The following is a 55,394-nucleotide window of genomic DNA, read 5'->3' on the forward strand; positions in this document are numbered from 1 at the left end:
TCAAAGTTCTCGACCCTCACCCTGTCCCTCTCCCGAATGGGAGAGGGGACCCGCGCCCCGGTTTCTTGCGTCGCGGCTCCTGTAGAAGAGACACGACCATGCGCCTGCTCCGCCTCTGGCCCGATGAATCGCATTTCGACTTCATGCGATTCCGGCGCTTCACCTTCCCGCTCTCGGCGGTGCTGTCGCTCGCCACGGTGGCGCTGTTCCTGACGATCGGCCTGAATTTCGGCATCGACTTCAAGGGCGGGACCCTGGTCGAGCTGCAGGCGAAGTCCGGCACCGCGGATGTCGCGGCGATCCGCCATACGGCGGCGGGCTTCGGCTTCGGCGAGCCGGAGGTGCAGGAACTCGGCAACCAGGGCACCGTTCTAGTCCGCCTGCCGCTCCAGCCCGGCGAGCAGGGCCAGACCGCGGTGATGAACAAGGCCCACGCCGCCTTCGACACGGATTATGACTTCCGCCGCACCGAGACCGTGGGGCCCCGCGTCTCCGGTGAGCTGGTCCAGTCCGGCACGCTTGGCGTCGTGCTCTCGGTTGTGGCGGTGCTGCTCTACCTCTGGTTCCGGTTCGAGCGGGAGCTGGCGCTGGGCGCCATCGTGGGCACGCTCCACGACATCGTGCTGACCGTCGGCGTGTTCATCATCACGCGGATCGAGTTCAACATGACCTCGATCGCGGCGATCCTCACCATCGTCGGCTACTCGCTGAACGAGACCGTGGTGGTGTTCGACCGGACCCGCGAGCTGATGCGCCGGTACAAGACCATTCCGACCGTCGACCTGCTCAACCTGTCGATCAACTCGACCATGTCGCGCACGGTCATGACCTCGATTTCGTCCGCCCTGTCGCTGCTGGCGCTGGTCCTGTTCGGCGGCGAGGCGATCAAGGGCTTCGCCACCGTGATGCTCTGCGGCGTCCTGATCTGCACCTACTCGGCGATCTTCATCTCGACTCCCGTGTTGATCTATTTGGGTCTGATGCTCTCCGGCGCCCGTGCGGCCTCGGAGCGCTCCGGCGTCCCGCAACCGGCGGAGTAGTCGTTTTTCCGAGATGGCCGATCAGCCGAATCCAAAGTCCTTTGAATCCGGCTTCGTGCCGGGGCGCCACATCATCGATACCTACGGCAATGGCGGTTTCCGCTTCGCCGGGATGTCGCATCGCGGCTCGATCCTGATGCTGCCCTCGGGTGTCCGCGCCTGGGAGGTGACGGAACCTCGGGCGATCGACCGGACGGCGCTCCGCCCGGTCCAGGCCGAGGCCGCGGGAATCGAGCTGTTGCTGGTGGGCACCGGCCTCGACATCGCGGCGATCGACCCGGCCTTGCGCGGCTGGCTGAAGGATTTCGGCGTCGGGCTCGACGTGATGCAGACCGGCGCGGCGGCCCGCACCTACAACATCCTGGTGGCCGAGAACCGCAAGGTCGCCGCCGCCCTGATCGCGGTGGCCTGATGCCAGACGTCGAGGGCAAGTCGGCCGAGACCGGGCTCGCCTTCGCCCAGTCCCACTGCGAGGACCTGGTGCGGGCCGGCGATCCGGACCGCTACTACGCGGCCCTGTTCGCCCCGCCCGCCGCCCGCCCGCATCTTTTCGCGCTCTACGCCTTCTCGTTGACCATCGCGCGGGTGCGCGAGGCCGTCTCGGCCCCGATGGCCGGGGAGATCCGCCTGCAATGGTGGCGCGATGCCTTGCAGGGCGAGGCGCGGGGCGATGTCCGCGCCAACCCGGTTGCGGCCGCCCTGGAGGAGGCGATCCGGGTGAACCGCCTCAGTCGCCAGCCCTTCGTCGACCTGATCGATGCCCGCGTCTTCGACCTCTACGAGGATCCGATGCCCCGGGTGAACGATCTGGAGGGCTATTGCGGCGAGACCGCCTCGGCGCTGTTCCGGCTGGCGAGCCTCGTGATCGGCAACGGCACGGAGCCGGGCGGCGCCGGGGCGGCGGGGCACGCTGGCGTTGCCTACGGCATCACTGGTCTGCTGCGCGCCCTGCCCTGGCACGCCCGTTCGGGCCAGGTCTACCTGCCGGCCGACATCCTCGGTCGCTACGGCGTCACCCGCGAGGATATCGTCACGGGCCGCGGCGGGCCGGGCCTGCTTCGCGCCTGCGCCGATCTGCGCGACCTCGCCCGGCAGCACCTGAAGGCCTTCGAGGCGGCACGCCCGACCATCGCACCCTCGGCCGGCGCCGCCTTCCTGCCGGTCGCCCTGGTGGAGCCCTACCTCGCCGCCATGGAGCGGGGGAGCTACGACTCGCTCAACACGCTTGTCGAGATGCCGCGCTGGCGCCGCCTGTGGCGCCTGTGGCGGGCGGCGCGGCGGGTGGGGTGAGCGACTCCGTCCCGTCTTTGCGAGCGCAGCGAAGCAATCCAGACAGCGCGCCCTCCCCGTGATGTCGCGCATCCCCGGGTCGCTTCGCTGCGCTCGCGATGACGGTGCTGGCGATCGGTCAAGCCCGTTGGCTTGAGCACGGCTTGCTGTCAGAGAACCCGCGCCAGCCCCGGTACCAGCGCCGCGAGACGCACAGGCGCGTCCGGCTCCGCTTCGGCCTCCGGTGACGCCAGCACGGCGGCCCGGCAGAGCCCGTCACCGCTGAGGCCCGTCACCAGTCGCCCGCTGGGTTCGAGCGCGGCGCGCCAGTGCGGCGGGATCGCCTCCACGCTACCGTGGACGAGGATCCGGTCGAAGCCGCCATCCGGCAGCTCGGGTGCCAACCCGTCCGCCCGGACGACATGCGCCTCCGGCAGCGCGGCGAGCCGCCGCGTCGCCTCGACGGCGAGCGTGACCGAGCGCTCCAGGCTCAACACCGCGCTCGCCCCAAGCCGGGCGAGCAGCGCCGTGACGTAGCCCGAGCCGGTGCCGATCTCCAGGACGCGCTGGCCCGGCTCGACGCGCAGCAGCGCCAGCATCACCGCCACCGTGGACGGCGCCGTCATGGAGGCGCCGCAGGGCAGCGGCAGGGCGATGTCGCACCGGGCGTGCTCCCGGTACTGCGGCGGCGCGAAGGCCTCCCGCGGCACCTGCTCCATCGCCCGGAGCACCGCGGTGTCCCGCAGGCCCCGGCCCCGGAGCGCCATCACGAAGGCCGCGTTCCCGGCCGCCGCCTCCAGGCTGCCCAGATCGATCGACGTCCGTTCGATCACTCGGCAAACGCCTGCGCGAAACGCGTCAGGGTCGGTTCGTCGGTGAGATCGAGGCGGAGCGGCGTCACCGAAATCCGCTTCTCGGCGATGGCCTTGAGGTCCGAGCCGTGGCCCGGCTCGAACCGGGCCTTGGCGAAGGCCAGCCAGAAATACGGGTTGCCGCGCCCGTCGACCCGCGCGTCGATCGACAGCAGCGCCTGATTGCGGAAGCCCTGCGCCGCCACCGCGATGCCCTGAACGTCGGCCGGCTCGCAATCGGGGAAATTCACGTTGATCAGGATGCCGGGCTCGATGCCCGTGTCCAGGATCTTTTGGATCACCTTCGGCCCGTGCGTCCGCGCGCAATCCCACTTGAGGGCGCCGCGCCCGCCCGCACCGTAGGCCTGGCTCAACGCGATGGAGCGGATGCCCAGGATCGTCCCCTCCATGGCGGCCGCGATCGTGCCGGAATAGGTCACGTCCTCGGCGACGTTCTGGCCGCGGTTGACCCCCGACAGGATGAGATCCGGCCCGTGATCGCCCAGGATGTGGCGCACGCCCAGGATCACGCAGTCGGACGGCGTGCCCTTCACGGCGAAGCGCTGCTCCGAGACCTGCCGCAGCCGCAGCGGATCGTTCAGCGAGAGCGAGTGCGATACGCCCGATTGATCGCTCTCCGGCGCCACCACCCAGACGTCGTCCGACAGGGCCCGGGCGATTTCTTCCAGGGTTGCGAGGCCCGGCGCGTGGATGCCGTCGTCGTTGGTGACCAGGATGCGCATCAGCGGGTGCCCTCGATCCGGTTGAGCCCGCCCATGTAGGGGTGGAGCACCGACGGGACCGTGATGCTCCCATCCGGGTTCTGATAATTTTCCATCACGGCGATGAGCGCGCGGCCGACCGCCACGCCCGAGCCGTTGAGGGTGTGGACATAGGCCGGCTTGCCGTCCTTGCCCCGGTAGCGGGCGTTCATCCGCCGCGCCTGGAAGTCGCCGCAGACCGAGCACGAGGAAATCTCGCGGTGGGTGCGCTGCCCCGGCACCCAGACCTCGATGTCGTAGGTTTTCTGGGAGGCGAAGCCCATGTCGCCGGTGCACAGGGTCATCACCCGGTAGGGCAGATCCAGCTTCTTCAGGACGGCTTCCGCGCAGGTGAGCATCCGCTCGTGCTCGTTCGCGGATTCTTCGGGCGTCGTGATCGAGACCAGCTCGACCTTGTTGAATTGGTGCTGGCGCAGCATGCCGCGGGTGTCCCGCCCCGCCGCCCCGGCCTCGGCCCGGAAGCACGGGGTGAGCGCGGTGAAGCGCAGGGGAAGTTCCTCCTCGCGGAGGATCGATTCGCGGACGAGGTTGGTCAGCGGCACCTCGGCGGTGGGGACGAGCCAGAAATGCTCGTCGCTGACTGGCGCCGACTCCGCTCCCGCTTGCCCCTGCAGCGCCTTGACGTAGTCCAGCCCTTTGAAGACCGAGAACTGGTCGTCCTCGAACTTCGGCAGCTGCGCCGTGCCGAACATGGCGGCGTCACGCACCAGAACCGGCGGCGCCACCTCCAGATACCCGTGCTCCTGCGTGTGCAGGTCGACCATGAATTGCCCGAGCGCCCGCTCCAGCCGGGCGAGCTGGCCCTTGAGCACCACGAAGCGCGATCCGGACAGCTTGGCCGCCGCCTCGAAATCCATCAGGCTGGTGGCCTCACCGAGTTCGAAATGCTCCTTGCCCTCGGTCAGCCGCTCGCGGGTCGAGGCGTGGCTGCGATAGACGACGTTGCCGTGCTCGTCCGCGCCCTCCGGCACGTCGGCTTTCGGCCGGTTCGGGATCGCGGCGAGCCGGTCGGACAAAGCCTTGTCGGCCGCGTCCTGCGCGGCCTTCAGCTCCGGCTCGGCCGCCTTCAGCGCAGCGACCTCCGCCATCAGGGCGGCGGCGCGGTCCTCGTCCTTGGCCTTCTTGGCGCCGCCGATCTCCTTGGCGAGCGCGTTGCGCCGCTCCTGATTGGCCTGCGCGGCCGAGACCGACGATTTCCGCGCCTCGTCCAGGGCGATCAACTCGGCCGAGAGCGGCGCGAGGCCCCGGCGTTGGAGATCGCGGTCGAAGGCGTCCGGGTTCTCCCGGATGGCGCGGATGTCGTGCATCGAGTCGGCTCGGGTCTTTCGCGCGGCGTCGGCGCGCGGGCTCCGCTTTGCCGCATCGCGTCCGGTGGGACAAGCGCGCGCCGGTCAGTCCTTCGGCGGCGCGAGCTTGAGCTGGTCGATCGCCCAGAGCCACGTCCTGTCCGCCTGCTCCCGGGCGACCTCCACCGAGAAGGCGCCCTTGGGCAGCCGGGCGAAGGTCATGGCGAGCGACCCATTGCGCAGGGGTGGCAGGGTCTCAGGCGCCGGGAAGTCGGATTTGCGCGCCAGCAGGTCGGTGTAGAAGCTGCGGATCTCGGTATGGCCGGTGGCCACCACGCGGCCGGCCGCCAGAATGGCATCCGGCTCGTATAGGGCGACGAGGCCTTCGACGTCGCCCGCATTGGCGCGCTGATTGAACAGGGTGGCGAGCGCTTCGGGGGTGCGGGCGGGCTCACGGGTTTCCGGCATGGCGTCTCCTCGTCCGGTTCGCGCGACCGGTTCGCCTTCAGGAATGCCCCGGGCGGCGGATCTTTCCGCGGGTGGGCTCATTTCAGGCGGGTTCCGTCCCCATCCGTCACCGAGACGGAGACCGGGATCCCGGCCTTCACACTCTCCGAGACGGTGCAGAACCGCTCGAACTGCTCCAGCACCCGGTCGATCCGCGGCATCTCGGCGGCGGCCGCGCCCAGGCCGATCCGCACGTCGATCCCGGTGATGCGCAGGCGCCCCTCGGCGTTGCGCTCCACCCGGCATTGCGCCTCGGCGCCGACGCCCCGCGCGTCCTGCCGGAACTTTCCGAGGGCGAAGACCAGGCTGGCGCAGAGGCAGTTCGCGACGCCCGAGATCAGGATCTGCTCGGGGAACGGCCCCGTTCCGCCACCGATTGGGGGCGCCTCGTCGGTGACGAGTTCCGGCAGCGCGGCGCCGAAATCGACGGTGAAGACGTAATCCGCAACCTGGGTGATCCGGATCGTCGGTCCCGCGTCCATTTCTGCTCCCCGGCGGCGCGTCTCGCCCCCTGCGGGATGCAACGCCCGATCTGCGCGCCTGTTCGGTGGGTTGCGCCATGCATCCGCAACCGGGTGCTTTCCCGCGACGATCCCCGTAGAACCGGCCCCTCACAGCCGCGAACCCGAACCCCCCGAGCCGATGACGAGCGCCCCGACCCTCGACGCCCTGATGCCCCTCCTGGAGCGCATCGCCACCGCGCTGGAGCGCGCCGCGCCCCCGGCCCCGCCGGCCTTCGATCCGAACGCCGCCGACGCCTTCCTGTGGGGCCCCGAGCGCCGGCTCACCCCGGTGCCCGAGGTGGCCCGCGTGGAGATGAGGCTGCTCACCGGGATCGACCGGGCCCGCGACACCCTGGTGGAGAACACCGAGCGCTTCGCCCGCGGACTGCCGGCCAACAACGCCCTGCTGTGGGGCGCCCGTGGCATGGGCAAGTCGTCCCTCGTCAAGGCGGCCCACGCGGAGATCAACGCCCGCCGGCCCGCCGGATCGCTGCCGATGAAGCTCGTGGAGATCCACCGCGAGGACATCGAGGCCCTGCCCGACCTGATGGCCCTGCTGCGGCCGGATCCGCACCGCTGGCTCGTCTACTGTGACGACCTCTCGTTCGACGCCGACGACACCTCCTACAAGTCGCTCAAGACCGCCCTCGACGGTGGCATCGAGGGGCGGCCCGGGAACGTCCTGTTCTACGCGACCTCCAACCGCCGCCATCTCCTCGCCCGCGACATGATGGAGAACGAGCGCTCGACCGCGATCAACCCCGGCGAGGCGGTCGAGGAGAAGGTCTCGCTCTCGGACCGGTTCGGCCTGTGGCTCGGCTTCCACAAGTGCAGCCAGGACGAGTATCTGGCGATGATCCGCGCCTATACGGAGCGTTACGGCCTCGACGTGCCGCCCGAGACGCTGCGGGCCGAAGCCCTCGAATGGGCCACCACCCGCGGCTCCCGCTCGGGCCGCACCGCGTTCCAGTTCATCCAGGATCTGGCGGGGCGGCTCGGCAAGACGCTGGATTGATCGTCAATCCGATAGGGCCGACAGCCAGATCGTCCCTTGTCGCCCGATGACCGGGGCGGCAGCCCAAGGATGGCTGTCAGCGACGTTGCTCGCGCGCCCGCAGCCTGCCGGGTTTGTCGCCCGGGGCCGTGGCGTCGCGCAGGCCGTTCCGCCCCGCATCGCCGCCGCGATCCCGGCCCCCCGCGGCCCGGGGACGCTTGATCGATGACGGCCCGGGCGAATGGTGGAACCGAGGGCGCACTCAACCGGCGGCAGCTGTTGTCGGCGCGACCGGATGGACGCCGAGACCGACCCGGCGGCCGGCCCAGCGCCGCCAAATCCGGCTATCCGCCGGCGCGCAATTCTTCCGCCACCGCCTGAAGCATGTCCGCCATGTAGTCGAGCATGGGCTCCGTGAGGCCGGGCCAGACCCCGATCCAGAAGCTATCACGCATGATCTTGTCGGTATTCAGTAATTCACCGTGGGTACGGTAGGTCACGTCCCGGAAGGCGGGCTGCCGTGTGAGGTTTCCTGCGAACAGCAAACGAGTCCCGACACGCCTCTGCTCCAGGCGCGCAACGAGCGCGTTCCGATCGACGCCGGCCCCCTCCCGCACCGTGAGGAGATAGCCGAACCAGCTCGGCTCGGAACCGGGGGTCGCTTTAGGCAAATGAAAGATCTGGTCGAGCGCCCGTTCTCTCAGGCGTCGTTCGAGACCGGCGAAATTTTCCCGCCGCCGGGCCACGAAGTGGTCGAGCTTGGTCAGCTGGCTAACACCCAGAGCCGCCTGCATATCGCTGACCTTCAAATTGTAGCCGATATGCGAATACGTATATTTGTGATCATAGCCGCGCGGCAGTTCGCCGAGGGTCCAGCCGAAGCGGTTGCCGCAGGTGTTGTCGGTTCCCGGCTTGCAATAACAATCCCGGCCCCAGTCCCGGAACGACTCCGCGATCTTGGCGAGCGATCCGCGCTCCATCAGGACAGCCCCGCCCTCGCCGGTGGTGATGTGGTGGGCCGGGTAGAAGCTCAGGGTCGCGATCTCGCCGAAGGTGCCGACGCCCTGCCCTCCGATGCGGGCACCGAACGCGTCGCAGCAATCCTCGACCAGCCAGAGACCGTGCCGGCGGCAGATCTCGGCGACCCGAACCACATCGAACGGGTTGCCGAGCGAGTGCGCGATCATGACGGCGCGGGTCTTGGGTGTCACCGCCGCTTCCAGCAGGTCGACGTTGACGTTGTGCGTCTCGACATCGACATCGACGAAGACGGGTATGCAGCCGTGCTGGACGATCGGCGCGACCGTGGTGGGGAAACCCGCCGCGACGGTGATCACCTCGTCCCCGGGCCGAAGACGGCGATCGCCGTGCTTCGGCGAGGTCAGCGCCGCGAAGGCCAGGAGATTCGCGGCCGAGCCCGAGACCGTCAGCCGGGCATGGCGCCGGCCGAAAACGGCCGCGAGCTCCCGCTCGAACCGGTCGGCGTAGCGACCGGCCGTCAGCCACATGTCGAGGGACGCGTCGATCAGATGGGCGCAATCCTCGGCGTCCATCACCTTCCCGGAGGGTGGGATGTAGGTTTCACCGGGCACGAAAGCCGGCGTCCCGCGGGCCTCGAAATGCGTCCGCGCGAGGCTCAGGATTTCGGCGCGCAGGGTGTCGGTCATGGGGGTAAAACGCTCTCGTCCGGTCGCTGGTATCCAGCGCTTCCCTGCTGGATCGGCGGAGGGCCACATGTTCGCAATCGAGGAAGGCGATCGGTCTGCCGTGCGCGGTCATCGGCCGCCGACCCTCGCGGGCGATGCCGATATCGTTCAGAAGGGGGTTTCGAAGTCGTCGAGGCGCGGGTGGGTGCGGTCCCGCTGCGACAGGATCGGGTCCGCGATCTGCCAGTCGAACCCGAAGCTGTCATAGGCGATACCCGCATCGGCCTCGGGGGCGTGAACCGACGTTACGAGGTAGAGCAGCGTCGCCTCGTCGGAGCGTACGGCAAATCCGTGGGCGCAACCCTCCGGGATGTAGACCCCCGTCGGCGTGCCGCCGTCAAGTTCGAAGGCGACCGCACGCTTGTAGCTGGGCGAGTCCCGGCGCAGATCGAGGACGACGTCGGTCACGGTGCCGGTCAGGCACCAGACAAGCTTGGCGTGCTGGTGCGGCGGCATCTGGAAATGCATGCCGCGGATGACGTCCCGCCTCGATGTTGAACTGTAGATCTCCGAAAAATCGGTTCGCAGCCCCGACCCGGTCAGGCTCGGCGCATGCATCAACTTGTGAAAGCTGCCGCGCGGATCCTGGCCGCCCGGCGCACGGAGGGAGAAAACCCCTGGCATATCGCTCGGCTGGCTATCGAACATCAGGGTGTCTCGATGAGTTCGCTCAAGCCGCGATCCAGGCTCACGCCAGCGGACCAGCCGGGCAGAAGCGGCCCCTCCCAGGGGCGCATCACTTCCCGCGCCCGGTAAGGCCGCGCCCCCCAGAGTACCGGCACTGGACGCGCGCCGAGACGCTCGATCCGTGTCACCAGCTCGCGCAGCGTCAGGGTCTCGGGTCCGCGCAGGGCAAAAGACGCGTGCGTCCCGGCAGGGGCACCGCGCAGCCTGTCCAGCGCGACCCGCACGCCGGACAGGACGTCGTCGACATGCAACAGGTTGATCCGCTGCTCACCCGGGGAAAGCGCGAGTTGCCGCCCTTCCGTCCGGGCTTGAAGCAGGGCCGATATGAGCTTTCCGCGGCGATCCTCCGGCCCATAGGTATCCGGAAGCTTCAGCGTCAGGATCGAGACGCCTTCGGCTTCGGCATAATAGGCGGCGATGTCTTCGAAAGCCTGCTTGGTCGCGGCGTAAAGCGTCGCCGGCTTGTAGTCGTCGCTCTCGAAATGTTGCCAGATCGTCCCGAAATTCACGAGGGCCCTGACACCGCACCGCGCCATCGCGTCCAGAAGCTGCGTGCCGAATAACAGGTTGCTTTCGATCAGGGGGGCGACGTGTTCCGGTCCGTGTACGCCGACAAAGTGAGTCGCGGCATGGATCACGGCGTCGGGAGCGAAAGCCCGCACCAGCCCATGGAGATCGCTGGTCGAGCCGTCGTGGCGCAGGATCGTCGCGCGCGGATCGAGACAATCGGCCGACGACCCCGCCCGTAGCAGGGCTCCGACAGAGAAGCCCGCATCCGCGAACCCACGCGCCAGGCGACCGCCGACGAAGCCGGTCGCGCCGGTGATGAGCAGGCGTCCGGACGACCGGGATAAGTCTACCACGTCTTCCACGGCGCGCGTCCCGACGCCCAGAGCGCCTCGAGATTCATCTTGTCTCGCAGGGTGTCCATCGCCTGCCAGAAGCCGTCATGAACGAAGGCCTGCAATTCACCGGCCTGCGCCAAGCTTTCGAGGGGTTCGCGCTCCCAGATTGTCTCGTCGCCCGCGATCGTGTCGATGACCGACGGCGCGAGCAGGAAGAAGCCTCCGTTGATCCACCCGCCTTCGTTGTCGGGCTTCTCCTCGAAGGCGGTGACCTGAGTGCCGTCGAGGGACAGGTAGCCGAAGCGCTTATCCGGTCTCACGGCCGTCACCGTCGCGCGCTTGCCGTGGGCGCGGTGGAAGTCGATTTGCGCGGTGAAATCGATGTCGCTGACGCCGTCCCCATAGGTGAACGCGAAGAACTCCTCATCCTCGAGGTGGTGGCGAATGCGCTTCAGGCGACCGCCGGTCATGCTGTGCTCGCCCGTATCCACCAGCGTGACCGTCCAGGGCTCGGCCGTCTTGCGGTGGATCTCCATGCGGTTCTCGGCGATCTTCAGCGTGACATCGCTCATGTGCAGGAAGTAGTTCGAAAAATACTCCTTGATGACGTAACCCTTGTACCCGAGGCAGATCACGAAATCATTGATGCCGTGCCGGCTGTAGCCCTTCATGATGTGCCACAGCATCGGGCGGCCACCGATCTCGACCATCGGCTTCGGCCGCGTGGCGGTCTCCTCGGACAGGCGCGTGCCCAGGCCGCCGGCGAGAATGACGGCCTTCATAGGCCGCTCCTGGGAGATTCGAGCCCGGGCCGGATCGTGCGCTGACGGGAAGTCATGCTAGAGCCTCGTCGTTGCGTGCATGGCTGTCAGTCCCGGCGAGGCGACGGTAGTCGGCGATCTGTGCCTCCACGAGCGCCCGCGCAGAGGCCGGGCGCTCGTGATAGCCGCGATACCAATCCATCGTCAGGCGCACCGTGTCCGCCAAGCTCAGCAGGGGCCGCCAGCCCAAGCCGGCCTCCGCCTTGGCCGCATCCAGCTTGAGGATGCCGGCCTCGCTCAGAGGCGACGCCTCGACGCGGACCGCGATCGGGTCTCCGCCCCAGCGCGCGAGGGCCTGGTCGATCAGCTGCCGCACCGGAATCTCGTTGGCCCGGGCCGGCCCGAAATTCCAGGCACCGACGGCCGCATCGTCGGCGGCGAGGAGGCGTTCCCCGAGCAGAAGGTAGCCGTGCAGGAGTTCGAGCACATGCTGCCAAGGCCTGACCGCTGCCGGGTGGCGCAACACGAGCGGTGAACGGGCCTGGATCGCGCGGACCAGATCGGGGACGATGCGATCGTCGGACCAGTCACCACCACCGATCACGTTGCCGCCGCGCGCCGTCGCGAGGCGCAGGTGCGATCCTTCGACCAGGGCCTGCCGATAGCTGCCGGCGATGATCTCGGCCGCTGCCTTGCTCGCGCTGTAGGGATCCTTGCCGCCCAGCGGATCCGTCTCACGATAGCCCCAGACCCACTCGCGATTCTCGTAGCACTTGTCCGAGGTGACGCAGACAACCGCCACCACCGAGGTGGCTTTGCGGGCCGCCTCGAGCACATGGGCGGTGCCCATGACGTTGATCGCGAAGGTTTCGAGGGGGGCGGCGTAGGACTGCCGAACGAGGGCCTGGGCAGCGAGGTGAAAGATGATCTGTGGTTGGAACGCCTCGATTGCGGTCGACACAGCCTCGGCCTCACGGATATCGGCGACGCGCGATTGAATTCGCTCGGCCAGCCCGAGATCACGGAACAGGTTTGGTCTGTCATCCGGCGGCGCCAGAGCCAGCCCCATGACGTCCGCGCCTTGGTCGAGCAGCCAAGCGACGAGCCACGCTCCCTTGAATCCCGTATGACCCGTGACGAGGACGCGCGTGCCGCGATATCGTTCGAGCGTCATGCCAGGTCATCCGGTCGGGCTGAAGAGCGGTCGATCATCCCGCTCACGCGTCGGTCGAAGCAGCGGGCCGGTTCATATCTCATTCCCGTGCAGCATGCCGACATGAACGTCGGCCGGGCTGCGTGTTTGATCGAGAAATTCATAAAAAAAGGTTTGCAGGGCCGACGGATCGATGTTCTCTTTGATCAGGAAACGCCCGCAGGCACCGCGAAACATCATGATCATGTATTGAGTGATTGCTCTCTTGAAGTGTTCTGATCTCGAAAAATCTCCAAGGATTGGTCTAAGGTGCTCGAAGAATTGGAACAGGCCCAGATAAGTCTGACTTTCGACTGACGTCGCCTGCGTGCTCTCCTGCTTCTGATGAATTCGATACAGGAAGACCGCCTCCGGAGCATAGAATATCTTGGACTTGGGTGAGTTGACGCCTACGAACGGAATCGTATCGGAAAAATAGGATGCGGAGAGTGTCGGCTGCTCGAAGCGCAACCATTCCGTTCGCCGGTAGAACGTCGAAAAAACCGTGTTGATCTGATTGTGCGCGACCGGACTCGCGAAATAACGGATCAGCCATGGCTCGGCCGGCTCGGACATCGCCGCGGACGACAAGGGATCGGCTTGATGTACGATCCTGCTCTCACCGTCTATGAGGACTCTGAGTCCAAGCCCGGCCTGGATTGTATCGTCGGTTTCGAATGCTTGCACCATCGTCGAGATGTAGCTGCCCGAAATCAGGTCATCATCGCTTAGAAGCAGCAGATATTTTCCGCGCGCGCGCTTGACCGCGTCGTTGACGTTTGCCTCCATAGGGATCGTAAAGGGCCGATTGATGACCTGAAACCGATCGTTCTGAAGCTGGGACAGAAAATTGAACGTTCCATCCTTGCTGGCGTTGTTGCTGACAATCAATTCCAGATTGCCGTAGTCTTGAAGTGTTATTGATCGCAGTGTTTGAACGAGAAGTTCAAGACGATTCAAAGTCGGAACTACAATTGAAACCAATGGCGGTGACATCGATAAACCTGTTCTTGTCTGGAAAGGCCAGCTTGGCCTGACGGAACAAAAGACGGACTGACCTCGGTGCTGCCTGGTCATGACGTTGGAGCGGTGAGCCGCATACGTCAAAGGAAATTGTCGCGGCCACCGGTGCCGTCGGCCAGCTTCCGCGATGCTGCTGCGGCCACCGGCTGCCAGTGAATACCGCGGGCGACACCGGCATGCTCAGCCAGGACCGTCCGGCTCGACCTGAAAACACAACGTTGCGAACGGCTGACGATCACACCTGCGGTCCGCGTGGCGTGGGATCCCGCCACGTCCCGCTCGGGATTTCCCGGCCGCAGCGCCGACGCCGGATCGCCGACTCACAGACCGCTCGAACCGAACCCGCCCGACCCGCGGCCCGAGCCACCCCCGGCTTCATCTTTCAGGACGGTCAGGGTGGGCCGGGCGATGCGGGTGAAGACCAATTGCGCGATCCGCTCGCCCGGTTCGATCCGAACGGCCTCCGACGCATCGCGATTCCAGGCCGAGATCAGGAGGGGGCCTTCGTAATCCGCGTCGATCACGCCGGTGCCGTTGCCGAGGATCAGGCCGTCCCGGTGTCCGCGGCCGGACCGCGGGAAGATCAGGCCGCACCAGGCGGGATCGCGGATCAACACGCTGAACCCCGCCGGGATCAGCGCCGGCTTGCCCTGTGGCGGCAGAAGCAGCGGCGCGTCCAGGCAGGCATGCAGGTCGAGCCCCGCGGCGGCGGACGAGCCCCAGCGCGGGAAGCCCCAGCCGGTGAGCCGCGGGTCGAGCAGCCGCAGGCCGACCTCCGGCAGGTCGCTCACGCGGAAAGCCGCGCGATCGCCTCGGCCATCGCGAGCGTCCGGCGGGCCGCCTCGACGTGGAGACGCTCGACCATCTTGCCGTCGAGCGCGACGACCCCGCGGTCGCGATTCTCCGGCGCCTCGAAAACATCCATCAGCCGTCGGGCCTGCTCGACCGCCACGGCGCTCGGCCCGAAGGCGGCGTTAGCCGGGCCGATCTGGCTCGGATGGATCAGCATCTTGCCGTCGAAGCCGAGGTCGCGGCCCTGCGCGCACTCGGCCGCGAAGCCGGAGGCGTCGGTCAGGTCGGTGAAGACGCCGTCGATCGCCTCGATTTCGTAGGCCCGGGCGGCGGCCAGCACCGTCATCAGCCAGGGAACGAGGGCGGCGCGCCCCGGCGGCGGGATCCGGGCCGCCTTCAGGAGGTCGTTCGGGCCGATCACCAGCGCGGCGAGCCGCCCGTCGACATCCCGGGCCGCCCCGGCGATCTCGGCGGCGTTGACCACCGCCATCGGCGTCTCGATCATCGCCCAGACCCGGGTCGCCAGCGGCGCCCCGAGCCGGCGCAGGCGGGATCCGACGGCGATCAGCGTGTCGGAGGTGCGGACCTTCGGCACCAGGATGGCGTCCGGGGCCGCCGGCGCGAGCGCCACGAGGTCGGCCTCACCCTCCTCGGTCTCGGGTGGGTTGATCCGAACCACGACTTCGCGCGCCCCGAAACCCCGGGCGGCCACCGCGGCGGCGACCTGCGCGCGGGCCGCTTCCTTGGCCTCCGGGGCGGTCCCGTCCTCCAGATCGATCAGGATCACGTCGGCGGGCAGCGTCCGCGCCTTTTCCAGAGCTCGCGCGTTGGAGCCGGGCATCGCCAGGACGCTGCGACGGGGACGGATCTCAGTCATCACGCGGCTCCCGATTCGGTGCGTCGGCGCGATGCGATAGCGGTCCACGCCAGCCCGGACAAGAACGCAGCGCGGGTCGGGTTCCGCATGGGGAGGATCGCCATGGCGCGGTGGATCGCGGGGCTCGACGGGTGCCGGGGCGCCTGGGCGGGGGCCCTGCTCGACCTCGACGATCCCGAGCGGCACCGCTGCGCCCTCTTCCCGGATGTCGAAGCGCTCCTCGACGCGCCGGAGCAGCCCCTCGTAATCGGGATCGACGTGCCGATCGGCCTGCCCGACCGGATCGTCGGCGGCGGGCGGGCGGCCGATCTGGCGGCGCGCGCCAAGCTCGGCCCGGCCCGGTCGTCGGTCTTCCCGATGCCGCCGCGGGCCGCGATCTACGCGGACGACTACGACGCCGCCAAGGCCGCCTCCCGGGCCGCCAGCGACCCGCCCTTTGCGCCCTCGATCCAGGGCTACAACATCTTCCGCTACGTCCGGGCCGTGGACACGCTGCTGCGGGCGCGGCCGGAACTGTGCGACCGGATCCACGAGGTTCACCCGGAGGTGGCCTTCCACGCCCTCAACGGAGGCCGGCCCCTCGGCCTGCCGAAAAAGGGACCCCGGGCCCGGGAGGGGCTCGACCTGCGGCGCAGACTTCTCGCGGCGGCCGGGCTCCCGGAAGCGCTGATCGACGCCCGCGCGAAGGGCATCCCGGCGGATGATCATCTCGACGCGCTCGCCGCGCTGCTGGTGGCGCGCGACATCCTGGCCGGCCGTGCCGTGCCGATGCCGGCTGTGCCCGAGCGGGACGCTTACGGGCTGCCGGTAGTGATCTGGGCTCCGGCCGAGCCGGAGCCGGCTGCCGGCATCGGAGACATCGATTCCACGGGCGCGGTCGCTCTTTGAGACGCACTGCACGTTGTCAGGCGGCCAGATGCCCTAGCTTTCGTGTGATGACCTCAGAGACAGCTCCCCCGATTCGCCATATCGCCCGGGCCATCGTGCTCGACCCGCAGGACCGGATCCTGCTGATCGCCTATGCCTCCGTTCACGCGACGGGGCCGGACGGGACGCCGCTGCGGTTCTGGTTCATGCCGGGCGGCGGCCTGGAGCCCGGCGAAGACCACGTCACCGCCTGCCGCCGGGAACTCGGTGAGGAGATCGGCCGCGCCGACGTGACGATCGGCCCGCAGGTCGCCGCCTGCGACGGCCCGTTCCACCTGTTCCGCCAAAGCCGGGATGCCCGCGAGCGCTACTTCCTCGTCCGCCTGCCCGACGATCGGGTCGACACCAGCCGCCTCGCCGAGACCGAGGACAATCCCGTGCTCGGCACCCGCTGGTGGCCGATCGCCGAATTGCGTGCGAGCGGAGACCGTGTCGAGCCGGCCGGGCTGGCCGATCTTGCGGCCGATCTCGCCCGTGGGATTATCCCGGACGAGCCCCGCGTTCTGAGATGGCAAAGGTCCTGATCTCGGCCGTATCGCGGCGAATAATACAACCGGAGGTGACTTGATGTTTCCTGTCTATTTGACCGAAGGCTACCGCTCGTTCCTTGAGCAGCGCTTTCCGGCAGAGCGTCGACGCTTCGCGCAGCTGGCCCAGTCGCAGCAGCCGGAGATTCTGATCATCAGCTGCTGCGACAGCCGCGTCTCCCCCAGCGCGATCTTCGATGCCGGGCCGGGCGAGCTGTTCACGATCCGCAACGTCGCCAATCTCGTGCCCCCCTATCAGCCGGACGAGAACTACCATGGCACCTCGGCGGCGCTCGAGTTCGCCGTTCAGGCCCTGGAGGTGAAGCATATCGTCGTGCTCGGCCACGCCACCTGCGGCGGCGTGAAGGCCTATGCCCAGAAGGCCAAGCCGCTCTCCGAGGGCAACTTCATCGGCAAGTGGGTCTCTCTGGTGGAGCCTGCGGTTGCGAAGGCCGGCGATCCCGAGGCGCCCAATTATCTGACGCGCCTCGAATACGCGGTGGTGGCGCAGGGCCTCGAGAACCTGATGACCTTCCCGTTCGTGAAGGAGCGGGTCGAGGATGGCCGGCTCCAGCTCCACGGCGCGCATTTCGGCGTCGCCAGCGGGTCCCTCGTCGTGCGCGACCCGGAGACCGGGGCGTTCAAGGCGCCGCTCGATACGGCCGGCCTGCCGGTGCGGTCCGCCGCCGCGATCGCGTGTGATTGAGGCCGAGTCCGGCGCAGGAAACTGCGCCGGACATACGCAAACAAAAAAGGCGGCCCGCTTGCACGGGCCGCCTGTCCTGAAGGCCCGGCCGAAGCCGGGCCTTTTCGTGGATCTTACATGGCACCCGGCAGGCGCTGGGCCTGGTTGTAGTGCATCTCCAGCGCCGGCAGGGCCTGCTGGGCGTAGTTCCGAAGGGCCGGGTTCGGGCCACCCTGGGCGTAGGCCTGGGTCATCGAGATGGCCATCTGATGAGCCTGGATCTGCTGGTTCGCGTACACGCGATCGAAGCGCGCGCCGGCCGGGGTCGCCGAGAGCTCGGCCAGCATTGCCTGCTGCTGCGGGCTCGGCTGTACGATCGTGGAAGCACCCGTCGCCATCATGTCACCGCCGCCGAGGCGGCCGCCGGCCGCAGCGCCGTTCGCCGCACCGGCACCCGCGCCCTGGAGGCCGCCGACCGGGCCGCCCGAAAGCGTCCCGCCAACCACGCCGGTCGCCGCACCGACGCCAGCACCCACGGCGCTGCCCGCCACCGCGATCGGGGCCGTGATCAGGCCGCCGAGGCCCGGATCGCCGCCCGCCATCGCGCCGGGCTGTCCGCCGGCCAGCGCAACGTTGGCGGCGCGGTGATCGCGGATCACCTCCTGGGCGTAGGACCGGACGCGCGGATTGCGCGACTTCGACAGGGCGATCTGCGAGGACTGGATCTCGAACGCATTCGCCTGCATCGATTGCATGCGGAAATCGTTGGCGCTCTGCGCCAGGGCCGGGGTCGACAGCGCCAGGACCAGCGCGGAGGCAGCGGCGTAATTCTTCAGCATCAGGAACCTCGTTTCGAGATGGGCGCGCGAGCGGTCACAGGATGTGTGGCGGAGATCGGAGACCTCACGCTCCGCGCTCGCGGATTGATTCGTCAACGGAGGTATCGACTTATGGTTCCTGCCGTTTTCGCTTTGGACCGGCCTCGTGGATAAGGTTCCGCCCCCGTGCGGCTGTGCCCGCAGGCCCAAAACCAGTCGATCGGTAATCCCAGTGGCGATGCGCGGGACGCCGCGTCACGGACCTCTGAGCGCCGGATGATCCTCGTCCCGATCCAGATCCTGCGCGGTCTCGCTGCCTTGATGGTGGTTTGGCACCATGCGCGGCATGAGGCGGATCTTCTTGCGCAACGGAGCGGCGGCCCCGCCCTTGATCCGGGCATGCTCTTGCCCTGGTGGGGCGGCGTCGATCTGTTCTTCGTGATCTCCGGCCTCGTCATCGTCCTGGCGAGCGGGCGCCTGTACGGGGTGCCGGGCGGCCGGGCCCGGTTCCTGGCCCATCGGATCGCCCGGGTGGTGCCGCTCTATTGGCTGGTGAGTCTCGCCTATCTCGCCCTTGCCCTGGCGCGTCCCGATCTGCTCGGGGAGGCCGCCGCCCTGGTCCATGATCCCACGGCCCTCGTGGCGGGCTTCCTGTTCTGGCCGGCCGCCCGGCCTGACGGCGTCGTCCAGCCGCTCTACGGGCTGGGCTGGACTCTGAACTACGAGGCCTTCTTCTATGCCCTCTTCACCGCCGGGCTCGGTTTCGGGCGGCGCGGCGCGGCGGCCTCGCTCATCGCCGTGCTGGGTCTCCTCGTCGCCGCTGGGGCCGTTTGGCCGGACCTGCCCGTGCCGCTGCGCTTCTGGGCGAACCCAATCGTGCTCGAATTCGCCGCCGGGGCCGGGCTCGCCCTCGCCTATCGCGGCGGCACCCGGCTCGCCGCGCCGCTGCGGGCCGGCCTCGCGGTATTCGGCCTCCTCGGCCTGATCCTGGCAGCCTACCTTCTCGCAGACCTTGGCGAGGCCGACGGTATCCTGCGTCCGCTCCTCGTCGGCGTGCCGGCGGCCCTGCTCGTGGCCTCTGCCCTCGGGCCGGGGCGCGATGCGGCGCAGGTCGCGCGTCTACCGGTCCCGACGCGGGCGCTCGTGATCCTCGGGGATGCCTCCTACGCCCTCTACCTCGTGCACCCCTTCGCCCTGCGCCTCATGCGCGAGGTCTTGCTGCGGCTCGGCGCGGCGCCGGCGCTGCACCCCTATGGCGGCATGATCCTGATGCTGGCGGCGAGCATCACGGCCGCCCTGCTCGTCCACCGATACGTCGAGACGCCGCTGACCCGGCGGGTGCGGCGGCTCCTCGACCCAATACCCGCGCAAAACCGTGTGCCCTGCGGAGCGGACCCGGTTCCCCATGGGCGTCGGCCGGATTAGCCTCGCCCCCGAGGAGGACGAAGCCATGAAGACGCTGCTCGTACCCATCGCGATGCATGACGCCCTGCCCTCCGTGTTCGAGACGACGCGGCTCGCCGCGACGCGCTTCGGCAGCCTGATCGAAGGCGTATCGCTGCGCCCGGCGCTCGCCGAATACGTCCCCGTCGACATGGTCGGCGGCATGACGTGGCTGCGGGACGAGGAGGCCGACCGGGCCGAGGCCGAGGAGGCGGGCGGCCGCTTCGTCGCCTTCATGGACGCGGCCGGCATTCCCCGCCACGCCCGCGACGGGCTCTGCATACCGGAGCGGGTGCCGGAGGCTGGGCCGCGCTACCGCTGGCGGCAGGACGTGCCGACCGGCGACGCGTTCCTGGGCCAATACGCCCGGCTGTTCTCCGCCACGGTGGTCGGCCGCCCGGGCACCACCGACAACGCCCCGCGCATGACCACCTTCGAGACCGCCCTGTTCGAGAGCGGCCGCCCGATCCTGCTCGCACCGCCGACGGCGCCCGCGACCCTCGGCGATGCGATCCTGATCGCCTGGAACGGCTCGACCGAGACCGCCCGGGCGGTCGCCTTCGCCATGCCGTTCCTGCGCAGGGCGCAGCGGGTGCTGGTGCTGAGCGTCGAGGGCGGGATGGTGCCGGGCCCGAGCGCCCAGGACCTCGCCCAGGCCCTGGCGTGCGAGGGGGTGGACGCCGCCCACCGAGCCCTTCCGGCGGGGCGCCGCGCGCCCGGCGAGACGTTTCTCGCCGAGGCCAAGGCCTTCGGCTGCGACCTGCTGATCAAGGGCGCCTACACCCAGAGCCGCCTGCGCCAGATGATTTTTGGCGGCGTCACCAGCCACGTGCTGGCCTATGCCGACATGCCCGTGCTGATGGCGCATTGACCGGCCGAGCAGTGGCCGGCCGCAGCCATCGCGGCTGTGGCCGGGACTGACCGATCACTGTCCCTCGACCGTTCGGTAACGCCGTTTCAGGTACGCGTGAACGGCGCGCTCGAAGGCGGCATTCTCGACCACCTAGAGCTCACGGCGCGTTGCGAACGGACCGCGGACGACGACTTTGTCCATCGCGTCGGCATAGGATCTGGCGCGGCAATAGGCGCCCTCCTGTTCGAAGTGATAGTCGAAGAAATTATAAGACTGCTGCAATCGGCCTTCGAGCCAGATTTCGTCGATGCTGTGCTCGATCGCGACCGGCGCAATGGGATCGTTCGATGGCTCGGCCATGACTCACCTCCACGATCGCACAAGTCTTGCACTCCATTGTCGGTGCGCAAGCGCATCGCCCGTGCGCGGATAATCGGTCGATTCAGGAACCGCCGCAGCACTGCAACGTTCGGCTCCCGCCCGCCCCGACCCGCAAGGATCCCCGTGACGCGTCCTGTCAAGCGCAGCCTCCTCGCCGCCCTGCTGACGGTGGCTTCGGTCACCGCCGTGCGGGCTGAGCCCATGATGGCCCGATTCCGGGGGACGGTCGCGCGGGCCGAGGCGGACCGTCTCGAAATCCGCCGGCCGAGCGGCAGCACCCTCGCCGTGCGGATGGATCCGAGAACCCGGATCTACGCGGTGAACGAGTCGGACCTGCGGGCGATCAAGCCCGAGAGCTACGTCAGCGTGCTCGGTGCCGCGGGGGTGGAGCCGCGGCGCGCCACGGCGGTGACGCTGTACGCGCCCTCCGAACGCGGCTTCGAGGCGGGGAACCAGCCCTGGGATACGGCGCAGGGCGCGACGCTGACGGCCGGCTGGGTCTCCGACCTGCGCCGCGGCTCGCCCCTGAAGCTCGCTCTGTCATACGGGGGCGGGCAATCCGCCTTCGAGATTCCCGGCAATACGCCGGTGACGCAATTCTCACCCGGCGAACGGGCACAGCTCCAGCCCGGCGCCGCCGTCACGATCTTCGCCCGCTCGGATGCGGACGGCGCCCTCACGGCAGCGACGATCGCGGTGGGCCGGCAGGGCGCCGTCCCGGGTCTCTGACGCTTCGGCGCAGTCTGCGCTGCGTCATTGTTCCCGCGCGCAGCGCACGAAGCTGCGCTACATCGGTCGCGATGACCGAATCCACCTTCGCCCTCGATTCGCGTTTGGCCGCCGACACCGTCGAGGTCGGCGACCTCGCTTTGTGCCGGGTCCTGCTGATGGATGATGCCCGGTTCCCGTGGCTGATCCTGGTGCCGCGTCGCCCCGACCTCTCTGAGATTACCGACCTGTCCGAGCCGGATTCGGTTGCCCTATGGCAGGAGATCCGCATCGCCACCGGGGTGATGCAGGCGCTGGCCACGCCCGACAAGGTGAATGTCGGGGCGTTGGGCAACATCGTGACCCAGCTCCATGTCCACGTGGTCGGCCGCTTCCGCTCGGACCCGGCCTGGCCTGGCCCGGTCTGGGGTTTCGGGACCTGCACGCCCTATCCACTCCACGCCCGCGCTCAGCTCATCGAGCGCGCCGGCGCCCTGTTCTCCGCGGCCTGAACGCCTATGACCGATCCCCGCGACACCCTCGGCTTCGTCCGGAACCGCCTCGATCGCCATTCGGCCGAGCAGCCCGAGGAGGCGGTGCCCGCCTTCGATGCGCCCGATACCCGCCTCGTCCTCCTGTGCGGCGACCGGTTCGTGCTGCGCGGCGCCACCGCGCTGATCGCGCCCGAAGATGCGGCCGACCTCGCCGCCGGCACGCGGATCTTCCTCGGGCGCCGGGACGGGCGGCCGGTCTTCGCGCTTGCGGCGCCTGCCGAGGCCGCGGAGCGCTTCGCGGCCGATGAAACCCGCACCCTCGACCTGCGCAGCATCGCCACCGAATCCGCCGTCGAGGCGGAGGAACTGGGCCTGCTGGCGGTCGCCAAGTCGATGCTCGACTGGCATGCCCGTCACGGCTTCTGCGCCAATTGCGGCGCCGCCACCGTGGCGACGGCCGGCGGCTTTCGCCGGGAATGCCCGGCCTGCGCCGCCCATCACTTCCCCCGAGTCGACCCGGTGGTGATCATGCTGGTGCGCCGGGGGGATGCCTGCCTGCTGGGCCGCGGCCCGCATTTCCGGCCGCACATGTATTCCTGCCTCGCCGGCTTCCTGGAGCCCGGCGAAACGATCGAGGACGCGGTGCGCCGCGAGGTGTTCGAGGAGACGCGGATCCGCGTCGGCGCCGTCACCTACCGGACCTCGCAGCCTTGGCCGTTCCCCTCGTCACTGATGCTGGGCTGCGCCGCGGAGGCTCTGGACGAGGCCATCGTGACCGATCCGAGCGAACTGGAGGATGCCCGGTGGTTCAGCCGCGCGGACGTCGCCGCCATGCTGGACGGCACGCATCCGGAGGGCTTCCAGGCGCCTCCGCCCATGGCGATCGCCAATTACCTGATGCGCGCCTTCGTGGCCGGGGCGACCTGAGGCCGCCTCAGCCCGGCTGGGCCGCCTTGGGGATAAATCTGTGCAGTCGGGTGCGTCCGCCCGGCCGGGTCGTGAAGGCCTCTGGGTCAGATCGCTAAGCGACTCTGCGCTACCGCGACCGGGACCGCCCCCCGCATCTCGGAGAAGGCTTCGCCGACCATCAGCAGCGCCGGCCCGTCGAGGCCGGCCGCTTCGACGCGGTCGGCGAGGTCGGCGGCGGTGCCGCGCAGGGCCTGCTGGTTCGGGCGCGTGGCGTTGAACACCAGAAGCGCTGGCGTCGACGGCGCCAGCCCCTCCGCGACGGCCCGCGCGAGCAGGGCGCGGAGGGTGCGCTTCGGCATGTAGACCACCGTGGTGACGCTCGGATCGGCGAGCGCGCCCCAGTTCAGATCGTCCGGCAGGGCGCCGCGGCGGTCGTGGCCGGTGACGAATTGCAGACGGCGCGCCGCGTCGCGGTGGGTCAGCGACAGGCCGAGCGCCGCCGCTGCCCCCTGCGCCGCCGAGACGCCCGGCACCACCGACACGGGGATGCCGGAAGCGCGGCAGGCCTCGATCTCCTCGCCGGCCCGGCCGAAGACCAGCGGATCGCCGGATTTCAGCCGCACCACCTGCTTGCCCGTGCGGGCGAGCTGGACCATCAGCGCGTTGATGTCGTCCTGACGGCAGGACGGGCCGTGGCCGGTCTTGCCGACCAGCATGGTCCGGGCCTCGCGGCGGGCATAATCCAGGATCTCGGGGGCGACGAGGTCGTCGTACAGGATCACGTCGGCGTTGCGCAGCGCCCGCAGGGCCTTGAGCGTCAGAAGCTCCGCGTCGCCGGGGCCGGCGCCGACGAGCGTCACCGCGCCGCCCTTGGGGGCGGCCTCGGTCTCGCCGAGCAGTTCCGCGAGGTCCGCATCAGAGGGCGCCCGGTCGGGCTCCGCGAAGGCGCGGTCGGTGAAGCGTTCCCAGAAGGCACGCCGCTCGGCGAAGCCGTGGAAGCGCGCCGTGACGCCGTCCCGCCAGTCGCGGGCGGCCGCGACCCAGCGGGCGAATCCGCGGGGCAGCATCGCCTCGATCCGGGCGCGCACGGTCTGGCCGAAGACCGGGGCGGCGCCCTCCGTGGAGATGCCGACCACGAGCGGCGAACGGTTAACGATGGCGCCGAACTTCACGTCGCAGAGATGCGGCCGGTCCACCGCGTTGACGATGGCGCCGGCCCCGCGGGCGGCCGCCACGAAGGCGACGCACTCGGCCTCGTCCTCCATCGCGCCGATGCAGAAGGCTGCGCCCCAGAGATCGTCGGGGGTCCAGGCGCGTTCGTGCAGCACCACCTGCCCGTCGACGATCTCGCCCGGCACGGCGCGCAGCTCCTCGCCGGGCTCGGGGGCGTAGACGTCGACATGGGCGCCGGCCGCCGCCAGCACCTTCACCTTCCAGGGCGCACCGCCGGAGGAACCAGCGAGCACGACGCGCTTGCCGCGCAGGGGCACGAAGACGGGCAGCACCGCCAGCGGCTCCAGGCCGGCGGCCTTGGTCTCGCGGGGCGCGCGGGCTGCGCGCAGGGGGGTGTCGGTCACGGTTCGGTCCTGAATCGTCCTCGGTCGGCCGGTCCCACCGGCCTCCTCATCCTGAGATGCTGTGCAGCAACCTCGAAGGCGGGCTCCAGGGATCGCGCGGCCGGCTGGAGGAGTCCTTCGAGGCCCGCTGACGCGGTCACCTCAGGATGAGGTGGTCGGGTTGGACGGGCCGATCAATCCTCGATCACACGTGTACCAGATAATCACGCGGCGCGGGCGGTCTGCCCAGCCAGCATCTTGCGGATCTCAGGGATGCACGAGCCGCAATTCGTTCCAGCCTTGCAGGCGGCGCCCACAGCCTCCACCGAGCCGGCGCCCCCCGCGATGGTGGCGGCGATCGCGTCGGCGCCGACGCCGTGACAGGCGCAGACCACCGGGCCCGCCGAAGCCGTGGCGGCTCGCCCAGAGAGCAGGGCCAGACGCTCAGGCGTCTCGGGCTCCTCGGCGGCGAACAGGGCCTTGGCGGCCTCCCAGTCCGGACGCGCTCCGGCGGGCGCGTAGGCGAGGCTGGCGACGAGGCGGGTGCCGTCATAGACGGCGCAGCGGTAGCGATCGCGGGCGTGGTCGGCATACTCGGCCAGTTCGCAGCCGGGCAGCGCCTCGCTCTGGATCAGGCCGCGCATCATCAGCGCCACGGCCCGGGAGCTGTCCTGGGTGGCGAATTGCACGCCCCAGCCACCGGTGATCGCCGCCCGCGCCCACCACCAGCCCTCCGGCAGCGCTACCTGCGCCCGGGACAGCAGGAATCCGCGGGCGCGGTAGGCCACCGGCGCGATCGCGGCCGGCGTCGCTTTCAGCTCGGGCTGGCCCGAGACCGGGTCCGGCATGCCGCGCACCAGGGCGCCGACCCGGGCCTTCGACGCGAAGGCGCCGCCCCAGTGCATCGGCATGAACAGGCTGCCCGGCACCACCGTGTCGGTGACCATCACCTCCAGTTCGGCCTCGCCATGCTCGGTCGCCAGCCGCGCGATGCCGCCATCGGTCAGGCGGTGGGCGGCCGCGTCGTCCGGATGGACCTCGACGAACGGGACGGCGCGGTGTGCTGAGAGGCGCTGGCTCTTCCCGGTGCGCGTCATCGTGTGCCAATGGTCGCGCACCCGGCCGGTATTGAGCACGAAGGGAAACTCGTCCGACACCGCGAGCGCCAGGGCCGGCGGCTGCACGGCGACGAAGCGCGCGCGCTGGTCGAAGGTGTAGAACCGCCCATCGCCGAACAGGCGGGCCTTGCCCTGCGGCGCGCCGCGCGGCCCCGACCGCTTCGGGATCGGCCATTGCACCGGCAGGTTCACGTCGTAGGCGGCGTCGCTGATGTCGGTGAGCGCGCCGAGGTCGAAATCGCGCGTGCCGTTGTTCTCGTAGGCCGAGAGCCCGGCATGTTCGCGAAAAATCGCGGCGGCGGAGTCGAAAGCGAAGGCTCGGCCATGGCCGAGCCGGCGGCCGACATCGGCCAGCGCCGCCCAATCGGGCCGGGCCTCGCCGGGGCTCGTCAGGAACCGGCGCTGGCGCGAGATCCGCCGCTCGGAATTAGTGACGGTGCCGTCCTTCTCGCCCCAGGCCTGGGCGGGCAGCAGCACGGTGGTCTGGCCGAAGCCCCGGGCGGTGTCGGAATCCGAAACGGCCTCCGAGACCACGTAGAGGTCGAGCCCTTTCAGCGCGTCCCGGATCATGTCGGCCCGCGGCATCGAGACCAGCGGGTTGGTGCCCATCACCCAGAGGGCCTTGATCTTGCCCCGCGCGACCGCCTCGAACAGGGCCACCGCCTTCATGCCCTCGCCGGTGATGATCCGCGGCGCGCCCCAGTAGCGGCGCACCCGGTCGACCTCCTCGGGGGCGAAGTGCATGTGGGCGGCCAGCATGTTGGCCAAGCCCCCGACCTCGCGCCCGCCCATGGCGTTGGGCTGGCCGGTGAGCGAGAACGGCCCCGCCCCGGGCTGGCCGATCCGGCCGGTGATCAGGTGGCAATTGATGATGCTGTTGCCCTTGTCGGTGCCCTGCGCCGACTGGTTCACCCCCTGCGAGAAGGCGGTGACAACCCGGCGGGTGCCGGCGAACAGGGCGTAGAAGGCCGCGACGTCGGCCTCCGGCACGCCGGTAAGGACGGCGACCGCCGCGGCATTCGGGGCGATCTGGCGGGCGCGGTCGAGGGCGCCGTCGAGGCCGGCCGTGTGGGACTCGATGAAGGCGCGATCGCGAAAACCGTTATCGGACAGGTAGACCAGCAGGCCCGAGAACAGGGCGGAGTCGGTGCCCGGCCGGATGCCGAGGAACAGGTCGGATTCCTGCGCGGTCTGGGTCCGGCGCGGGTCGATGACGACGAATTTGGTGCCGCGGCGCTCCTTGGCGTCGGCCATGCGGCGGAACAGGATCGGATGGCACCAGGCGGTGTTGGAGCCGACCAGCACGATCAGGTCGGCCTCGTCGAGATCCTCGTAGCAGCCCGGCACCGTGTCGGAGCCGAAGGCGCGGCGGTGCGCCGCCACCGCGCTCGACATGCACAGACGTGAGTTGGTGTCCACGTGCGGCGTGCCGATGAAGCCCTTCGCGAGCTTGTTGGCGACGTAGTAATCCTCGGTGAGGAGTTGGCCCGAGAGGTAGAAGGCGATCGCGTCCGGGCCGTGCTCTTCGGCGACCGCGCTGAGCTTCTTCGCGACCGTGTCGAGGGCTGCGTCCCACGAGACCCGCGTGCCGTCGATCTCCGGGTGGAGCAGGCGGTTCTCCAGCGACAGGGTCTCGCCCAGCGCCGAGCCCTTCGAGCACAGGCGGCCGTAATTGGCCGGGTGCTCGGTATCGCCCGCGATCGTGGCGCCGCCCTGCCCGTCCGGGGTGGCGAGCACGCCGCATCCGACCCCGCAATAGGGGCAGGTGGTCCGCACCGTCGGCGCCGCCACTGGCTGGGTCATGGCTGAAGTCCTCGAAGGGTCGTCCTGGCGGGAGCAAGCTTCGCGCCGTATCTCCCTCCCCCCTCTGCGGGGGAGGGTGGCCCCCGAAGGGGGGCGGGAGAGGGGAGCGACGATGCCGGATGGAGCACAGCCCGTCCGTTGAGCCTTTTCCGGAACCCGGGTCCCCTCTCCCGCCCCGCATCCGCGGGGCACCCTCCCCCGCAGAGGGGGGAGGGTTTGGGCTGCTCAGTACACGTCGGCCTGATAGCGCCCGGCCTTCTTCAGGGCCGCGAGATACGCCACCGCGTCCTCCGGGCTCTTGCCGCCGTACTGCGCGGCCACGTCGATGATCGCCCGCTCGACGTCCTTGGCCATGCGCTTGGCATCGCCGCAGACGTAGAAATGCGCGCCGCCTTCGAGCCACTTCCACAGATCGGCGCCGTTCTCGCGCATCCGGTCCTGGACGTAGGTCTTCTCGGTGCCGTCGCGCGACCACGCCAGGGACAGGCGGGTGAGCACCTTGTCGTCCTTCAGCTTGGTCAGCTCGTCCTTGTAGAAGAAGTCGCTCGCCTGCCGCTGGTGGCCGTAGAACAGCCAGTTGCGGCCGGGCGCCTGCGTGGCGGCGCGCTCGCGCAAAAAGGCCCGGAACGGCGCGACACCGGTGCCGGGGCCGCACATGATCACGTCCTTCGACAGGTCGGCCGGCAGCCCGAAGCCGTGCGCCTTCTGGAGGTAGACCTTCACCCGGGTCTGCTCGGGCAGGCGCTCGCCGAGATGGGTCGAGGCGACGCCCAGCCGCAGCCGCGAGCGGTGGTTGTAGCGCACCGCATCCACCGTCAGCGACACGCGGCCGACATCCATCTTCGGCGAGGACGAGATCGAGTAGAGCCGCGGCTGCAACTCGTCCAAAGCCTCGAGGAAGACCTCGGCGTCGGGCCGGGCGCCCGGGAACTTGTGGAGCGCGCCGAGCACGTCGAGATAGGCGGCGTCGCCGTCCGGATCCTCGCCGGAGGCCAGCGCCTGCGCCTTCTTGCGCGCCGCCCCGGAGGTGAGCAGCGACAGGAGCTGGTAGAGGTTGTCGGGCGCCGCGCCGAGCGCGTAGTTCATCAGCAGGTGCTCGCGCAGGGTTTTTTCCCCGATCACCCGCTCGGGCCGGGCGCCGAGCTCCGCGATCACGGCGTCCACCAAAGCCGGGGCATTGGCGGGAAACAGGCCGAGCGAGTCGCCGACCTCGTACTGGATCGGCGTGCCATCCAGCCCGATCTCGATGTGCCAAGTCTCTTTCTCGCCGCCCGGATCGTTGAGGCGGCGGCGGGACAGGAACAGCGCCTCGACCGGGTTCTCGCGGCAGTAGCCGAGCGGGCCCAGATCGGCCGCCGCCTTCGGGGCGTCGTCGTCCGCCTTCGGGGCAGCCGGGGCGCCGCCGGCGGCGCCGAACTCCTCGTCCAGCTTCTTGAGCATGCGCAGGGTCTCTTTGCCGCCGGGCTGGCAAAGGTTCAGGCGCGCCTCGTTCTTCAGGAAGATCGCGTTGGCGTAATCGGCGCAGTTGTAGCCGCACTGGCCGCAATCCTGCTGGGCCATGGCGGCCATCAGCTTCTGCGGCTCGGGCCGGTCCTTGGCCATCGCCATCCGGTCGCCGATCGGCACGGAGGGGTCGTGCCAGGGGGCGTCGTCGTTGTCGGCGAGTCTCGGGCCGGTCGACGGCGCTTCGCCGGGCGCCAGCGCCGTGGCGCCCTCGACGGCGGGGCCGAGGAGCGCCGCGAAATAGCCCGAGAGCCAGGCCCGCTGGTCCTCGTTGAAGGGGGCGGTCTCGGGGATCAGGACGAGGGGGGGCGAGACGTGCTGGGTCATGCGGCGGCCTTCAGGGCGGGCTGGTCCTCGGCGGCGTCGCGGAGCGCCTCCGCGCCGGTGCGGCTGGTGAAGGCCTGGAAGCTCTCCTCCGGGCCCTCGCGGCGGGCGAGGTAGGCGCGCAGCAGCGCCTCGACCCGGGCGGGGCAATCCTCGGCCTTCACGGCCTTCCAGATCTCGGTGCCGATCTTCGGGTTCTCGGCGAAGCCGCCGCCGACCACGATGTCGTAGCCCTCGACGGTGTCGCCCTCCTCGGAGACGACGACCTTGGCGCCGATCAGCCCGATATCGCCGATGTAGTGCTGGGCGCAGCTATGGTGGCAGCCGGTGAGGTGGACGTTCACCGGCACGTCGAGGTTCGGCACGGCCGTCTCGATGTGGTCGGCGATGATGAGGGCGTGGCCCTTGGTGTCGGAGGCCGCGAACTTGCAGCCCCTTGCACCCGTGCAGGCGACAAGCCCGGAGCGGATGCCGGCGGCCTTGGTGGTGAGGCCGAGCGCTTCCACGCGCGCCTCGACCTCGGCGACCTTCGCATCCGGCACGCCCGAGAAGATGAAGTTCTGCCAGACGGTCAGGCGGATCTGGCCGTCACCGCACTCGGCCGCGATCTGTGCCAGCGCACGGACCTGATCGCTCGTCATCTTGCCTACCGGCAGGACGACGCCAACCCAGTTGAGGCCGGGCTGCTTCTGGGCGTGGACGCCGACATGGGCGAAGCGGTTGGTGGCCTTGCGCGGCGCCACGTGCTCCGGCGCGACCCGATCGAGCTTGCGGCCGAGCTTATCCTCGACGGCGGCGAGGTACTTGTCGAAGCCCCAGGCGTCGAGGACGTACTTCATCCGGCTCTTGTTGCGGTTCGTCCGGTCGCCGTTCTCGATGAACACCCGGATGATCGCGTCGGCGACCGCGTTGCACTGCTCGGGCTTCAGCACGATGCCGGTGTCGCGGGCGAGGTCCCGGTGGCCCGAGATGCCGCCCAGCACGAGGCGCATGTAGATGCCGGGTGGCACGGCGGCGCCCTCCAGCACCTCCACCGCCTGGAAGCCGATATCGTTGGTCTCCTCCAGGGTCGGCATGACCCCGCTGCCGTCGAAGGCGACGTTGAACTTGCGCGGCAGGCCGTAGAGCGAGCGGTCGTTGAGGATCCAGTTGTGCCAGGACTTGGCGAGCGGGCGCGTGTCCAGCAGCTCTTGGGCGTCGATGCCGGCAGTCGAGGAGCCGGTGACGTTGCGGATGTTGTCGGCGCCAGCACCCCGGGCCGTGAGGCCGATATCGGTGAGGCCGTCGAGGAAGGGCTGGGCGTGCTCGGGGCTGATCTCGCGGACCTGCAGGTTCGCCCGGGTCGTCACGTGGACGTAGCCGCCGCCATGCTGGTCGGCGAGGTCGGCGACGCCCGCGAACTGCCAGTGGTGCAGGATCCCGTTCGGAATCCGCAGCCGGCACATGTACGAGACCTGGTTTGGCGCAACCCAGAACATCCCGTGGTAGCGCCAGCGGAAATTGTCCTCGGGCTTCGGCGGCTTGCCGGCGGCGGCCTCCTGGATCAGGCGGTTGTGGCCGTCGAACGGGTTCTCGGCGCGCTTCCACTTCTCCTGCTCGCAGAGCTTCCCGCCCTCTTTGACGGTTCTGTCCTGCGCCTTGATGTGGATCGCGTCCGGGCCGGTCGGCTCGGCGGGCGGGGCGGAGGCCCCTGCCCCGCCGCTCGCGAGGCCGCCGGTCATGCGGACGGCGGCGATACCGGAGGCGAAACCTTCGAGGTAGCGCTTCTGCTCGGCGTCGAACGTGCCTGCGGCGGTCTGGGTGTTGGTCTCGGCCATCGCGTGCCTCCCTAAGCGGCCAGCGGCTCGGGCGCGGGGCACCCGAACATCAAGTCGTCCACGTTCTCAATCGGATCGCCCGTGCGGATCAGGCGCTTGCAGGCCGCCTGCTCGGCGATGTCGCCCACGAACACGGCGCCGATCAGCTTGCCGTCGCGCACCAGCAGCTTGCGGTAGAGACCGGCGCCGGGATCGGAGAGCACGATCGCCTCGGCATCGTCGGGCGTATCCACGATGCCGGCGGAGAAGACCGGCAGGCCCGAGACCTTGAGGCTCGTCGCCAGGGACGTGCCCCGGTACTCGGCCGGCTGGCCAGCGAGGTGGCGGGCCAGGGTGTCGGCGTGCTCGTAGGCGGGCTCGACGAGGCCGTAGACCATACCGCGATGCTCGGCGCACTCTCCCAGAGCGAAGATGCGCGGATCGGAGGTGGTCATCCGGTCGTCGACCGTGATGCCACGGCCGGTCGCGAGCCCCGCCGCCTGCGCCAGCGCCATTGAGGGGCGCACGCCCACCGACATCACCACGAGGTCGGCCGGCAGCACGGTGCCATCGGACAGGACGAGGCGCTCGACCCGGCCGTCGCCCTCGACCCGGGCGGTATCGGCCTGAAGGAGCACCTTCACGCCGCGGGACTCCATGGCGCGCTTCACCAGCCCGGCGGCGTGGTGGTCGAGCTGGCGCTCCATCAGCCGGTCCATGACGTGGAGCAGCGTCGTGTCGACCCCGAGCCGGGCAAGACCGACCGCGGCTTCGAGGCCCAGCAGGCCGCCGCCGATGACGATCGCTCGGGCATGCTGCACGGCGGCCCGGCGGATCGCCGCCACGTCGGCGAGATCGCGGAACGTGATGACGCCTGAGAGATCCATGCCGGGCTTGGGCAGGCGGATCGGCAGGGATCCCACCGCGAGCACCAGCTTGTCGAAGGGCAGGACGTGGGTCTCGCCCACGATGACTAGGCCGTTCTCCCGGTCGATCTGCGTGACCGGCGCGCCGGTGATCAGGCGGATACCGTGGGCTTCGTACCAGTCGAGGCCGCGGAAGGCGCAGGCCGCTTCATCGACTTCGCCGCCCAGCAGCGAGGAGAGCAGCACCCGGTTGTAGGCGGCCTGGGGTTCGGCGCCGACGCAGGTGACGTCGAAGCGGCCGGGGGACCCCTCGGTCAGGCGCTCGAGGAAGCGCAGCGAGGCCATGCCGTTGCCGACGACGACCAGCCTCTCGCGCGGCAGGCCGGTCTCGGCGCGCGCGTCATGGATGCGTGTGTCGATAGGAGATGTCGCCATCGCTCGATCGCGTCTGGAACCTCGATTGCAGGATCGTTGGCGGACCGCCCACGAAAAAGCCGCTGCCGGTGCCTCCCCGGGCAGGCTTCGAGCCCCAGGAGAACCGGATCAGCGGCCTCGCTGACGGCGCTGTCCGTCGCCGTTGACGGACACATGTTCGGATGCAGACTTCGTGCCAAGTCCGTGGCGCAGCCCGTAGCGAAGGGCAGGGACGCGTTTTAGCTTGGCAATAAGAGGCCGGCCGGCCTTGTTGCGCAGCGTGCGCTGCACAAAAAGCGGGCGTTCGGCAGCTCAATCAGCCTACGTCGGTGTGAATGGGCGACGGGCCGCACGACCGGAGCCGCGTTCGCAGCCCTGTGTTCAGCGGGTCGGGCGCGAGCGTAACGTCTTCCACCACGGCGACCCCGTCGCCGTACTGGACGCAGCGGCTAGAGGAAAACGGAGAGAACCGCGAGTAGGCCGAGTGTCGGCATGGCTCCAGCCATCAGCACCCACTGCCAGCGCCGCGCTGCACCGGCTCGACGATTGTCGTTGCACGCCCGGGGGGCTCTCCCGCCCCGGTAGATGTGACGGCGAAGCTCATCCCGCATCCGCGGACGCGTCGGGAACGAGCCAGTATCGAGCTTGCGGCATCCGGGCATGGTAGAGACACAACGGGCCAGCCCGCGTGACGTTCCAGGTGTTCGCGGATCACCCCACAGGGGCGTGCTGACGAAAAGCGTCGGCTGTCGCCGGCTCAGATCTCGCCCGCCACCGCCCTGTAAAGATCCGGCCGATAGATCGTCGAGACCGCGGCTTCGAGGCCGGTCGGATCGACGATCTGCCGCGTGGCCCGCATCTGCGCGATAACCCACTGGGCGTAGGCCAAGCGCGGCTCCTGGATCTCCGCGCCGAAGCCGAGTTGGGCTCCGATGAGCGTCTGTTCCGCCGCTCCGCCGGGCAGAGCCCGCTCGATGATCGCTGCGTCGAGATCGAGATAGGTCCGGTGGGCAAGGCGGTGGGTCAGCTCGGCGCGGTTCTCGGGATCGGCGCACCAGCGCCCGGCCCGCGCTACGGCTCGCACCAGCGGCAGGATCGCGCCGTCGAGCCGTTCGGAGACCGCCAGCACCTTCTCGGGAGCGTCCGGCGCCAGTGCGCTGCCGAGCACAGCGATGCGTCCGTGGCCCGCCGCCGCGGCAACATCGTTCCACGGGGACCCCGCGCAAAAGCCGTCGACCAAGCCCCGCGCCAGGGTCTCGACGCTGTATTGCGGCGGCACCACGACCAGGCGGAACGCCGCGGGATCGAGTCCCCCGGCCTCGGCGAACAGGCGCAGCTGGTAGCTATGGCACGAGAACGGGTGGACCGTACCCAGCGTCAGCGGCCGTCCCGAGGCGCGACGCGCCTCCGCCACCCGGGCGAAGGCGCGGGCGACATCGAGGGGGGCCTCGCTCTCCGGGGCCATCACGTCCCACAGGCTCCGCGACAGGGTGATGGCGTTGCCGTTGATGCTGAGCTGCATCGGCACGATCAGGTCCGAGGGTGGTCCCGACAGGGACAGGCGGCTGGCGAGCGCCAGCGGAGCCAGCATGTGGGCGCCGTCGAGATGGCCCAGCGCCAGGCGGTCGCGCAGGGTCGCCCAGGAGGGCTCGGCCCTGAGGTCGAGATCGAGGCCCTCCGCGCGGGCGAAACCGAGTTCGTGGGCCGCGATCAGCGGCGCGGCGTCACAGAGCGGGATGTAGCCGAGCTGGAGCCTCATCCGAGCAGGTCCGCGGTGGTGACGATCGCCCGGGCGATATCGGCGATCTTGCGCTTCTCGTTCATGGCCTTGCGGCGCAGCTGCTTGTAGGCCTCGTCCTCGGTCAGACCCTTCATGCTCATCAGGATGCCCTTGGCGCGCTCGATCAGCTTGCGGTCCGCGAGCTCACCCCGCGCCTCGGACAATTCGCGCTGGAGCCGCGCGAAGGCGTTGAAGCGCAGGATCGCGATGTCAAGGATCGACTTGATCCGCTCGGCGCGCAGCCCGTCCACCACGTAGGCCGAAATCCCGGCATCGACGGCGGCCTGCATCATGGTGGTGTCCGAGCGATCAACGAACATGGCCACGGGCCGCTCCACCTGCCGTGAGACCCCCGACATCTGTTCCAAGATGTCCCGGCTCGGGCTCTCCAGATGGATCACCACCACGTCGGGTTTCAGGGCCGTCACGCGCTCCAGCAGATCGGCGGTGTCGGGGATGACCACGACGCGGCCGACGCCGGCCGCGCGCAAGCCCTCCTCCAGGATTGCCGCGCGGGCGCGGCTTGGATCGATCACGGCGACAGTCAGGCTGGTTTCGGTCATCGGAGCCCGGTGCGGGGCGGGTCGTCTCGGTCAGGCGGCCCGGGGCGGGCCACTGAAGCGAAGCAAGGTATATGCCCCCGCCGCGTGCTCCCGAGAAGCGCGATCCGACACCATCCCCGCCCATCGCCCCGCGACTGCAATGCCCGCGAAAAGAAATGGTCCAGCTTCCGCCGCAATGCGGGGTCTCCCTGGGCCTGTCGGAGCGGTCGGAGGAGATCGGTGATTCGGATGCGCAGGCCAGGTCAGCCCGCTCTTACGGATGCCGGCGCCTCTGGCGTCTCGATGCCGTTTCTGCCCACGCTGGCGGTGGTCGCCCTCTTGGGTGTGGCCTCGGTTTACTGCCCGTCGCCGAACCCGACCCAGTCGCCGCGGGCGGATCTCGAGCAATCCGATCCGCTGACGACGGAGTCGCTCGCCCCGGTCGCCTCTTCACCCACCGCGACGTCGTTCGCGCGGTTGCCCGCCATCGCCGTGGCGGCGGGACGCCTCCCAGCCCCCCTGGCTTTCGCCGAGGCCTTCCCGCTCGACGATTCGGGCCCGAGGGCGGCCGGCGTCCCGCCCCGCGTCAGGGGCTCGGCTCGCCCGTTACCGCGCGTCGCCGCGAATCGGCGTTCTTGCCCGGGCCGCCGATGCCCGGAGACGCCCCTGCGCGGCACCGATCCGTTCGCCGCCGCCCACGCGGAAGCCGCGGATCCTGTCGGGCGCGGCGCGATCCCGGAACAGGCCCTGCCCTTCGCCGACGCTGTCGCCGATGTCGTCGCCGATGCGGTTACCGAGCGGGTCGCCGACACCCTGGCGCCCGCCGCCCGTGTGGTCGGCGACGCGGCCGACCTCATGCGCAGCGGAGCCGCGGCGGTCCGAGGCTCCGTATCCCTGGCGGTCGCTGACTGTCTGCGCTGACCGGCCGGCGCCGATTTCGCACCGTCCGCCCGGGCTGAACGGACCCCTGGACCTAGTCGGCTGTCGACCTAGGTGCGTTGCAGCAGACGGTCCGGGTTCGCGGCCGCTGGCCGAGGTCATGGGTGGATGGCGTCACGGATTGAGGATTATGCGCTCGTCGGGGATTGCCGCAGCGCGGCGCTGATCAGCCGCCAGGGCAGCGTGGACTGGCTGTGCTGGCCGCGCTTCGACGCCGCCGCTTTGTTCACCAGCCTGCTCGGGACCGAGGCACACGGCTTCTGGAAGATCTTTCCGGAGGCCGAGCACGTCGAGACGCGCTGGTCCTACCGGCCGGGCAGCCTCGTGCTGGAGACGCGGCACGTCACCCGGCAGGGCGAGGTTCTAGTCACCGATTTCATGCCGGTCGGCGACGGCTCGCACCTCGTGCGGCTGGTCGACGGCATCCATGGCCGCGTCGCCATGCGGATGGAGATGGCGGTCCGGTTCGATTACGGCTCGGCGGTGCCCTGGGTGTCGCGCTCGGAACTCGGCGACCTGCGCGCCGTCGCGGGTCCCCACAAGGTGGTGCTGCGCACGGACGTGCACCTCAAGGGTTCCGACGCGCAGACGACGGTGGCCGAGTTCACCGTCCAGGCCGGGGACAAGCACCGGTTCGTGCTGAGCTACGGCCCCTCCCACGAGGACGATCCGGTCGCGATCGAGCCGCGCAAGGCCCTCGAGATCGCCGACCAGGGCTGGCGCGACTGGGCGAGCCGCTGCGCCGGCGGCACGGCCTGGGACCGGATGCTCCAGCGCTCCCTGCTGACCCTGAAGGCGCTGATCTACGAGCCGACCGGCGGCATCGTGGCCGCGCCCACCGCATCCCTGCCGGAGGGTCTCGGCGGCGAGCGCAACTGGGATTACCGCTTCTGCTGGCTGCGCGACTCGACCCTCACGCTCATCGCCCTGATGGATGCGGGCTATATCGACGAGGCGCGCAACTGGCTCGGCTGGCTGCTGCGGGCGGTGGCGGGCAATCCCGAGCAGGCGCACATCCTCTACGGAATCGGCGGCGAGCGGCTGCTGCCGGAAATCGAGCTCGATTGGTTGCCCGGCTACGAGAACTCGAAGCCTGTGCGGATCGGCAACGCGGCGGCGAACCAGTTCCAAATCGACGTCTACGGCGAATTGTTCGACGCGCTCTATCAGGCCCATGCCCGCGGCCTGCCGGTGAGCGAGGATGGCCTGCGCGTCGGCCTCGCGATCCTCGGTCACCTGGAGAAGGCCTGGCACCAGCCCGACGAGGGGATCTGGGAGGTGCGCGGCGGGCCGCGCCACTTCACACACTCGAAGGTGATGGCCTGGGTGGCGTTCGACCGGGCCCTGCGCATGCACGAGATGCACGAATCCGGCGCCACGGAGGAGCACGCCAAGCGCTGGCGGGCGGTGCGCGACCAGATCCACGCCGAGGTCTGCGAGAAGGGGTTCGATCCCGAACTCAATAGCTTCGTCCAGTCCTACGGCTCCAAGGCGCTCGACGCCAGCCTGCTGCTCATGGCCCATACCGGCTTCCTGCCGCAGGACGATCCACGGGTGATCGGCACCGTCGCGGCGATCGGCAAGGGCCTGATGCGGGACGGCTTCATCCTCCGCTACGAGACCGAGGGGCAGACCACCGATGGGCTTTCAGGCAACGAGGGGGCGTTCCTGCCCTGCACCTTCTGGTACGCTGACAACCTGATCGGCCTCGGCCGGCGGGACGAGGCCCGGGCGATCATCGAGCGCCTGATCGGCATCTGCAACGATCTGGGCCTCGTCAGCGAGGAATACGACGTGCAAGCCAAGCGCCTTGTGGGTAACTTCCCGCAGGCCTTCACCCACGTGGCGCTCGTCAACACGCTCCTCAGCTATACGCGCGGCGAAGGGCCGGCGGATCGGCAGGGTGGTAAGGGCAACGGAGCTCCCCCCGCCGTCCTGCGGCAGCGCGAGGCCGACAAGCGGCACGCGCAAGGCGAACTGGAAGACGTAAAACCATGAGCGGCGCTGACACTCCCGCCAAGGCGGCCCTCGCTGAGATCGATACGCTCAGCATCAACACGATCCGCACGCTCGCGATCGACGCGGTGCAGAAGGCCAATTCCGGCCATGCCGGCGCGCCCATGGGCCTCGCGCCCGTGGCCTACACCCTGTGGAACCACTACCTGCGCTACGACCCGGCGCACCCGCACTGGCCGAACCGCGACCGGTTCGTGCTGTCCTGCGGCCACGCCTCGATGCTGCTCTACGGGCTGCTGCACCTCGCCAATGTCGCCGAGAGCGACGGCGGCAACGCCCCGGCCGTGACGCTGGAAGACGTCAAGAAGTTCCGCCAGCTCGACAGCCGCACCCCCGGCCACCCGGAATACCACTTCACCACCGGCGTCGAGACGACCACCGGTCCCCTCGGCCAGGGTGTCGCCAACTCGGTCGGCATGGCGATGGGCAGCCGCTACCTCGGCCAGCACCTGAACCGGCCGAACCTGCCGCTGTTCGACTACAACGTCTACGCGATCTGCTCGGACGGCGACCTGATGGAGGGCGTGGCCTCCGAGGCCGCCTCCCTCGCCGGCCACCTGCGGCTCGGCAATCTCTGCTGGATCTACGACGACAACACCATCACCATCGAGGGCCACACGGAACTGGCCTTCGGCGAGGAGGTGGCAACCCGGTTCCTGGCCTATGGCTGGCAGGTGCTGCGGGTGGCTGATGCCAACGACGTGCACGCGCTCGCCGGCTCGATCGAGACCTTCCTGGCCACGAACGACCGGCCGACGCTGATCATCGTCAAGTCGGTGATCGGCTACGGCGCGCCGAACAAGCAGGGCACCGCCAAGGCCCATTCGGACGCGCTGGGCCCCGACGAGGTCAAGGGCGCCAAGCGCGCCTATGGCTGGCCGGAGGACGCGCAGTTCCTGGTGCCCGACGGCGTGCAGGAGAATTTCCGGGACGGCATCGGCAAGCGCGGCGCCGCCCTCTACGACACGTGGCAGGGCTTGCTCGGGAAGGCCAAGGCGGCGGATGCCGACCATGCCGAGGATCTGAACGCCTTCCTCGAAGGCCGCCTGCCGGAGGGCTGGGACAAGGACATCCCCGTGTTCGAGCCCGACGCCAAGGGCCTCGCCACCCGCGAATCCTCCGGCAAGGTGCTGAACGCCATCGCCCAGCACGTGCCGTTCCTGCTCGGCGGCTCGGCGGATCTGGCGCCGTCCAACAAGTCGAACCTGACCTTCGAGGGTGCGGGCTCGTTCGGCCCGTTCTCGCCGGGCGGCCGCAACCTCCATTTCGGCGTTCGCGAGCACGCCATGGGCTCGATCGTGAACGGGCTCGGCCTCTCGGGGCTGCGGGCCTACGGCGCGACCTTCCTGGTGTTTGCCGACTACATGCGTCCGCCGATCCGGCTGGCCGCGTTGATGGAGCTGCCGGTCTTCCACATCTTCACGCACGACTCGATCGGCGTGGGCGAGGACGGGCCGACCCACCAGCCAGTGGAACAACTCCTGTCGCTGCGCTGCATTCCCGGGCTCATCACCCTCCGTCCGGCCGACGCCAACGAGGTCGCCGAGGCCTATCGGGTGATCTTTTCGTCGAAGAACCAGCCGGCGGTGCTCGCCCTGTCCCGCCAGCCGCTGCCGACGCTCGACCGCACCAAGTTCGGCGCGGCTTCGGGAACCGCGAAGGGCGGCTACGTGCTAGCGGATAGCGAGGGCACGCCGGAGGTGATCCTGCTGGGTGCGGGATCCGAGGTGCAGCTCTGCGTCGGCGCCTACGAGGCGCTGAAGGCCGAGGGCGTGAAGGCCCGGGTGGTCTCGATGCCGTCCTGGGACCTGTTCGAGCGCCAGGATCAGGCCTACCGCGACTCCGTGCTACCGCCGGCCGTGAAGGCGCGAGTGGCGGTCGAGCAGGGCAGCGTGATCGGCTGGGACCGCTACGCCGGCTCCGAGGGCACGATCATCGGCATGCAGACGTTCGGAGCTTCGGCGCCGATCAAGGATCTCCAGACCAAGTTCGGCTTTACCCCCGAGAAGGTCCTGGAGGCCGCGAAGGCCCAGGTGGCCAAGCATAAGAAGTAGCCCGACGGCTTCTCCCCTCTCCTTTTGGAGAGGGGCCAGGGGTGGGGGTGATGCAGGATCGAGCGCAGCGGCGCCTCCTGCGCCACCCCCACGCGGGATCTGCGATCCCCAGACTCCTCCCTGCAAGGGGGAGGAGAGCGCGTTCCGGGTCCGGGACGCGGCACGCGAGACGAGGAATCGACATGAACGCGCTCAAGGCCCTGCACGACGAACAGGATCAAGCGGTCTGGCTCGACTTCGTGGCCCGAGGCTTCATCCAGAAGGGTGAACTGAAGCAGCTCGTGGAGCGGGACGGCCTGCGGGGCGTCACCTCCAACCCGTCGATCTTCGAGAAGGCGATCGGCCACTCGGACGAGTACGATGCCAGCATCAAGGCCGTGCAGGAGACCGGCGACAGCCGCGTCATCGACCTCTACGAGGGCTTGGCCATCGCCGACATCCAGGCGGCGGCCGACGTGCTCCGCCCGGTCTACGAGGCGAGCGACGGGGCCGACGGCTACGTCAGCCTGGAGGTCTCGCCCTACCTCGCCCTCGACACCGAGGAGACGCTGGCCGAGGCCCGGCGCCTGCACAAGGCGGTCTCGCGCGACAACCTGATGGTGAAGGTGCCGGCGACGCCCGAGGGCATCCCGGCGATCCGCCAGCTCACCAGCGAAGGCATCTCGATCAACGTCACCCTGCTGTTCTCGCAGGAGGCCTACGAGGCGGTGGCGCGCGCGTTCATCGACGGGCTCGACGCGCGCGCCAAGGCCGGCCACGACGTGTCGCGGATCGCCAGCGTGGCGAGCTTCTTCATCAGCCGCATCGACGTGCTGGTCGACAAGCTGCTGGACGAGAAGATCGCCCAGGCCAACGACCCCGACGAGAAGATCGCCCTGGAGCAGCTCAAGGGCAAGGTCGCGATCGCCAACGCCAAGCTCGCCTACCAGCGCTACAAGCGCATCTTCGCCGAGTCCAAGTGGACGGCTCTGGCCGAGAAGGGCGCCAAGGCGCAGCGGCTGCTCTGGGCCTCCACGGGCGTGAAGAACAAGGCCTATTCCGACGTGCTCTACGTCGAGGAGCTGATCGGCCCGAACACCGTCAACACCATGCCGCCCGCCACCATGGACGCGTTCCGCGACCACGGCGTCGTCCGCGCGACCATCGAGGAGGATGTGCCCGGCGCCGAGGCCGTGATGGCCAAGCTTGCCCGGACCGGCATCGACATCGAACAGATCGCCGAGCAGCTGGTGCGCGAAGGCGTGCAGCTGTTCATCGACGCCGCCGACAACCTGCTCGGTGCCGTGGCGGGCAAGCGCGCGGCGCTGCTCGGTCATCGCCTCGATGGCCAGAGCCTCGCGCTCGACGAGACGCTGGCGAACGAGGCGAAGAAGACCGTCGAGTCCTGGCGCGCGAGCGGCGCGATCCGCCGGCTCTGGGCGGGCGATGCTTCCGTGTGGTCCGGCCACGACGAGGCGAACTGGCTCGGCTGGCTGCACATCGTCGAGGAGGAGCTGGAGAAGACCGCCGACTACGCCGCCTTCTCCGACTGGGTGAAGGCTGAAGGCTTCACCGACGCGGTGGTGCTCGGCATGGGCGGGTCGAGCCTCGGGCCGGAGGTGTTGAGCCTGACCTACGGCCAGCGCGAGGGCTTTCCGAAGCTGCAGATCCTCGACTCGACGCATCCCGATCAGGTGCGCGCCCTGGAGCAGAGCATCGACCTGAAGCGGACGCTGTTCATCGTGGCGTCGAAGTCCGGCTCGACCCTGGAGCCCAACGTCTTCCGCGATTACTTCCTGGGCCGCGCGAAGGACGCTCTTGGCGACAAGGCCGGCGAGCACTTCGTGGCGGTCACCGATCCGGGCTCCGACATGGAGCGCGCCGCCAAGGCGGATGGCTTCAAAAAAATCTTCTACGGTGTGAAGCAGATCGGCGGGCGCTACTCGGTGCTCTCGGCCTTCGGGCTGGTGCCGGCGGCCGCCATGGGCCTCGACGTGAAGGATCTCCTGGAGCGGGCGCGCATCATGGTCCGCTCCTGCGGCCCGGTCGTACCGCCGGCCGTGAACCCGGGCGTGCTGCTCGGCACCGCCATGGGCACCGCGGCCCTCGCCGGTCGCGACAAGGTGACGGTCATCGCTTCGCCCGCGATCGAGAGCTTCGGCGCCTGGGCCGAGCAGCTCATCGCGGAATCGACCGGCAAGCAGGGCAAGGGTCTCGTGCCGGTGGACGGGGAGCCCGTCGGTGTCCCGGCGGTCTACGGCCACGACCGGTTCTTCCTCTACCTGCGCCTCGACGGCGGCGCCGCCATCGAGCAGGACGAGGCCCTGCGCGCCCTGGAGCGTGACGGGCACCCGATCGCCCGCATCACCCTCGATTCCGTCGAGCAGCTGCCGCAGGAATTCTACCGCCTGGAGATGGCGACCGCGGTGGCCGGTGCGGTGATCGGCATCAACCCGTTCGATCAGCCCGACGTCGAGGCCAGCAAGGTCGAGACCAAGAAGCTGTTCGCGGAGGCCGAGGCCAGCGGCGCCCTGCCCTCCGAGACGCCGCTCTTTTCGGATGATACCATCGCCCTCTACGCCGATCCGAAGAACGCCGAGGGGCTGAAGCAAGCCTCGGAGGGGCTGGATGCGGCGTTGAAGGCGCAGGTCGCCCGGCTGAAGGACGGGGATTACCTCGCCCTCCTCGCCTACGTCCCGCGCGACGCCCGGACGGCCGGCATCCTGCAGGACGCCCGGATCGCGGTGCGCGACGCCCGCAAGGTTGCGACCTGCCTGGAATTCGGGCCGCGGTTCCTGCACTCCACCGGCCAGGCCTACAAGGGCGGCCCGGATACCGGCGTGTTCGTGCAGATCACCGCGGACCCGTCGGAGGATCTGCCGATTCCCGGCCGGAAGCTCGGTTTCAGCACCGTGGTGGCCGCGCAGGCGCGGGGCGACTTCGCGGTGCTGGCCGAGCGCGGCCGGCGCGCGCTGCGGGTGCACATCAAGGGCGACCTTGAGGCTGGGCTGAAGCGTGTGGCTGCGGCGCTGAAGGCCGCAGTGGCGTAGGCGCCCCTCTCCTCCCCGCAAACTCGAGCGATCCCGGGCTTGCCCGGGATCGCTCGAGTTTGCGGGGAGGAGCCAGAGGTGGGGGTGGTGCAGAATAGATCGCGCCGCTCGATCCTGAACCACCCCCACCCCTGACCCCTCCCCGCAAGGGGGAGGGGAAATCCGGAGGAGAGCAGCGATGCAACTCGGCATGATCGGCCTCGGCCGGATGGGCGGCAACATCGTCCGGCGCCTGCTGCGCGACGGGCACACAGCCGTGGTGTTCGATCAGAACCCGGAGGCCGTGGCGGCTCTGGTCGAGGCTGGGGCGGTCGGCGCGGCGAGCCTGGAGGATCTGGTCACCAAGCTCGAAAAGCCGCGTGCGGCCTGGGTGATGCTGCCGGCGGGCGCCATCACCGAACAGGCGGTCCAGACGCTGGCGGGGCTGATGCAATCCGGCGACTGCATCATCGATGGCGGCAATTCCTTCTACGGCGACGATGTCCGCCGCGGCGCTGCGATGAAGGAAAAGGGCCTGCACTACGTCGATGTCGGCACCTCGGGCGGCGTCTGGGGCCTGGAGCGCGGCTACTGCATGATGATCGGTGGCGATCACGAGACCGTCGACCGGCTCGATCCGATCTTTAAGACGCTCGCGCCCGGCATCGGCGATATTCCGAAGACCCCGAACCGCGAGGGCCGCGATCCCCGGGCTGAGCTCGGCTACATCCATGCCGGGCCGACCGGTGCCGGCCACTTCGTGAAGATGGTCCATAACGGCATCGAGTACGGCCTCATGCAGGCCTACGCGGAGGGGTTCGACATCCTCCGCCACGCCAATTCCGAGGGTTTGCCGGAGGAGCGCCGCTTCGACCTCGACCTGGGCGACATCGCCGAGGTCTGGCGGCGCGGCAGCGTCGTCTCCTCCTGGCTCCTCGACCTGACCGCCCAGGCATTGGCCGGCGACGAGCAGCTCTCCGACTTCTCTGGCCACGTCGACGATTCCGGCGAGGGCCGCTGGACCATCAATGCCGCCATCGAGGAGGGCGTGCCGGCGACCGTGCTGTCGGCCGCCCTCTACCGCCGCTTCCGCTCGCGCGAGCACGAGAGCTACGCCGACAAGCTGCTCTCGGCGATGCGCAAGGGGTTCGGTGGCCACCAGGAGCCGAAGAAGTAAGACGCCCCATGAGCCTTCCCACCGGCACCCATGTCCTGACGGATCCGCAGGCCGTCGCCCGCGAGGCGGCCGAGCGGCTCATCGTGGCCTGCGGCGAGAACCAGTCCGAGCGCATCGCGATCTGCCTGTCCGGCGGCTCGACCCCGAAGGTGCTCTACGGCCTGCTTGCCGGTCCGGACTACGCGACCCGGGTTCCGTGGGAGCGGGTCCACTGGTTCTTCGGCGACGACCGGGTCGTCCCCTGGGACGACGAGCGCAGCAACGTCCGCATGGTCCGCGAGGCCTTCGGCCATGGCGCGCCGATCCCGCCGACGCATCTGCACTTCATCCCCTCGGACGAAGGCGCGGAGGCCGGCGCCCGCGCCTACGAGCGCACGCTGCTCGACTTCTACGGAGCCGGCAGACTCGATCCCGCCCGGCCGCTGTTCGACCTCGTGCTGCTCGGCCTCGGCGAGGACGGGCACACCGCCTCGCTGTTCCCCGGCAAGCCGGCCGTGGGGGAGACGGAGCGGCTGGTCGCGCCGGTGCCCGAGGCGGGACTCGCGCCCTTCGTGCCGCGCATCACGCTGACGTTTCCAGCGCTGGCCTCCTCCCGGCACGTGCTGTTCCTCGTGACCGGTGCGGGCAAGCGCGCGCCGCTCGCCCGCCTCGCCGCCGGAGAGGATCTGCCGGCCGGCCGCGTTACCAGCGCGGGCGAGATCGCATGGCTGCTCGACGCGGCAGCAGCCGGCTGACGCCGCGCGGATGGGTCGGGGTTTCGAAAGGGCCCTGCCCTTTCGCGGGTCCAGGGCAGGGCCCTGGAATCCGTCCGGGCGTTGCCCTGAACAACCCACCAAAGGGCTCAGCCCTTTAGAAACCCCGGACCACAAGCTCAAAATCGGCGAGGTGAAATCATATTTCGTCGAATGGTTGGCTTGCGCAATGGGCTTGCGCGATGCCCGGCAATTGGAGTGAACAACGCAACCGCGAAACGGCCGGCGCGCGATACGATACCGGGGTGTTCGGACATCGTAGCGCAGGAGATCCGCGATGGCACAGTCGACCCCGTCCGCCGACGTCGCGGCGATGATGGCGGATCTCGCCGCCTCGGTCCGCCGGCCCCCGGGAGCCTATCTCGCCGCCGCGCGCCAGACGCTGCAGCATCTTCTGTCCCGGCCGGAGCTGCTTGATCCGTCGCGGCTCGTCGGCCGGAGCGAGGGCCTGACCCGCAACCTGCTGTTCGGCACCGAGGCGATCAGCGTCTGGGCCATGGTGTGGGCGCCGAGCGCCGTGACGCCGGTGCACGATCACCACTGCTCGTGCTGCTTCGGGCTGCTGCGCGGTACCTTGCGCGAGACGTGGTACCGGCCGATCAGCGACACGCACGCGGTGGCGACCCAGGATGTTGTCCGCGAGCCCGGTTTCGTCGCCTGCATGATGCCGACGGGGCCGAACCTGCACCGGATTGCCAATGACGGGCCGGAGGCGGCAGTCTCGATCCACGTCTACGGCTACGATCACCGGGCACAGGAATCGTCGATCCATCGCACCTACGAGATCGCGGCGGGCTGAAACCGCTGCCTCGGTCTCACGCCACGTAGAGCGTGGGGACGGCGGTCGTGTACTTCATCTCCTCCATGGCGATGGAGGAGGACAGGTTCGAAAACTCAAGCTTGGCGATGAGCCGCTGGTACACGGCGTCGTAGGCCTCGATGTCGGGCACGACGATGCGCAGCAGGTAATCGATCTCACCGGTGAGGCGCCACGCCTCCACGATCTCGGGGAAGTCGGCGACGATCCGGCGGAACGCCTCCGACCAGTCAGCGGCGTGGCGCGGAGCCTTTACGGCCACGAACACCGTCGTCGGCACGTTGACCTTGCGGCGGTCGACCAGGGCGACCCGGCCCCGGATTACCCCGGAGGCTTCGAGTTTCTTCACCCGGCGCCAGCACGGCGCCGCGCTGACGCCGACCCGCTCGGCGAGTTCGGCCACGGGCAACGTCGCGTCCTGCTGGAGGATGTCCAGGATCTTCCGGTCCACCGCGTCCATGCGATCGATGCTCCTCGCGCGCTACAGGACGAAGTGCTTCGAGAGCTTGAGCCCCTGCGCCTGATAGTTCGAGCCGGCGCCGGCGCCGTAGAGCGTTTCGGGCACGTCGAGCATGCGCTCGTAGACGAGGCGGCCCACGATCTGGCCGTCTTCCAGCAGGAACGGCACGTCGCGCGAGCGCACCTCCAGCACGGCCCGGGCGCCCGCGCCCCCTGCCCCGGCATAGCCGAAGCCCGGATCGAAGAAGCCCGCGTAATGGACGCGGAATTCGCCGACCAGCGGATCGAACGGCACCATCTCGGCGGCGTGGTCAGGGGGGACCTGCACGGCTTCCTTCGACGCCAGGATGTAGAACTGGCCGGGATCGAGGATCAGGCTGCCCGATCCGTCGGCCGCGAGCGGCTCCCAGAACTCGGCGGCCCTGTGGCTCCCGGGGGCGTCCACGTCCACGAGGCCGGTATGCCGCTTCGCGCGGTAGCCGATCAGCCCGTCGAATCCCGATAGATCCACCGAGACCGCCACGCCCCCCTGGAAGGACGGGCTGCCCGCATCGACCAGGGCCGAGCGGGCATGGAGCAGGCCGAGTTCGGCCTCGTTCAGCCGCGGCGCCCCGCGGCGGAAGCGGATCTGCGACAGGCGCGAGCCGGTGCGGACCAGGACCGGGAAGGTGCGCGGGGAAATCTCGGCGTAGAGCGGGCCGTCATAGCCGGGCTCGACCTGATCGAACGCCTCGCCCCGGTCGGTGATCACCCGGGTGAACACGTCGATCCGCCCGGTGGAGCTTTTCGGGTTGGCCGCCGCCGCGAGGTCGCCTGGCAGCGCCAGCCGCTCCTGCAACTCGGCGATGTAGACGCAGCCGGTTTCGAGCACCGCCCCCGGCCGCAGGTCGATTCGGTGCAGCGCCAGACGCTCGACGCAGGCCTGAACCGTGCGCCCCGCCCCCGGCAGGAAGCTCGTTCGCACCCGGTAGGCGGTGGCGCCGAGGCGCAGGTCGATGCTGGCCGGCTGGATCTGGTCGGCGGCGAACGGGCTCTCCGTGCGGATCCCGCCCGCGCGCGCCAACGCCGAAATGGCCTGGGCCGGCAGGATGCCGCTGCGGCTCCCGGTGCCCGAATCGGGCCCTCCCGTGGCTGCGCCCGCTGTCATCGCGCCCGTACCCCTCTCGCGCGCCGCCGGCCGGTCCGCGTCCGGCTCCGTTTTCCTCCGGCACTGGCTAACGCGGCCTTAAGGCGTTCGGCCAGCCGCCGCAGGGCACCCCCTTCCCGATCGGCGCCCGAATCAGCCTGGCGCGGGGCCCAGGATCGCGCGAGGTAGTCCGCCGCAATTGACGGGGATTCTGTAGGCAACTACGACCGCCCAGGAAGCGCGTTTCGTTCGGCTTCAGCGAATCGTATCGTCCGAAAGAAGGGCCAAATAGGGCGATGTACAAGGCTGAGACGCGGGGAATTAGTGTGACCGTCCAGTCTCGTTTCGTCGAGGAGGAATCTTCGCCGAACGAGAGCCGCTATTTCTTCGCCTATACGGTCGAGATCGTGAATAACGGCAGCGAGCAGGTTCAGCTCCGCTCCCGCCACTGGCGGATCATCGACGGGCATGGGGCCTGCCAGGAGGTGCGTGGCACTGGCGTGGTCGGCAAGCAGCCGGTGCTGGAGCCCGGCGAGTCCTTCTGCTACACCAGTGGCTGCCCGCTCAACACGCCCGACGGGTTGATGGCCGGCAGCTACACCATGGCGACGGTGGCCGGTGAGAGCTTCGAGGCCGAGATCCCCGCCTTCTCCCTCGACAGCCCGCACGTCCGCCGCAGCCTGCACTGAGGCCCCGTCGGTCTGGGGCTTCGCCCCGGAGGAATCCATGCCCGCGACCGGCGAGCGGCTGAGCCCGCTCGACATGCTGGCCCGCCTCGTGTCCTTCGACACGGAGAGCGACAAGTCCAACCTCGCCCTGATCGACTCGGTCTGCGCCTATCTCGACGGATGGGGCGTCCCGTACCTGCGGCTGCCGAACGCGGCCGCCGACAAGGCCGCCGTGCTCGCTACGATCGGCCCGATGGCCGAAGGCGGCGTCGTGCTGTCCGGCCACACCGATGTGGTGCCGGTGGCGGGGCAGGCCTGGAGCAGCGACCCGTTCACCCTGCGCGTCGCCGACGGCCGGGCCTATGGCCGGGGCGCGGTCGACATGAAGGGGTTCGACGCCCTCGCGCTCGCCCTGGTGCCCGACATGCTGGCGGCCGATCTGAAGCGGCCGATCCACATCCTGCTCTCCTACGACGAGGAGACGACCTGCCTCGGCTCGATGGACGGCATTGCCCGCTTCGGAGCCGACCTGCCGCGGCCCGGCGCCGTGATCGTCGGCGAGCCGACCGGCCTGGAGGTGGCGGACGCGCACAAGAGCATCGTGACCTGCCTCACCACCGTGCACGGCCGCGAGGCCCATTCGGCCCGGCCGGCCCTTGGGGCGAACGCCGTGACGGCCGCCTGCGAGCTGGTGGCCGGCCTCAACTGGATCGCCGACCGGATGATCGAGCGCGGCGACGCCTCGGGCCGGTTCGATCCGGCCGCCACCACGGTCCATGTCGGGACGATCCACGGCGGCACCGCCCGGAACATCATCGCCAAGGAATGCCGTTTCCATTGGGAGTATCGCGGCCTGCCGGACCTCGATCCGGCCGAGATTCCGCGCCTGTTCGCCGAGGAGGTCGCGCGGGTGACCCGGGAGCGGCTCAACCGCTACGGCGCGTTCGGGCGGATCGAGACCCTGGAGGAGGTCGATATCCCGGGCCTCGCCCCGGATCCTGGCTCGGCGGCGGAGCGCCTGTGCCTGCGGCTCGCCGGGCGCAACCGCACCGTGGCGGTGCCCTACGCCACCGAGGCCGGCCAGTTCCAGGCGGCGGGCCTGCCGACCGTCGTGTGCGGGCCGGGCGACATCGCGCAGGCCCACCAGCCCGACGAATTCATCACCCTGGACGCCCTCGCCCAGGGCGAACGATTCCTGCGTGACCTGATCGAGGCCTGTGCGGCATGAGACCGCTGACCGACGTGACCATCAAGCTGCGGCCGCTGGAGCGGGAGGACCTGCGCTTCGTCCACCAGCTCAACAACAACGACAGCATCATGCGCTACTGGTTCGAGGAGGCCTACGAGTCCTTCGCCGAACTGCAGCAGCTCTACGAGCGCAACATCCACAACCAGAGCGAACGCCGCTTCATCGTGGCCGATCCGAGCGGCGAGCCGGCCGGGCTGATCGAGCTGGTCGAGATCAACCACCTGCACCGGCGCTGCGAGTTCCAGATCGCGATCCACCCGAGCTTCCAGGGCCGGGGCTACGCGTGGCAGGCGACGCGGATCGCCATGGATTACGCGTTCAGCGTGCTCAACATCCACAAGCTCTACCTGCACGTCGACCGGGACAACGCCCGGGCGGTGCGCATCTACGAGCGCTGCGGCTTCCGCCCCGAGGGCGTGCTGAAGGACGAGTTCTTCGTGAACGGGCGCTACCGCGATGCGGTCCGGATGTGCCTGTTCCAGCCGGATTACCTGAAAGCCCGCGGTGGGGGCGACATCGCTGAGCCGGTGCTCAAGGTATGAGGCGGCTGGAGATTATGGCTGCGGATTATGCAGTCCTCTCCGTCATCACGAGCGAAGCGAAGTGACCCAGGGCAACGCGACGGAGGTTAGCGTCGCGCCGACTGGGTTGCTTCGCTCCGCTCGCAAAGACGGTGGTATCAACTGGTGACGAGACGGGGGAAGAGCCCGAAGGCCCCTCCCCTAAATCACGTCGCTCAGTTGCGCCCGGCACCCGGCTGGCCGCCACCGGTCCGGCTGCCGCCCTGGGCACCGCCCATGCTGCCGCCGCCCTGGGTGTTGCCCTGCATGCCGCTGCGCTCGCCGCCTATCCGGCCGCCCTCGGCGCCGGACTTCATGCCGCCCTGCTGGTTGCCACGGTCGGAGGCGTTGCGGATGCCGTCCTGCTGGTTGCCGCGCATGTCGCTGTTGCGCAGGCCGTCATTCCGGCCGTTGCGGTCGGTCCCGCGATCCGTGCGGCCGGCGTCACGACCCTCGGTGCGCGAGGCGTAGCGAACGCCATCCCGACCCCGCTCGCCGTGGTTGTCGAACCGGGCACCGGCGCGCTGCTCCGAGCGGAAGCTCGCGTTGACCGTGCCGCCGCCGCTGAGACGGCGGTACTCCGCGGATCCGTAACGGACCCGCTGGCCGTGGATCGTCACGAAGCGATCCTCCTGCACCGACACGAGGCGGCGATACTCGGGCGAGCCGTACAGAACGCGCTGGCCGCGGATGACGACGTAGCGCTCACGCGGTCCGGTCTCGCGGACGCTGACCAGGCGGCGATACTCCGGCGAGCCGTAGAGGACACGCTGGCCGCGGATCACCACGTAGCGCTCGCGCGGGCCGCGGTGCTCGACGATCAGGCGGCGGTACTCGGGGGAGCCGTACACGACCCGACGCCCGCCGATGAGCACGAAGCGGCCCTCGCGGCGGAAGCCACCCTCGACCCGATCGGTCCGCACGTCGGTCCGGCTGCTGACATCGGTGCGGCCGCGGACATCGACCCGATCACTCCGGCGGTCGCCACGCGCGTCGCGCTCGGCACGGGCGCCATCGCGATCACCACGGGCGTTCCGGTCTGCGGTGCGGGCATTGTCGCGGTCGCCGCGCTCGGCGCCGGCCCGGTCACCGCGGTTGCCCGGGTCACGATCCTGCGTCATCCGGCCCTCGCCGCCGCGGTCCCGCCCGGCCTGACCCGGACCGGCCTTCCGGTCGGCGGCCGCTTGGGTGCCCTGCTGGCCGCCCTGCATGGCGCCCCGATCACCACGCTCGCCGCCGCCCATCCGACCACCCTCGGCGCCGGACTTCATGCTCGACTCGGACCCGCCCTGCCCGGCGCGGCCGGCCATCCCGGGCCCCCGCTCGGCGCTGCCCTGCTGCGCGTAGACCGAGGTGCTCATCAGCAGCGCGGCCAAACCGATCGACAATCTCTGCATGGCGTTCCTCCAATGTTGAATCCGCCACGCAACGTCGAAGGTCCGGAAACGGTTCTAGTCAGGCTCCTGAAAAATTCGCGCAACGAATACCGATGCCTCTGCGTTTCGCGGGCAAAGCTTGGCCGTAAAGCCTTGACGAAAGCCTGGGCGATCGGCCGTGAGGCCAGGTTCTACTGCTTCGGCTGATCGGCGATCTCGGCTTCGACCGCTGCAGGATCGAGATCGTAGCGCCGGGAGCAGAACTCGCAGGTGATGACGATGCGCCCGTCATCCGCCACCATGTCGCGCCGCTCCTGCGGCGAGAACGAGCGGATCATGCCCATCACTCGCTCCTGTGAGCAGCGGCAGGTCTCCTGGACGGCCTGCCGATCGAAGACGCGCACGCCCCGTTCGTGGAACAGCCGGTAGAGCAGCCGCTCACTCGACAGGTTGGGATCGATCAGCTCGTGATCCTCGATGGTGGCGACCAGTGAGCGCGCCTCCGCCCAAGCGTCGTCCTCCGGGGCCTCGCCGGAGAGATGCGTGTGCCCCTCCGGGATGTCGCCGGGCGGCAGGTCGGCGAGGCGGGCCCGGTCGATCGATTGGGGCAGGAACTGCACCAGCAGGCCGCCAGCGCGCCAGTGCCCGGCCCCCTCCTCCACGGCCTCGGCCACGGCGAGGCGAACCTCCGTCGGGATCTGCTCGGACTGGCGGAAATACTGGTGGGCGGCCTGCTCCAGGCTCTGGCCTTCGAGGGCGACGACGCCCTGATAGCGACTGGCCGACGTGCCCTGGTCGATCGTCATGGCGAGGTGCCCGGTGCCGATCAGGTCGGCATCCTTGAGCGGGCCGGAGCCGAGGGCGGCAACGCGTTCCGCCTCGAACCGCGCGGTGGCGCGCAGGCGATCGGGGGCCTCGAAATCGACCACGATCATCGCCACCGGGCCATCAGTCTTGGTCTGGAGCTGGAACCGACCCTCGAACTTGAGCGAGGAGCCGAGCAGCACCGTCAGCGCCGCCGCTTCGCCAAGCAGCCGCGCCACCGGATCCGGATAGCCGTGCCGCCGCAGAATCGTGTCGACGGCGGGGCCGAGCCGCACAACGCGCCCGCGCACGTCGAGCGCCTCGACGGCGAAGGGCAGCACGGCGTCGTCACCGCCCATGTGGCCGTTGCCGGCCTGTGCGGTGTCCGAATGCGATGGTGTTCCTGAACTCATGCCCGCTCCGATCGATGCGCCAGTTCGCGATGACATGGGCGCCGAGCGGCGTGAGGGGCTGACCCGGGTGGAGCGATCCCTCACCCCGCCCGCGCCCGGCGGGAGGACGGACGCATCGCGCCTCATCCTCGCCGGGATGCCGCCTGACGGCAGCCGTGATGGGGATACGGGCCGCGCATGCCGCCCGCTTTACCCTATATGGTGTGCCGAACCCGCGGGCGCGAGCCCGGCTTCAAAGCCCACTTGCGCCCAGGCACCAAGCCAGGATGCCCTTCTGCGCGTGCAGGCGGTTCTCGGCCTCGTCGAACACCACCGAGCGCGGGCCGTCCATCACCTCGGCGGTCACCTCCTCGCCGCGATGGGCCGGCAGGCAGTGCATGAAGATCGCGTCCGGGTTGGCCGCCGCCATCAGCTTGGCGTTGACCTGATAGGGGCTCAGCAGGTTGTGCCGGTGGGCCTCGTCGTCGTCGCCCATCGAGACCCAGCAATCGGTGACCACCGCGTCGGCCCCGTCCACGGCCGCGAAGGCGTCCGTGGTGACGTTGAGCTTCGCGCCCTCCTGCTTGGCCCAGGCGATTAAAGCGGGCGGCGGCGCCAGCTCGGGTGGGCTCGCGACGTTGAGGGTGAAGTCGAACCGCGCCGCGGCGTGGACCCAGCTCGCCAGGACGTTGTTGGAATCCCCCGACCACGCCACGGTGCGGCCCTGGATCGGCCCGCAATGCTCCTCGAAGGTCAGCACGTCCGCCATGATCTGGCAGGGGTGCGAGACCTTGGTGAGCGCGTTGATCACCGGCACGGTGGCGTGCTCGGCCAGCTCCAGCATCTGTCCGTGATCGAGGATGCGGATCATGATCGCGTCGACGAAGCGGGACAGCACCTGCGCGGTGTCGCCGATGGTCTCGCCGCGGCCGAGCTGCATCTCGGAGCCGGTGAGCATCAGCGTCTCACCACCGAGCTCGCGCATGGCCACATCGAAGGAAACGCGGGTGCGGGTCGAGGGCCGGTCGAACACCATCGCCAGGGTCTTGCCCGTCAGCGGACGATCGGCGGCGCGCTCGCCCTTGCGCCGCACCGCCTTGATGGCCGCGCTGGCATCGAGGACCCGGCGCAGCTCCGCCCCGGAGAAATCCTTCAGGTCGAGGAAATGACGGGGGCCGGCACCGTTCAGGTGCGGGGCCGGGGCCTTCGCCCGGCCATTCATCTGGGCTTTCATCGCGTCACAATAACTAGAGTCCGCTCAACGATCACCTGATCATGAACCGTACTCTACCTCCTTGCAGGGGCCTTTCCGTCCAACACGACGGAATCGATCGTGTCCGGAAACGCTTCGGGCCGCCCGCCGCGGGGCGGCGGGCGGTGTTCGATGGTCTCGCGTGAGGACCTACTCGGCCGCGCCGCGCACGGCCTCAAAGCCGGACGCGGCCGTGTCGAGGCGGCGGACCGCCTCGTCGATCTCCGCCTCGCCGATGGTCAGCGGCGGCAGCAGGCGGACGATGTTGTCGCCCGCCGGGATGACCAGCAGATGCGCGTCGCGTGCGGCAGCGGCGAAGTCGGTGTTCGGCACGCCGAGCTTGAGGCCGAGCATCAGCCCCTCGCCGCGGATCTCCTCGATGACGTGGGGATGCCGGTCGCGGAGCGCGGCGAGCTTCTGCTTGAGCAGCAGGCCGGACCGGGCAACCCGATCGAGGAAGCCCTCGCCCAGCACGACGTCCAGCACGGCGTTGCCCACCGCCATGGCGAGCGGGTTGCCGCCGAAGGTGGTGCCGTGCGTGCCGGCGGTCATGCCCCGGGCGGCCTCGCGGGTGGCCAAGCACGCGCCCATCGGGAAGCCGCCGCCGATGCCCTTGGCGGCGCTCATGATGTCCGGCGTGATGCCCGACCATTCATGGGCGAACAGCTTGCCGGTGCGGCCGATGCCGGTCTGGACCTCGTCCATGATCAGGAGCAGGTCGTTGGCGTCGCAGATCTCGCGCAGGCGGCGGAGATCGGCATGGGGAATCACCCGCACGCCGCCCTCGCCCTGGATCGGCTCGATCATCAGCGCCGCCGTCTCCGGGCCGATCACGGCCTCCAGCGCCGCCCAATCGCCGGCCGGGACCTGATCGAACCCCTCCACCTTGGGGCCGAAGCCCTCCATGTACTTCTGCTGGCCGCCGGCCGCGAGGGTCGCCAGGGTCCGCCCGTGGAAGGCGCCCGCGAAGGTCACGATCCGGAAGCGCTCGGGATGGCCGCCGGCCGCATGGTACTTGCGCGCGATCTTGATCGCCGCCTCGTTGGCCTCGGCCCCCGAGTTGCAGAAGAACACCACGTCCGCGAAGGTCGCGTCGACGAAGCGCTGGCCGAGACGCTCGCCGCCCGGGATCTCGAACAGGTTCGAGCTGTGCCAGATCCGATTCGCCTGCTCGGTCAGCGCGCCGACGAGGTGGGGATGGGCGTGGCCCAGCGCGTTGACCGCGATGCCGGCGCCGAAATCGAGATATCGCTCCCCGCCCTCCGTCACGAGCCAAGCGCCTTCGCCGCGCTCGAAGGCGAGCGGCGCGCGGACATAGGTCGGCAGAAGGGCTGACGTCACGGATCCCATCTCCGTTCTTCAATCGATCCCGGAGCAAGCGTTAGCCGGCTCCAAATGAAAGTGCCGCCTCAATCAGGGGCGGCACGCGCGCGATTACTATGAAAGCGTGCGGCCCTGTCAACGATTCAATGTTCTCCGCACCCGCGTGGCAGGTCTGCGCGATGCTTGGGAACACCCGATTTCTACCCGCTGCAAGGACTGCGCCCCTTGCGTGACGGGGGGCCGCCATGCTCCTGCTCCGGCGGATTTCGATCAGCGACGGAGCCTCCGATGAGCACCATCAAGGAACGCCTGCAGGCGCTCGGCCTCACCCTGCCGAAGGCGGCGGCGCCGGTGGCCAATTATGTGCCGTTCGTGCGTACCGGCAATCTCGTGGTGATCTCCGGCCAGGTCTGCTTCGGCGCCGACGGCGCCATCGCGGCCGAGCACAAGGGCAAGGTCGGCGGTGGCGTCTCGGCCGAGGCCGGCAAGGCGGCCGCCCGGCTCTGCGCCCTGAACGTCCTCGCCCAGCTCGAGGCGGCGGTGGGGGATCTCGACCGCGCGGTGGTTCAGTGCGTCCGACTCGGCGGCTTCATCAACGCGGCGCCGGGATTCTCGGCGGTGGCCGGCGTCATGAACGGCGCGTCCGACCTGATGGTCGAGCTTCTGGGCGACCAGGGCCGCCACGCCCGCTCCACGGTCGGCGTCGCGGAATTGCCCCTCGACGCGGCCGTCGAGGTCGAAGCGATGTTCGAGGTCCGCTGACGATGGCGGCGCCGGACTGGCTGACCGCACGGCCGATCGCCCATCGCGGGCTGCACGACCGGGCGGCGGGCCGGCTGGAGAACACGCTGGCCGCAGCC

General features: G+C 69.5%; 52 protein-coding genes (1 of these 52 only partly in view). 24 read left to right on the forward strand and 28 right to left on the reverse strand.

Going from position 1 to position 55,394, the window contains the following annotated elements:
- Positions 1–98: 98 nt before the first annotated feature.
- Genes secF through BLQ49_RS21380 form a run of 3 tightly spaced genes read left to right on the forward strand, consistent with a single transcriptional unit; the run spans position 99 to position 2,330 of the window.
- Positions 99–1,040, forward strand: coding sequence for a protein translocase subunit SecF (gene secF / locus BLQ49_RS21370; protein ID WP_091719425.1), 942 nt, complete (start codon positions 99–101; stop codon positions 1,038–1,040).
- A 13-nt stretch (positions 1,041–1,053) separates the two neighbouring features.
- Positions 1,054–1,452 carry an Mth938-like domain-containing protein gene (locus tag BLQ49_RS21375; protein WP_091719427.1) on the forward strand — a complete coding sequence of 133 codons (399 nt, stop codon included), beginning with the start codon at positions 1,054–1,056 and terminating at the stop codon, positions 1,450–1,452.
- A complete protein-coding gene (locus tag BLQ49_RS21380; RefSeq protein ID WP_091719429.1) occupies positions 1,452–2,330 on the forward strand; it encodes a phytoene/squalene synthase family protein in 879 nt (292 codons plus the stop codon). The genes BLQ49_RS21375 and BLQ49_RS21380 overlap by 1 nt, the downstream gene beginning before the upstream one ends.
- A 149-nt stretch (positions 2,331–2,479) precedes the next feature.
- Here BLQ49_RS21380 and BLQ49_RS21385 read toward each other — a convergent pair whose 3' ends face one another.
- The 5 genes from BLQ49_RS21385 to BLQ49_RS21405 form a co-directional block, all read right to left on the reverse strand.
- Positions 2,480–3,076, reverse strand: coding sequence for a protein-L-isoaspartate O-methyltransferase family protein (locus tag BLQ49_RS21385; protein WP_091719708.1), 597 nt, complete (start codon positions 3,074–3,076; stop codon positions 2,480–2,482).
- Between the two features lie 62 nt (positions 3,077–3,138).
- Positions 3,139–3,903, reverse strand: coding sequence for a 5'/3'-nucleotidase SurE (surE, locus tag BLQ49_RS21390; RefSeq protein ID WP_091719431.1), 765 nt, complete (start codon positions 3,901–3,903; stop codon positions 3,139–3,141).
- Positions 3,903–5,249, reverse strand: coding sequence for a serine--tRNA ligase (gene serS, locus BLQ49_RS21395; protein ID WP_091719433.1), 1,347 nt, complete (start codon positions 5,247–5,249; stop codon positions 3,903–3,905). The genes surE and serS overlap by 1 nt, the downstream gene beginning before the upstream one ends.
- Before the next feature lie 84 nt (positions 5,250–5,333).
- A complete protein-coding gene (locus BLQ49_RS21400; RefSeq protein WP_091719435.1) occupies positions 5,334–5,696 on the reverse strand; it encodes a YybH family protein in 363 nt (120 codons plus the stop codon).
- A gap of 77 nt (positions 5,697–5,773) precedes the next feature.
- Positions 5,774–6,217, reverse strand: a complete 444-nt coding sequence (locus BLQ49_RS21405; RefSeq protein ID WP_091719437.1) for an OsmC family protein — start codon at positions 6,215–6,217, stop codon at positions 5,774–5,776.
- Between the two features lie 160 nt (positions 6,218–6,377).
- Here BLQ49_RS21405 and BLQ49_RS21410 point away from each other — a divergent pair, with 160 nt between their 5' ends.
- Positions 6,378–7,253: an ATP-binding protein gene (locus tag BLQ49_RS21410; RefSeq protein WP_091719439.1), complete on the forward strand. Its 876-nt coding sequence runs from the start codon at positions 6,378–6,380 to the stop codon at positions 7,251–7,253.
- A 323-nt stretch (positions 7,254–7,576) separates the two neighbouring features.
- Here BLQ49_RS21410 and rfbH read toward each other — a convergent pair whose 3' ends face one another.
- The 8 genes from rfbH to BLQ49_RS21450 form a co-directional block, all read right to left on the reverse strand.
- Positions 7,577–8,899 carry a lipopolysaccharide biosynthesis protein RfbH gene (gene rfbH / locus BLQ49_RS21415; protein WP_091719441.1) on the reverse strand — a complete coding sequence of 441 codons (1,323 nt, stop codon included), beginning with the start codon at positions 8,897–8,899 and terminating at the stop codon, positions 7,577–7,579.
- 147 nt (positions 8,900–9,046) lie between these two features.
- Positions 9,047–9,586: a dTDP-4-dehydrorhamnose 3,5-epimerase family protein gene (locus tag BLQ49_RS21420; protein WP_091719444.1), complete on the reverse strand. Its 540-nt coding sequence runs from the start codon at positions 9,584–9,586 to the stop codon at positions 9,047–9,049.
- Positions 9,586–10,497: an NAD-dependent epimerase/dehydratase family protein gene (locus BLQ49_RS21425; protein WP_167627753.1), complete on the reverse strand. Its 912-nt coding sequence runs from the start codon at positions 10,495–10,497 to the stop codon at positions 9,586–9,588. The genes BLQ49_RS21420 and BLQ49_RS21425 overlap by 1 nt, the downstream gene beginning before the upstream one ends.
- Entirely contained in the window at positions 10,482–11,252 is a 771-nt protein-coding gene (rfbF, locus tag BLQ49_RS21430) for a glucose-1-phosphate cytidylyltransferase (protein ID WP_091719448.1), read from the reverse strand. The genes BLQ49_RS21425 and rfbF overlap by 16 nt, the downstream gene beginning before the upstream one ends.
- A gap of 52 nt (positions 11,253–11,304) precedes the next feature.
- Complete coding sequence (gene rfbG / locus BLQ49_RS21435; protein ID WP_091719450.1) at positions 11,305–12,405, reverse strand: CDP-glucose 4,6-dehydratase; 1,101 nt, start codon at positions 12,403–12,405, stop codon at positions 11,305–11,307.
- Positions 12,406–12,477: 72 nt separating this feature from the next.
- Positions 12,478–13,419, reverse strand: a complete 942-nt coding sequence (locus tag BLQ49_RS21440) for a glycosyltransferase family 2 protein (protein ID WP_167627754.1) — start codon at positions 13,417–13,419, stop codon at positions 12,478–12,480.
- Between the two features lie 347 nt (positions 13,420–13,766).
- Positions 13,767–14,237, reverse strand: a complete 471-nt coding sequence (dut, locus tag BLQ49_RS21445; protein ID WP_091719454.1) for a dUTP diphosphatase — start codon at positions 14,235–14,237, stop codon at positions 13,767–13,769.
- Positions 14,234–15,115, reverse strand: coding sequence for an HpcH/HpaI aldolase/citrate lyase family protein (locus BLQ49_RS21450; RefSeq protein ID WP_091719711.1), 882 nt, complete (start codon positions 15,113–15,115; stop codon positions 14,234–14,236). Before BLQ49_RS21450 ends, dut begins: the two co-directional genes overlap by 4 nt.
- Before the next feature lie 102 nt (positions 15,116–15,217).
- On the opposite strand from BLQ49_RS21450, the gene BLQ49_RS21455 reads away from it, so the two are divergent.
- The 3 genes from BLQ49_RS21455 to BLQ49_RS21465 are packed head-to-tail and all read left to right on the forward strand — an operon-like array spanning position 15,218 to position 17,275.
- Positions 15,218–16,003: a DUF429 domain-containing protein gene (locus BLQ49_RS21455; protein ID WP_091719456.1), complete on the forward strand. Its 786-nt coding sequence runs from the start codon at positions 15,218–15,220 to the stop codon at positions 16,001–16,003.
- A 47-nt stretch (positions 16,004–16,050) separates the two neighbouring features.
- Positions 16,051–16,566: an NUDIX hydrolase gene (locus tag BLQ49_RS21460; RefSeq protein WP_091719458.1), complete on the forward strand. Its 516-nt coding sequence runs from the start codon at positions 16,051–16,053 to the stop codon at positions 16,564–16,566.
- 43 nt (positions 16,567–16,609) lie between these two features.
- Positions 16,610–17,275, forward strand: coding sequence for a carbonic anhydrase (locus BLQ49_RS21465; RefSeq protein ID WP_091719460.1), 666 nt, complete (start codon positions 16,610–16,612; stop codon positions 17,273–17,275).
- A gap of 113 nt (positions 17,276–17,388) precedes the next feature.
- On the opposite strand, the gene BLQ49_RS21470 is transcribed toward BLQ49_RS21465, so the two are convergent.
- A complete protein-coding gene (locus BLQ49_RS21470; RefSeq protein ID WP_091719714.1) occupies positions 17,389–18,093 on the reverse strand; it encodes a DUF4142 domain-containing protein in 705 nt (234 codons plus the stop codon).
- A gap of 255 nt (positions 18,094–18,348) precedes the next feature.
- Between BLQ49_RS21470 and BLQ49_RS21475 the strand changes: the two genes are divergently transcribed.
- Both BLQ49_RS21475 and BLQ49_RS21480 read left to right on the forward strand, forming a co-directional pair.
- A complete protein-coding gene (locus tag BLQ49_RS21475; protein WP_208859093.1) occupies positions 18,349–19,497 on the forward strand; it encodes an acyltransferase family protein in 1,149 nt (382 codons plus the stop codon).
- A gap of 25 nt (positions 19,498–19,522) precedes the next feature.
- The gene (locus BLQ49_RS21480; RefSeq protein WP_091719717.1) at positions 19,523–20,386 is read left to right on the forward strand and encodes a universal stress protein; all 864 of its coding nucleotides are present in this window, start codon (positions 19,523–19,525) and stop codon (positions 20,384–20,386) included.
- Positions 20,387–20,518: 132 nt separating this feature from the next.
- Here BLQ49_RS21480 and BLQ49_RS21485 read toward each other — a convergent pair whose 3' ends face one another.
- Positions 20,519–20,728 (reverse strand): hypothetical protein, encoded by a 210-nt coding sequence (locus tag BLQ49_RS21485; RefSeq protein WP_091719462.1) that lies wholly within the window; start codon positions 20,726–20,728, stop codon positions 20,519–20,521.
- Between the two features lie 144 nt (positions 20,729–20,872).
- On the opposite strand from BLQ49_RS21485, the gene BLQ49_RS21490 reads away from it, so the two are divergent.
- The 3 genes from BLQ49_RS21490 (at position 20,873) to nudC (ending at position 22,878) form a co-directional block, all read left to right on the forward strand.
- A complete protein-coding gene (locus BLQ49_RS21490) occupies positions 20,873–21,478 on the forward strand; it encodes a hypothetical protein (RefSeq protein WP_091719464.1) in 606 nt (201 codons plus the stop codon).
- A 71-nt stretch (positions 21,479–21,549) separates the two neighbouring features.
- Entirely contained in the window at positions 21,550–21,969 is a 420-nt protein-coding gene (locus BLQ49_RS21495; RefSeq protein WP_091719466.1) for an HIT domain-containing protein, read from the forward strand.
- 6 nt (positions 21,970–21,975) lie between these two features.
- Positions 21,976–22,878 carry an NAD(+) diphosphatase gene (gene nudC, locus BLQ49_RS21500; RefSeq protein WP_091719468.1) on the forward strand — a complete coding sequence of 301 codons (903 nt, stop codon included), beginning with the start codon at positions 21,976–21,978 and terminating at the stop codon, positions 22,876–22,878.
- A gap of 86 nt (positions 22,879–22,964) precedes the next feature.
- Here nudC and cysG read toward each other — a convergent pair whose 3' ends face one another.
- From cysG to BLQ49_RS21535, 7 genes are all read right to left on the reverse strand, one after another.
- On the reverse strand, positions 22,965–24,437 hold the full coding sequence (gene cysG / locus BLQ49_RS21505) for a siroheme synthase CysG (RefSeq protein WP_091719470.1): 1,473 nt from the start codon (positions 24,435–24,437) through the stop codon (positions 22,965–22,967).
- 203 nt (positions 24,438–24,640) lie between these two features.
- On the reverse strand, positions 24,641–27,337 hold the full coding sequence (locus BLQ49_RS21510) for a nitrate reductase (RefSeq protein WP_091719473.1): 2,697 nt from the start codon (positions 27,335–27,337) through the stop codon (positions 24,641–24,643).
- Positions 27,338–27,562: 225 nt separating this feature from the next.
- A complete protein-coding gene (locus tag BLQ49_RS21515; protein ID WP_091719475.1) occupies positions 27,563–29,167 on the reverse strand; it encodes a sulfite reductase subunit alpha in 1,605 nt (534 codons plus the stop codon).
- Positions 29,164–30,981, reverse strand: coding sequence for a NirA family protein (locus BLQ49_RS21520; protein WP_091719477.1), 1,818 nt, complete (start codon positions 30,979–30,981; stop codon positions 29,164–29,166). The genes BLQ49_RS21515 and BLQ49_RS21520 overlap by 4 nt, the downstream gene beginning before the upstream one ends.
- A gap of 11 nt (positions 30,982–30,992) precedes the next feature.
- Positions 30,993–32,261 (reverse strand): NAD(P)/FAD-dependent oxidoreductase, encoded by a 1,269-nt coding sequence (locus BLQ49_RS21525; protein ID WP_091719479.1) that lies wholly within the window; start codon positions 32,259–32,261, stop codon positions 30,993–30,995.
- 736 nt (positions 32,262–32,997) lie between these two features.
- Positions 32,998–33,999 carry a CmpA/NrtA family ABC transporter substrate-binding protein gene (locus BLQ49_RS21530; RefSeq protein ID WP_091719481.1) on the reverse strand — a complete coding sequence of 334 codons (1,002 nt, stop codon included), beginning with the start codon at positions 33,997–33,999 and terminating at the stop codon, positions 32,998–33,000.
- A complete protein-coding gene (locus BLQ49_RS21535) occupies positions 33,996–34,583 on the reverse strand; it encodes an ANTAR domain-containing response regulator (protein ID WP_091719483.1) in 588 nt (195 codons plus the stop codon). The genes BLQ49_RS21530 and BLQ49_RS21535 overlap by 4 nt, the downstream gene beginning before the upstream one ends.
- Before the next feature lie 282 nt (positions 34,584–34,865).
- Here BLQ49_RS21535 and BLQ49_RS21540 point away from each other — a divergent pair, with 282 nt between their 5' ends.
- From BLQ49_RS21540 to BLQ49_RS21570, 7 genes are all read left to right on the forward strand, one after another.
- The gene (locus tag BLQ49_RS21540; protein WP_244507709.1) at positions 34,866–35,483 is read left to right on the forward strand and encodes a hypothetical protein; all 618 of its coding nucleotides are present in this window, start codon (positions 34,866–34,868) and stop codon (positions 35,481–35,483) included.
- Positions 35,484–35,609: 126 nt separating this feature from the next.
- A complete protein-coding gene (locus tag BLQ49_RS21545) occupies positions 35,610–37,499 on the forward strand; it encodes a glycoside hydrolase family 15 protein (RefSeq protein ID WP_091719487.1) in 1,890 nt (629 codons plus the stop codon).
- Positions 37,496–39,571: a transketolase gene (gene tkt / locus BLQ49_RS21550; protein WP_091719489.1), complete on the forward strand. Its 2,076-nt coding sequence runs from the start codon at positions 37,496–37,498 to the stop codon at positions 39,569–39,571. The genes BLQ49_RS21545 and tkt overlap by 4 nt, the downstream gene beginning before the upstream one ends.
- A 182-nt stretch (positions 39,572–39,753) precedes the next feature.
- Positions 39,754–42,600, forward strand: coding sequence for a bifunctional transaldolase/phosoglucose isomerase (locus BLQ49_RS21555; protein ID WP_091719491.1), 2,847 nt, complete (start codon positions 39,754–39,756; stop codon positions 42,598–42,600).
- A 178-nt stretch (positions 42,601–42,778) separates the two neighbouring features.
- Complete coding sequence (gene gnd / locus BLQ49_RS21560; protein ID WP_091719493.1) at positions 42,779–43,756, forward strand: phosphogluconate dehydrogenase (NAD(+)-dependent, decarboxylating); 978 nt, start codon at positions 42,779–42,781, stop codon at positions 43,754–43,756.
- 8 nt (positions 43,757–43,764) lie between these two features.
- Positions 43,765–44,490 carry a 6-phosphogluconolactonase gene (pgl, locus tag BLQ49_RS21565; RefSeq protein ID WP_091719495.1) on the forward strand — a complete coding sequence of 242 codons (726 nt, stop codon included), beginning with the start codon at positions 43,765–43,767 and terminating at the stop codon, positions 44,488–44,490.
- A 295-nt stretch (positions 44,491–44,785) separates the two neighbouring features.
- A complete protein-coding gene (locus tag BLQ49_RS21570) occupies positions 44,786–45,307 on the forward strand; it encodes a cysteine dioxygenase family protein (RefSeq protein WP_091719496.1) in 522 nt (173 codons plus the stop codon).
- A gap of 16 nt (positions 45,308–45,323) precedes the next feature.
- Here the strand turns inward: BLQ49_RS21570 and BLQ49_RS21575 are convergent, their stop codons facing one another.
- Positions 45,324–45,785 carry an Lrp/AsnC family transcriptional regulator gene (locus BLQ49_RS21575; RefSeq protein WP_091719498.1) on the reverse strand — a complete coding sequence of 154 codons (462 nt, stop codon included), beginning with the start codon at positions 45,783–45,785 and terminating at the stop codon, positions 45,324–45,326.
- A 21-nt stretch (positions 45,786–45,806) separates the two neighbouring features.
- Positions 45,807–46,931, reverse strand: a complete 1,125-nt coding sequence (locus tag BLQ49_RS21580) for a 2'-deoxycytidine 5'-triphosphate deaminase (protein WP_091719500.1) — start codon at positions 46,929–46,931, stop codon at positions 45,807–45,809.
- 275 nt (positions 46,932–47,206) lie between these two features.
- Between BLQ49_RS21580 and apaG the strand changes: the two genes are divergently transcribed.
- From apaG to speG, 3 genes are read left to right on the forward strand one after another with little or no spacing between them, the layout of a single operon-like run.
- Entirely contained in the window at positions 47,207–47,599 is a 393-nt protein-coding gene (gene apaG, locus BLQ49_RS21585) for a Co2+/Mg2+ efflux protein ApaG (RefSeq protein WP_043355208.1), read from the forward strand.
- Between the two features lie 37 nt (positions 47,600–47,636).
- Complete coding sequence (gene argE / locus BLQ49_RS21590; RefSeq protein ID WP_091719502.1) at positions 47,637–48,806, forward strand: acetylornithine deacetylase; 1,170 nt, start codon at positions 47,637–47,639, stop codon at positions 48,804–48,806.
- 14 nt (positions 48,807–48,820) lie between these two features.
- Complete coding sequence (gene speG / locus BLQ49_RS21595; RefSeq protein WP_167627757.1) at positions 48,821–49,369, forward strand: spermidine N1-acetyltransferase; 549 nt, start codon at positions 48,821–48,823, stop codon at positions 49,367–49,369.
- Positions 49,370–49,563: 194 nt separating this feature from the next.
- Here the strand turns inward: speG and BLQ49_RS21600 are convergent, their stop codons facing one another.
- The 4 genes from BLQ49_RS21600 to BLQ49_RS21615 all read right to left on the reverse strand — a co-directional run bounded on the left by BLQ49_RS21600 (position 49,564) and on the right by BLQ49_RS21615 (position 54,552).
- Positions 49,564–50,784: a hypothetical protein gene (locus BLQ49_RS21600; protein WP_091719506.1), complete on the reverse strand. Its 1,221-nt coding sequence runs from the start codon at positions 50,782–50,784 to the stop codon at positions 49,564–49,566.
- A 170-nt stretch (positions 50,785–50,954) separates the two neighbouring features.
- Positions 50,955–51,980 carry an Hsp33 family molecular chaperone gene (locus BLQ49_RS21605; RefSeq protein ID WP_091719507.1) on the reverse strand — a complete coding sequence of 342 codons (1,026 nt, stop codon included), beginning with the start codon at positions 51,978–51,980 and terminating at the stop codon, positions 50,955–50,957.
- A gap of 232 nt (positions 51,981–52,212) precedes the next feature.
- Positions 52,213–53,193, reverse strand: coding sequence for an ornithine carbamoyltransferase (gene argF, locus BLQ49_RS21610; RefSeq protein WP_091719509.1), 981 nt, complete (start codon positions 53,191–53,193; stop codon positions 52,213–52,215).
- Positions 53,194–53,361: 168 nt separating this feature from the next.
- A complete protein-coding gene (locus BLQ49_RS21615) occupies positions 53,362–54,552 on the reverse strand; it encodes an aspartate aminotransferase family protein (RefSeq protein ID WP_091719722.1) in 1,191 nt (396 codons plus the stop codon).
- Between the two features lie 270 nt (positions 54,553–54,822).
- Between BLQ49_RS21615 and BLQ49_RS21620 the strand changes: the two genes are divergently transcribed.
- Both BLQ49_RS21620 and BLQ49_RS21625 read left to right on the forward strand, forming a co-directional pair.
- Positions 54,823–55,296, forward strand: coding sequence for a RidA family protein (locus BLQ49_RS21620; RefSeq protein WP_091719511.1), 474 nt, complete (start codon positions 54,823–54,825; stop codon positions 55,294–55,296).
- A gap of 2 nt (positions 55,297–55,298) precedes the next feature.
- Positions 55,299–55,394: the start of a glycerophosphodiester phosphodiesterase family protein gene (locus BLQ49_RS21625; protein WP_091719513.1), read on the forward strand. Its footprint extends 651 nt past the window's final position; the window shows 96 of its 747 coding nt (coding positions 1–96); the start codon lies at positions 55,299–55,301; its stop codon lies off the right edge, out of view.

Source organism: Methylobacterium phyllostachyos, from assembly GCF_900103445.1.
GTDB lineage: Bacteria > Pseudomonadota > Alphaproteobacteria > Rhizobiales > Beijerinckiaceae > Methylobacterium > Methylobacterium phyllostachyos.

Excerpts from the sequence above, each read along its gene's own strand:
- secF (WP_091719425.1), top strand. The coding sequence starts at position 99 with ATGCGCCTGCTCCGCCTCTGGCCCGATGAATCGCATTTCGACTTCATG.
- BLQ49_RS21375 (WP_091719427.1), top strand. The coding sequence starts at position 1,054 with ATGGCCGATCAGCCGAATCCAAAGTCCTTTGAATCCGGCTTCGTGCCG.
- BLQ49_RS21380 (WP_091719429.1), top strand. The coding sequence starts at position 1,452 with ATGCCAGACGTCGAGGGCAAGTCGGCCGAGACCGGGCTCGCCTTCGCC.
- BLQ49_RS21385 (WP_091719708.1), bottom strand. The coding sequence starts at position 3,076 with ATGGCGCTCCGGGGCCGGGGCCTGCGGGACACCGCGGTGCTCCGGGCG.
- surE (WP_091719431.1), bottom strand. The coding sequence starts at position 3,903 with ATGCGCATCCTGGTCACCAACGACGACGGCATCCACGCGCCGGGCCTC.
- serS (WP_091719433.1), bottom strand. The coding sequence starts at position 5,249 with ATGCACGACATCCGCGCCATCCGGGAGAACCCGGACGCCTTCGACCGC.
- BLQ49_RS21400 (WP_091719435.1), bottom strand. The coding sequence starts at position 5,696 with ATGCCGGAAACCCGTGAGCCCGCCCGCACCCCCGAAGCGCTCGCCACC.
- BLQ49_RS21405 (WP_091719437.1), bottom strand. The coding sequence starts at position 6,217 with ATGGACGCGGGACCGACGATCCGGATCACCCAGGTTGCGGATTACGTC.
- BLQ49_RS21410 (WP_091719439.1), top strand. The coding sequence starts at position 6,378 with ATGACGAGCGCCCCGACCCTCGACGCCCTGATGCCCCTCCTGGAGCGC.
- rfbH (WP_091719441.1), bottom strand. The coding sequence starts at position 8,899 with ATGACCGACACCCTGCGCGCCGAAATCCTGAGCCTCGCGCGGACGCAT.
- BLQ49_RS21420 (WP_091719444.1), bottom strand. The coding sequence starts at position 9,586 with ATGTTCGATAGCCAGCCGAGCGATATGCCAGGGGTTTTCTCCCTCCGT.
- rfbF (WP_091719448.1), bottom strand. The coding sequence starts at position 11,252 with ATGAAGGCCGTCATTCTCGCCGGCGGCCTGGGCACGCGCCTGTCCGAG.
- rfbG (WP_091719450.1), bottom strand. The coding sequence starts at position 12,405 with ATGACGCTCGAACGATATCGCGGCACGCGCGTCCTCGTCACGGGTCAT.
- BLQ49_RS21440 (WP_167627754.1), bottom strand. The coding sequence starts at position 13,419 with ATGTCACCGCCATTGGTTTCAATTGTAGTTCCGACTTTGAATCGTCTT.
- BLQ49_RS21450 (WP_091719711.1), bottom strand. The coding sequence starts at position 15,115 with ATGACTGAGATCCGTCCCCGTCGCAGCGTCCTGGCGATGCCCGGCTCC.
- BLQ49_RS21455 (WP_091719456.1), top strand. The coding sequence starts at position 15,218 with ATGGCGCGGTGGATCGCGGGGCTCGACGGGTGCCGGGGCGCCTGGGCG.
- BLQ49_RS21460 (WP_091719458.1), top strand. The coding sequence starts at position 16,051 with ATGACCTCAGAGACAGCTCCCCCGATTCGCCATATCGCCCGGGCCATC.
- BLQ49_RS21465 (WP_091719460.1), top strand. The coding sequence starts at position 16,610 with ATGTTTCCTGTCTATTTGACCGAAGGCTACCGCTCGTTCCTTGAGCAG.
- BLQ49_RS21470 (WP_091719714.1), bottom strand. The coding sequence starts at position 18,093 with ATGCTGAAGAATTACGCCGCTGCCTCCGCGCTGGTCCTGGCGCTGTCG.
- BLQ49_RS21475 (WP_208859093.1), top strand. The coding sequence starts at position 18,349 with ATGATCCTCGTCCCGATCCAGATCCTGCGCGGTCTCGCTGCCTTGATG.
- BLQ49_RS21480 (WP_091719717.1), top strand. The coding sequence starts at position 19,523 with ATGAAGACGCTGCTCGTACCCATCGCGATGCATGACGCCCTGCCCTCC.
- BLQ49_RS21485 (WP_091719462.1), bottom strand. The coding sequence starts at position 20,728 with ATGGCCGAGCCATCGAACGATCCCATTGCGCCGGTCGCGATCGAGCAC.
- BLQ49_RS21495 (WP_091719466.1), top strand. The coding sequence starts at position 21,550 with ATGACCGAATCCACCTTCGCCCTCGATTCGCGTTTGGCCGCCGACACC.
- nudC (WP_091719468.1), top strand. The coding sequence starts at position 21,976 with ATGACCGATCCCCGCGACACCCTCGGCTTCGTCCGGAACCGCCTCGAT.
- BLQ49_RS21510 (WP_091719473.1), bottom strand. The coding sequence starts at position 27,337 with ATGACCCAGCCAGTGGCGGCGCCGACGGTGCGGACCACCTGCCCCTAT.
- BLQ49_RS21515 (WP_091719475.1), bottom strand. The coding sequence starts at position 29,167 with ATGACCCAGCACGTCTCGCCCCCCCTCGTCCTGATCCCCGAGACCGCC.
- BLQ49_RS21520 (WP_091719477.1), bottom strand. The coding sequence starts at position 30,981 with ATGGCCGAGACCAACACCCAGACCGCCGCAGGCACGTTCGACGCCGAG.
- BLQ49_RS21525 (WP_091719479.1), bottom strand. The coding sequence starts at position 32,261 with ATGGCGACATCTCCTATCGACACACGCATCCATGACGCGCGCGCCGAG.
- BLQ49_RS21530 (WP_091719481.1), bottom strand. The coding sequence starts at position 33,999 with ATGAGGCTCCAGCTCGGCTACATCCCGCTCTGTGACGCCGCGCCGCTG.
- BLQ49_RS21535 (WP_091719483.1), bottom strand. The coding sequence starts at position 34,583 with ATGACCGAAACCAGCCTGACTGTCGCCGTGATCGATCCAAGCCGCGCC.
- BLQ49_RS21540 (WP_244507709.1), top strand. The coding sequence starts at position 34,866 with ATGCCGTTTCTGCCCACGCTGGCGGTGGTCGCCCTCTTGGGTGTGGCC.
- BLQ49_RS21545 (WP_091719487.1), top strand. The coding sequence starts at position 35,610 with ATGGCGTCACGGATTGAGGATTATGCGCTCGTCGGGGATTGCCGCAGC.
- tkt (WP_091719489.1), top strand. The coding sequence starts at position 37,496 with ATGAGCGGCGCTGACACTCCCGCCAAGGCGGCCCTCGCTGAGATCGAT.
- BLQ49_RS21555 (WP_091719491.1), top strand. The coding sequence starts at position 39,754 with ATGAACGCGCTCAAGGCCCTGCACGACGAACAGGATCAAGCGGTCTGG.
- gnd (WP_091719493.1), top strand. The coding sequence starts at position 42,779 with ATGCAACTCGGCATGATCGGCCTCGGCCGGATGGGCGGCAACATCGTC.
- pgl (WP_091719495.1), top strand. The coding sequence starts at position 43,765 with ATGAGCCTTCCCACCGGCACCCATGTCCTGACGGATCCGCAGGCCGTC.
- BLQ49_RS21570 (WP_091719496.1), top strand. The coding sequence starts at position 44,786 with ATGGCACAGTCGACCCCGTCCGCCGACGTCGCGGCGATGATGGCGGAT.
- BLQ49_RS21575 (WP_091719498.1), bottom strand. The coding sequence starts at position 45,785 with ATGGACGCGGTGGACCGGAAGATCCTGGACATCCTCCAGCAGGACGCG.
- BLQ49_RS21580 (WP_091719500.1), bottom strand. The coding sequence starts at position 46,931 with ATGACAGCGGGCGCAGCCACGGGAGGGCCCGATTCGGGCACCGGGAGC.
- apaG (WP_043355208.1), top strand. The coding sequence starts at position 47,207 with ATGTACAAGGCTGAGACGCGGGGAATTAGTGTGACCGTCCAGTCTCGT.
- argE (WP_091719502.1), top strand. The coding sequence starts at position 47,637 with ATGCCCGCGACCGGCGAGCGGCTGAGCCCGCTCGACATGCTGGCCCGC.
- BLQ49_RS21600 (WP_091719506.1), bottom strand. The coding sequence starts at position 50,784 with ATGCAGAGATTGTCGATCGGTTTGGCCGCGCTGCTGATGAGCACCTCG.
- BLQ49_RS21605 (WP_091719507.1), bottom strand. The coding sequence starts at position 51,980 with ATGAGTTCAGGAACACCATCGCATTCGGACACCGCACAGGCCGGCAAC.
- argF (WP_091719509.1), bottom strand. The coding sequence starts at position 53,193 with ATGAAAGCCCAGATGAATGGCCGGGCGAAGGCCCCGGCCCCGCACCTG.
- BLQ49_RS21620 (WP_091719511.1), top strand. The coding sequence starts at position 54,823 with ATGAGCACCATCAAGGAACGCCTGCAGGCGCTCGGCCTCACCCTGCCG.